The organism is Patescibacteria group bacterium (genome assembly GCA_041665345.1).
GTDB lineage: Bacteria > Patescibacteriota > Patescibacteriia > PEXW01 > PEXW01 > JBAYJA01.
The window spans coordinates 1-57,671 of the sequence record JBAYJA010000003.1 but is presented as its reverse complement, the minus strand read 5'-3'; the positions used below and the strand labels follow the sequence as shown (position 1 = coordinate 57,671).

Genomic DNA, 57,671 nt, shown 5'->3' with positions numbered 1-57,671 from the left:
TCCGGGCTTTGAGGAGCGTATAGTATTCTGGGCACACTCCGTCTTTTTCGGTTTCGTACTGACACGCTGGGAGCGGGCAATGGTACATCACGTTCGTTGTGGGTTGGATAATAGTTTTGCGTTGACGACGTCTTCGTAGATAACGTACCTCCTGCACCGTCAAAAGTACCCCAGCAACTACCCCGACAACGATGCTGCTCCAGAGCAAAATATCAGCCGGCTTGGGTGTGATGATAAACACCATGGCGCCTGTAAGAAACCCAAGCATAGTAATATTCGTCAGCGCCACGATGAGTATGAGCACGTACCAAAGTATGCGAAAAAAATGAGCTTTCATAATTCCCTTTCCTGTGTGTTTCTGCACGTACCCTAATCTCTGCAGCGATTTTCGTCAACAAGAAAAACCCCACGAGGAGCGTGGGGTAATTGTCTACAGGGGAGACCGGTGCCGGTCTTCGATAGCATCGTAAGTAACGAGCCGACCATAGTCCTTAGAGCAGACTTTATCCTTCGGGAGGGTCTTTTCGGTATAGATCGCCTCACAGGAAGTACAACGGTAACGCAGAACCATAGCATCTTCACTTTCGTCTTGTAGTACCGACTTCCAACGTTGCATGCACTTCGTGAATATATCAGGCCGTGCCGCAAGCGACCCAATGAGTATGCCAAGGAGGAAAATGATTCCAAAGGTATTGGATAGGCTTAGTACAAACCTGGAAGCCACAAACCAAAAGATGAAGATCGTGCCCAGAACGACGCTAACCCAGAATCGAATGGGGTGCCTGGCACAAGCGGAAAGTATTTTCTTCAAGCTGGCTCCTTTCTATCAGTGAGCAATGTCTTGTTTTTCTAACCCTATCGCGCACACCTGGAGTAGTCAACAACCCTTGAAAAACCCGCGTATCCAGCGTAGGCTTGGCTTTCCTGGTACAATACCTACATATGGCCAACGAAGCGTACAATCCGCTGGGCGTGGAAGAGCTTATCTACAAGCGCTGGGAAGCGTCTGGGTATTTCAATCCCGACAATTTGCTTGGGAAGCGTACCAAATCTTTTTCCATTGCCATGCCGCCGTCCAATGTGACTGGTGAATTGCACCTGGGACATGCTGAGGGCTTCACCATCCAAGACGCCCTGACGCGCTTCCACCGCATGCTCGGCGAACGCGCACTCTGGTTGCCAGGCACCGACCACGCCGGCATTTCCACGCAGATTATGGTGGAACGCCTGCTGCAGAAAGAGGGCATCAGCCGGCACGAAATTGGTCGGGAAAAATTCCTGAAGCACGTGTGGCGGTGGAAGCAGAAGTACGGCACGCGCATAACGGACCAAACCCGGAAGATTGGCGCGTCGTGCGACTGGTCCCGCGAGCACTTCACCATGGATCCGGCGCTCACCCAGGCCGTACAAAAAGCGTTCATCCAACTCTTCAACGAGAAGCTTATCTACCGCGGTGAGCGGCTCATCAACTGGTGTAGCCGGTGCCAAACCGCGCTCTCGGATTTGGAAGTGAAGCACGTGCAGGAAGCAGGACACCTCTACTACATCACCTACGGTCCCTTCACCGTAGCCACCACCCGGCCGGAGACCAAAGTGGGAGATACCGCCTTGGCCGTGAACCCCAGCGACAAGCGCTACAAAAAATATATTGGCAAGCACGTGACGTTCACCACGGAGTCAGGTGACAAAACCTTGCCGGTCATTGGCGACAAGCTTGTTGACCCAAAATTTGGCACGGGCGTGGTGAAAGTCACCCCAGCGCACGACCCCGCAGACTGGGAAATGGGGGAGCGGCACAAGCTGCCCATTGTCCAGGTGATTGGCGAGGATAACCGCATGACCACCCACGCGGGACACTATGCGCTGCTGCTCATTTCCGAAGCGCGAGACCGGATTGTGGCTGACCTGCAGGCCAAAGGCTTGCTGCAGAAAGTGGAGCCATACACTTCCAATGTGCCGCACTGCGACCGGTGCGGTTCGGTGGTCCAACCTTTGGTGTCCAAGCAGTGGTTTTTGAAAATGCAATCTCTGGCCAAGCCCGCCATTGCCGCGGTGCGCAACGGAAAAATTACCATTCTCCCCAAGCGTTTTGAAAAAGTGTACTTCCACTGGATGACCAACATCCGGGACTGGTGCATTTCCCGCCAGCTATGGTGGGGCCACCAAATTCCCGTCTGGTACTGCCGAACCGAACAAGGGCAACCCAACACCTGTCCGCCCATTGCCGCCACGACCATGCCAGAACACTGCCCCAAGTGCAAAGGCATGCACTTCGTGCAAGACCAAGACACCTTGGACACCTGGTTCTCCTCGGGCTTGTGGACGTTCTCTACCCTGGGCTGGCCGACGAAGACTCCTGACCTGAAGCACTTCCACCCCACGTCGGTGATGGAAACCAGCTGGGACATTCTCTTCTTCTGGGTCGCACGCATGATCATGCTCTCCCTGAAGTTCACCAAGCAAATCCCATTCAAAACCGTGTACCTCCACGGCTTGGTGCTGGATAAGGACGGCAAAAAAATGTCCAAGTCCAAAGGCACGGGCATTGACCCCTTGCTCATGGGCGAGAAGTACGGTACAGATGCCGTCCGCTTGGCACTGACTCTGGGCACCACGGCTGGCCAAGACTTCCGCCTGTCCGAAGAGAAAATTGCCGGCTACCGGAACTTCATCAACAAGCTCTGGAACATTGGGAACTTTGTTCAGCGCCAAGAGGCGGCAAAGCTCGACACCCCCAAAACGCTGTCATTAGCAGACAAGTGGATAACCCAACGGCTGAACGCTTTGGTAGCCAACGTGACCAAAGACTTCCACGCCTTCCGCTTTTCCGAAGCCGGCCAAGCCCTGTACGACTTTGCCTGGCATGACCTGGCTGACTGGTACGTGGAAATCCAAAAGGTCCAGCCCAACACTGCGGTGCTCGTACACACTTTTGAGACGCTACTCACCCTTCTGCACCCGCTCACGCCTTTCATTACGGAAGCGCTGTGGGAACGCCGGCATGGAAAAGCTGACAAAGATTTACTCATGATCCAACCTTGGCCCAAGGCCAAAGCGAGTTCTGCTGCCGCGGCAAAGCAGTTTGAAACAATCCGAACTCTGGTCACGGAAATCCGGAATGTCCGCGCCAATCACAAAATCGCGCCGGCAACAACGCTCCCGTTGCAATTGGCTGGCGAAAGCCTGGCGGTGGTTCGTCAGGCGCAAGCAATTATTGAACGTCTGACACGGACGCAGGTCAACGTGGTGAAAAAGCTCAGCCAGAAAGCCCATGGCCATACTGGGGGATTGAGCTTCTGGTTGGAACTCCCGCAAGCAACCAAAGCATCGGTAGACAAAGAGGTTGCTCAGCTCCAGCAGTACATTTCGGCTTTGGAAAAGAAGCTAAGCAACGCCGCGTTCACCGCCCACGCTCCAGCTGCGGTTGTCGCAGGGGAGAAGCAGAAGCTGGCCGCGGCAAAGGAAAAATTGCAGCATATCCAGGGCGCATAATATCATTACCCTTGACAGAAGGAGGATTACCTGCTATTCTTCCGCAGCTTAGGTTTTCTTCCAAGGAGGTTCATTGCACTTTATTCTTTGTTCTTACCGAGCCCTTCGAAGTCTTTTCTACAGACCCCGGGCGCGGAAAATACTCCACGGATACACAAGGGATCTTGGAGAAAGAACTTTCTACCCCGCTACCCTTGAAGAATTGCACCTTTTGCTTCAAGCAGGAGGAAAAGCGGAGTATCTCAACCAAGATGAGGGTGATACCAGTTGGTCACACTGTGTGACCTATAAAGGACGTAGCTTCCTACATTCAACTGCCACCCCCATTCATTTTCATAAATAGCCAACACATGCGCGTTGGCTATTTTTTCACACAAATCTAGCTGAGACTTTACTCTTCTGGTTCAGATTTTTGCAGCTCTTCTAAATCATTCATCCGCAAACCATTATTCGTTACCTGTGCTGCAAAATCTGCGATACGTTTCGCTTCATGCTCGGGGAGCTTACTTCGAATACTCCCGAGAGTCATAATTGCTATTTGATTGTGCAGCATACGTCTTTCTGATTCTAATTTTGTGTAATGCTGAAGTGCTTCTTTTTGCACATTCGGACTAGGGGTTACTCTTCCAGAATCCGTCGTTTCAAGGCAAATCTTCACATACTGCTGGCAAATATTCAGCAACCGCTCTTCAACCGGTGAGCCGGGAGGCGGCGCCATGCCGGAAAAATTGTATTGAGCCCAGTATTTTTGAACTGGGGTTTGCTCCAGCTCTTGAGGGTGACCTCTTTCAGGACTTCTTCGCATAGAATTTTCTTATTCAGTAACTTTGAATACTTCATCCACCGTGGTTATGCCTTCCACGGCTTTCAGCAGCCCATCCTGCACCATGGTGACCATGCCGTGCTTTCGGCCAATTTCCCGCATTTCATATTCAGATACTTGGCTGGCCAGAATGACCTTTTCCACGTCTGCATTCATGGTGATGATTTCGTAAATCCCAATCTGCCCCTTGTACCCAATACCGTGGCATGTCTCACACCCCACAGCTTGGAAGAAATGGAGATTTTCCAAATCCACCTTCTCCCCACTGGCGGGCGGAATGGTTTGGAGCAGCTCTTTCACCCGTTGCAAGGTCTCAGCGTCCAAGGTCATTTCCTTTCGGCAGGTTTGGCACAGCCGGCGAACCAAACGCTGCGCCATGACCGCATTGAGTGCTGGGGCGAGTAAAAATGGCTTGACCCCCAAGGCCAGCAGGCGGGGGATTGCCCCGGCCGCATCGTTGGTGTGCAAGGTGCTGAGCACCAAGTGACCAGTGAGCGCCGCATTCACCGCAATGTCCGCAGTTTCGCCGTCCCGGATTTCACCCACCATGACCACGTCTGGGTCTTGGCGGAGAATGGACTTCAAGCCTTTCGCAAAGGTATACCCCTGCTCTTCATCCACCTGGCTCTGGTTAATCCCAGCCAAGTGATATTCAATTGGGTTCTCCATGGTAATGATGTTGCTCTCCGGCGTGTTGAGCAACGTGAGGAACGCGTACAGCGCCGTGGTTTTCCCAGACCCGGTGGGACCGGTGGTGAGGAGCATCCCGGTTGGCCGCTGAATTTGCTTTTCCACAATCTTCAGGGTGTTTTCCCGCATACCCAGGTCAGCCAACTTCAACCCCACGGACGAAGAGCGCAGTAAGCGCATCACGACGCTTTCGCCATACGCGGTTGGGAGGGTGGAAACACGCACGTCAATCGTCTCCTTCTCCAGGGCAATGGTAAAGCGACCGTCTTGGGGTTTGACCGTAATGTTGAGCTTCAGGTGACTGAGGAGTTTGATGCGGGAAATGACTTTCTTCCAGTCTGCAACGGGCAGGTGCGCAATGTCGTGCAGCACGCCGTCAATGCGATAACGAATTTTCACATCCTTCTCCTCCGCTTCAATGTGAATATCTGACGCGCGGCTAATAATTGCCCCGGCAATGAGCAGGGTAATGACCTGCGTCAGATTCACCTGTTTCAGCTTTGCGTCCACGTCCTGAATGGTGGTCAGCTCTTTTTCAAAAGTTGCAATATCTTGCGCGCTCACCTGTACGCCACTCACAAACTGCCGAATTTTTGGCACCGCCGCGTACAGCTGAATCGCCATGTCAAAACTGTGCTGCGAGATGACGTAGGGAATCACATTGGAGTGACGCTCACTCTGCAAGGCTTCCAACAACGCCAGCACGTGCTCGTTCATGGGGTCCACACAGCCAACCCGAATTTCGCCCCGCTGGGCAAAGAAAATAATCACCCGTAAATCTCGGGCAACGGTTTCGGGAATCAGAATGAGCACCTCTGGGCCAATGGGAAAACCCTTGAGGTTAATGTACCCCAAGCCCAGGCTCTGCGCGCTTTTGGCTGCCAGCTGCTCTTTCTCCTTCAGTTGAATTTCCGTCAGCTTGTCACGGAATTTCTCCTGCGCTTCTTCGGATGCAACCTGAATGTGCCCATGGTCTTCGTCCATGAGCCTAGTATAGCAGGGCGCATGAGAGATCGGCTACTACTTCGCCCAACACCTACACGTGGGTAAAAATATACCTCCGATCAAAAAATGACCGAAGGTATGAGGACTACTTGCGGACGACGACGCGGCACCGCTGAAGCCAAGGATCGTCAGGCCAGCGCCTAGACAACTGCACGCCATCCTCGTCAGCACGGACGAAGGCCCGACCCAAGAGGCCGTGAAGCTTCACCGCAGGACCAACAAGGGCGATACGGGGGTTCTTCGCCAACTGTTCGGGCGTATAGCGCCGACGGATGTACGTCTCCGCCTCGGCTCTAGAGGGCAGACGGCACTTCAATTTGGCCACCTTCGCCAATACCTCGTGGTCTGTGAACTTATGATCGAACCTAAGTTCACGGAAAACAACTGACTTCTTGCCGATTTGGGTCTCGTGATAGTCCTTGATAGTCACATCGCCAACGTAGGCGTAGCGACTTTCATTAATCTTCTTCCATTGAGGGTCGTCGTAGTCGACCTCCTCAATGGTGGATGTGGTCACGGGATTTTTCATGGTGTTATCTCCTTTAGGTTTTGCGATAACATTGCTAAGCATCCAGTATGGATGCGTCAATGCATCAGGTTTGTGAATGTACAACTAACAAAGTAGCGTATCATTACATTAGGATTTTGTTAATACGTACGGCCTACGATCCAAAAAACTTTCTCGTAAAATCAACAGCTCCGCATAAAGCCCACATTGTGAAAACCTATGTTCTACTATCAAATCAACAATTCTCAGAGTTAGCTGGCGCTCACTTTTGGCAACGACTCCAGAGCCAGCATCAGCTTCGTCTCGGCATCGGCAATGGTGCCGTCCACATGCCAGGACACCACATGCCCCATGGACGTGGGCTGCTGCTGGGCAAAGAGTTTGCCCGCATGAATAGTCCGGTGGGTTTGCACCAGCACGGTGACGCCACCGGCCGGGTCTTCGTACACCACGGCCATAATGCTCGCATCAGGGGTATTCACCATCAGCTCATCCAAAATGCCGGGGAGAGAGTCGGGATTGGCGCCTGCGCGTTCAAAGTCCGCGCGGTTCAGCACGGCCCACACCAGCCGGCCATCGTCGGACACGCGGAGACGGGCCAAGGCGCGGCCCCAGAGTTTCATGACGGCCAGCGACTTGGTCTGGAACAGGTTGCGAATAATTTCATCCCGCCGCGCGCCCACGGCCATCAGCGCAGATGCGACGGTCAACGCCTTGGGCGTAACCGTGGCAGTTTGGAAGCTCTTGGTCTTGGCAATGATACCAGCGAGCAGTGCGGTTGCCACATCCTCGGTAATCAGGCGCTCGTCCAGAGTTTTCAAAATGTCATACATCATTTCGCACACGGAGGTCGCCACCAGGTCCACCAGGTTCACCTGACCAAAGTGCTGATTGGCTGGGCTGTGGTCAATGTTGATGACCGGCGTGGCGTAGAAGAAGTCTGCGTTCTCTTCAAACAGCCGGCCCAGATCATCGTAGTCTTGGCAGTCCAGAGTAATGACGCAATCGTAGCTGGGTGGCATGGGCGCCAGCTGCACATCCTTTGATTCATACGCGCCGTGCTTGGGAGTCAAAAAAATGTTGAGCTTATCACCCACCACGTCGTAGCTCAATTCTGCCACCGGCGCCTTGGCAGTATCCACCGTAATCACAAACTTCCGCAGGCTATTCAGCTCTGAGGAAATGTCTCCGGTCTTGGGCAGAAAGGCGTGGGTGGCCGGGAGGGTGATATCCGTAGCCACAACCCGAACCTGCTTCCCTTGCTTGCTCAGGGCAGCGTGGAGCGCCACACCGGCTGCTACCGCATCGGTAGAAAGCACGCGCGGCAAGCACACCAGCACGCGCTGGGCTTTTTTCACAAGGTCTATGGTTTGCTGCAAGGGGGTGGATTCCATAAATGCACCTGGCGTAGCCAAGTCTTTGAAAGTACAAGATCCCAGCCAATGCGTCAAGGGCTGAGGTCTGGGGGGCTGGTTGGACGTTCATTGACTTCCCCTGTATCCAGGTTTAAGCTGGGGTGAATCAAAACGGAAAAACATCACACACGGAGGAAACAATGTTCATAAAACAACGAACAGTGAGCTACAAGATTACCGTCCTACTTACGCTCGTCCTGACCTGGGTGGTTGGCTACCAAACCACGTCTGCAGAAACCTATGGCACAATCACCGGAAAGGTCGTTCGCAAAGACAGGGGTGCAGCACCTCTTGCCCAGGTCACTGTCCGAGTAGACAGCACGGCGCTGGAAACCCAGACCGACTCCACTGGCTGGTACGTCCTTGACCACGTTCCACCAGGAATGCACAAGCTCACTGCGAAACTGGATGGCTTCATGCCAACCATTGTCCATACTTTCGAAGTCACGGCAAAGGTAATTCGGGTAGACATTGCCCTGGAAGATCCGTTGTCCAGACCACAAAGCTGGAATGACAGCACTGCAATTTTTGGGGTTATTGGTGGTCGTATCTTGTACTACCAAAGAAATCGGGCTATTGCATTTGCTATTGCAGAAATTGACGGCACCCCTATGGGCGCCCAGGCCAATGCCGACGGCGTGTACCAAATCCGTCGAGTGCCGCCCGGAATATACTCCCTACGAGGGAGTTTGACGGGATACTGCTCAGCGCACGCTACCAACGTCATTGTGCAGGCCGGGACTACCACTCAAGTTGAGTTCTTACTGGAGGACTCGGTTATGGAAACTGGGGTTACGGCAAACTCCGACAACCGAGCGCCGCTGCGCATTAGCGAGTAAACCGCACTTTGAAACCCCGCCTAGCACAAGCGGGGTTTTTATTATTATTGACGAATCTCCGCCTTGGGATTATGCTAGTCTGCATTAAAAGAAAAACTATTCTGTTGAACCGGAGGAATACATGTTCATTCAAAACCGAGTAACAAATGTTACGACTTCCGCGCTTGTTGCGTTCGCGCTGACTTGGGTATCTGGCTACCAACCTGCGGTCGCCGACACATTTGGCAAAATTAAGGGCAGGCTAATTAACAAAAGTACGAATGGGTCTGTGGCCTTTCCGCTCATGTGTATTGATGGAATGCAAATAAGTTGCCAGGCTAATTGCAGAGGTGAGTATGAATTTCCCAGCGTTGAGCCGGGGACGTACTCAATCACAGCACAATTGCAGGGCTGGCGAACAGCGCATATTCCAAACGTCGTTGTGTCACCCTATAACACCACTTACGTTGAAATTCGGCTTGAGGAAATTGTGGACGGAATGGTGGCGCACCTCCGTCCTCGCCTCATTGCAATGATTTTTGAGGAATTTTGGCCACTAGCAGTTCCTACTACGGAAAATGCTGGCGGAATCCAGGGCCGCTGTAGCAATGCTTGGGGTAGAGACAAAATCGAAGGTCTCACCGTGCAAATTGACGGCCAGGCATGTAGCGCAGTAACCGATTCGAGCGGCTGGTACGCTCTGGAAAACATACCGCCTGGAATCTACACAATTTACGCGTCTATGCCTGGGCTGCCCGGACTGCTGGTAAAAGGCGTGGAAGTTCGGGCGCAAAGAATGACCGTTGTGCAGTTCTCAACCGAGCGTTACCAAGAGGGCAGTGACGGTCCGTGCGACTAATACTAAAAAATGTAACTTTATTACCAACCCCGCCTAGCACAAGCGGGGTTTTCTTATTTGACGAATCTGTGTCTTGGGCTTAAGCTAGTCTGCATTGAAAGAAGCAGAAAATCTGTGCAAAGAGGAGGAACACATGCACATTAAAAAGCGAATAACGGACTTTCGGACTATCGTTTTCATTGCGTTCACGCTAACCTGGGCGACGAGTTTCCAGTTCGTATCTGCCGGCAGTATAGGCAGTAAAGTATCAGATGGGACGATCATCGCTGGCATTTCTCCGGAAACTGGCAAGCTGTTCTACGTACTCCCAGTTGATCTCCCTTCTACCATGGAATGGGAAGCAGCAATGTCCTACGCTACTCACTTCAACGGGTTAGATCATCTTGATGGATCCTTCCGCATCCCAGACGAAGTGCCTAGTGTAACTGTAGAATTCCGTCTTCCCACAAGATCCGAACTCAGAGTGATGTATGAAAACCGTGCCATTATTGGCGGTTTTAGTGATGCGGGAGAGTATGAACCCACCGGTCGGTACTGGTCATCGACACAGGACAACAATGACCCGACCTTTGCCTGGGCACATGTTTTTGATACCGAGGGGATTAATGAATGGGCATACAAAAGTGGTCATGGCCAGGCAGCGGTGCGCCTCATCCATGATTAAGAAGTATTTATTCGTCTAAAAACTGTTAAAACAGGAGGAAGACATGTTCATGCAAAAACGAATTGCAAACTTTGGAACGGAAATAATTATTGCGTTCGTACTAACCTGGATAATTGGCTATCAACCAGCTACCGCTACTGCCTTTGGCTCAATCACCGGCAAAGTCTACAACAAGCATGGTGGAGGTGGTGTACCCTACGCTATTGTGCAGATTGACAGAACGACACTGGGTTGCCAAGCAGATATCAATGGTACGTTTGAAATGCTCAATGTGCCGCCGGGGAGATACTCACTAACCGCACAACTGGCCGGTTGGTGCACGAAAAAAGTTCCGTACGTTATTGTAAAGCCTGATTCCACGACGCATGTCAAAATCCAGATGAATGAAGCAACAACCGATGGTGAAATACATTTCGGTTTTCGTCGAACCGCAGACATTGTAGGGTTTTGGCCTTTAGAAGGTACTGATTCAGATTCTGGAAGCTTTGGCAGTATCGAGGGTCTTTGCCAGGGTGCATTTGGGCGAGAACCACTCATTGGTCTCGTGATCCAAATCAACGACCAAGAATTCCGCGCGGAATCTGATTCCCTTGGCGGTTATATTCTGGCCAATATCCCTGCTGGGATCTACACGTTAACCGTGTATGAAAACGAAACGCAGTGGATTACAGTAAAGAATGTAAGGGTCCGAACTCAAAAAAAGACTATTGTTGATTTCTCACTTGAGTATGAGGAATACTCCGACGACCCGTGCAAATAGCACGTGTGCAACTCTCTCAACAACCCCGTCCTTCACCAGGCGGGGTTTTAATTTGACATGCTCTTTCTTGGGTGGTAACGTACCTGAAAATTAAAACCTTAAAAACTTGGAGGAGACGTGGAAAACATAAAAATTTCTACGAGAGCAAGGCTAGCTTGCGTGCTCGGAATCACTTCATGGGTGCTCCTTGGTGGAGCGACATTTCTTAGGTGGTACCCTGCTTGGAATTTCAATACGAATTTTACCTTTCTCATGTACGGCCTATTCCTGATACTGATTGCCGGAACCGCATTCACTGTGTACTTTGAAACGTGCTCTCGATTGAAAAGAGTGGTGGAGATTACCTGCTACGTGAATGCGGCGTTCTTGGTACTTTTTACACTTCTCCCTCTACTAGTCGTCATCCCGGCAGAAACTGGCGAACTACTTATTGAGAAAGACGGGAAAACGACGATTGTGAAGAGCACCTCTATCCTTTGGGTGCCAAGTTACACAGGAATATATTACGAACCGCATATCACCAGGGTAGAAGATGGTGATATTACCGTAACGTTCTCGCCAAAGCCAGGTGCCGCTCTACGCCTGCGCGAAACGTACCGTTCCTCAGAAGAATACTATACCGCATGCGAGCTTTCAACATTAAAACGCCTGCGCGATGCAAGGCTGCTGACGACGGATAGCTCAAGTGCGGCCTGTGTTTTCTGCGCCTTTGCAAATCTGTCTTGGAACACGAACGAAGAGCTTGTCCGAAACTCAGATATTGTAGTCACTTTCAAAACAACGCTCAAATAAGTACTACCCCGCCCTTCACCAGGCGGGGTTTTCTATATACCAATCATCACATTGACAACCCCTCATTACTGCGATAAGGTTGCCTGAAAAGAAATCGCCATCTAACAACCAAAAAATAGGAGTCTATATGGAAGGAACGCATCTTGCACGTTCTGCCAGAATTGCCTCGGTGATTACCTTGGTGCTGTGGCTAATGGCATTCTGTGGTGTGATGGGGAGCTGGTACCCAGAGTGGAATTGGCGAGCGCAAGTGTTCAGCACTCTAGCGGTCTTGCCTTCTATCATTTTCGCCATGTTCACACTTCTCCCGCTTCGAAGCGGCATGGGGAAAACGAGAAAAATCTTCAGCATCGCATGCTTTGTGAATATACCGTTGACGGTTTGCGTGCTCATACTTCCGCTTTTCATGGTGCTCCCACTGCACAAAGACAACCTACTGCTTCTGCAAAACGGTACGGCGCATGTGGTCCACGATGTTGAATTTCTATGGACACCCAGCACTGAAGGTACGCACTACACGGCAAAAACCGCCGCAGCCGAGGAGGTGCAGATCTTCGCAACCTTTACCCCGGAACCGGAAATGTTGCTGCTTGTGCACGAACTGTACGGGACTCCAGAAAACTACTACGCAGCTTGCCGAAATGAATTCTCTCGACGACTTCGGCTAGCGAAAACCAGCGCAAGTGATTCAACGGCACGCGAGTGCGTACAGTGCGCTTTCGTGAATACGTCTTGGAATACAGATGATACTGCGGTGAAGTACTCACATATCCAAGTTGCGTTTGAAAAGCAACGACGATTCTAATGCTCATGCCCCATCCAGATCTGGATGGGGCTCTTTTTTTACCCACCGGGGTGCTACAATCGACGTGCCACTATGTCTACCCACGTCATCCACAATCTTGCCGACCTCCGAACACTCGCTGCTCAGGTGCTGGCAAAAAAACCACGGGTCATCGCGCTCACTGGACCATTAGGTGCTGGTAAAACCACCCTAACCCAGGCAATGGGGAAACGCTTGAAGGTGGCTGGCGCCATGACGTCACCCACGTACACCCTGCAGCACATCCACCCCTGCCAGCACCCGGACTACGACACGGTGGTGCATATTGATGCGTACAGGATTGCCGGGCCACACGAACTACCGGCGTTAGACCTTGCGCACTGGTGCAGCCGACCCAAGACCTTGGTGATTGTGGAGTGGGCAGAGAAACTGAAAACTGACCTGGGCCCATACGTTCCAGTGTGGGTAGAACTATCCCTCCACGGCGACCAACGCCGTGCAACAATCCGCTAACTATCCCGCAGTGCTGCCAGTGTCCCTGCCGCGTCTGGAACGGACGTGGCATTTTCTGCAACCGCGGGTTGGCTACCAGTGAGGTCATCTACTGTCATCTGCTGACTGGTAACGCTCAGCACTTGAGTTACGGCAACCAGCAAGGTTCGGCCAAAAGGCATGCTGGCTTTCACTTCGTACTGCAGAATGCTGTGCCCTTCGGGATCAAAAATGAAACCAGACACTTTCCCCAAGTGCTGGCCACTCTTGGTGACCACGGGTAGGTGCTTCAGTTGATCCCAGGCCATGCGCATAGGTTTTCGCTTACTGCTTTGGCAGCACCTCAGGCTGGGCAGGGGAGAGCGGGGTGTGCTTCCACTTGAAGTAGTAGTACTGCTGGGCAACTTGGAAGAAAGTTGAGGCTAACCAGTACAGTGCCAGCCCGGCTGGGAATTGGTAGCCAAAGATAAAGGTCATGACCGGCAGGAGGTACATCATGTTCCGGTTGACCAGCGCAGCCGTGTCCTCATCCTTCGCGCCTGGCACCTTGGGTGGACGCTTGGCTTGCATCATCCAGCTCTGCCAGAACTGCGCGCCTGCGGCGAGCGCAGCTAGAATAATGTTGTGCTTGGCAGTCAGGTTCACAAAATTCAGGAACATGATATCAATGTGTAACCCCTCAAAAAAACCACGGAGCGCGGGGTAGAGGTGGCTTAGCTGATCCGCTGAAAAAATGCCGGTGGCAGGATCCACCATGATCCCAGAGAAGAACACCCGGTAGAGCGCAATGAGGATGGGGAGTTGGATGAGAAGTGGCAAGCACGAGGAAAAAGGATTCACCTTGTGCTGCTTGTAGAAACCCATGAGCTGCCGTGAAAGCTCCTCTTTGTTGTCCTTATACTTTGCTTGCAGCTCCTTCATCTTCGGCTGAATTTCCTGCATTTTCTGCTGGCTTCGAATGGCGGACAGCGAGGGGATGAAAAGGATGAGTTTAATGAGAATGGTCAGGAGAATAATCGCCACACCTAAGTCGCCCACGTAACGGTAGAGGAACATCAAACCATTGAAGAGTGGGTTGTACAGAATGTGGACGAAGATTTCCATAGGAGCAAATTACGAGTGAAGGGGGTGATGGTGAGGCGTGGGAGTTGCGTCAGGGCAAGGATCGTAGCCGCCGGTATGGAAGGGCGTGCACCGGCTCAGTCGCTTCAAGGTTAGCCAGCTCCCATGGAAAACGCCAAATCGTTCAATTGCGGTGATGGCGTACATGGAGCAGGTTGGCTCGTACCGGCAGGCGCGGGTCAGGCGCCGGTAGCGCAACCAGCTATGGTCGGGCGAGAGGACGCGCTGGTACACGCGGATGGCGCCGATGAGGCTGCGACGCACGAGGTGAGAGACGTGGAGCATGGGTTGGCCAAAGGGCGGTGAGTTCGGTGCGAAAAGTGGCGGAGGTGGCAGTCGCGGACGCGGGGAGTGCACGAACCAGCACATCAATTGCCTCTGGTGTGCGGGGGAGGAACGTTGGGAGCAGCGCTTGGAGGCGGCGGCGCACTTGGTTACGGACAACCGCACGTTTATGGACGGATTTTGCCACCACGACAGTTGCTCGACTGACGACGTGCGCGCTTGGGGTAACCACTAGCTGCACCAACCGGCCTTGCTTCCGTGGGCCGGTGCGCAGAACCCGCAGAATGTCCCGTTCACGATGGAGACGGCGCGGGCGGGGGAGCATGAGCGTTTACACCGCAATCCGAGCCCGACCCTTCCGGCGGCGGCGGCGGAGGACGGTTTTCCCGGTTGCTGAGCGCTGACGCTTAAGAAAGCCATGCACGCGGGCGCGGCGGCGCTTCTTGGGTTGGTACGTTCGCTTGGGCATACAAAACCTATCAAAAGTAAGGAGTACGAGCAGTGTACCAACCCTTTCGTTCCCAGTCAAAGGCCTAAACAGGGGAGGAAAAGTTATCCATAGGCAATCCACAGGTTATTCCCCAGGCATGCACTTTCTGGGGGTTTTTCCACAGGCAGTTTTATGGTATTATCAAAAAACCGCTAATATTAGCCAAAAAATTAATGGCTGAGCTATCTAATGAACAACTGTGGCAAGCAACTTTAGGCGAACTAGAGCTGCATTTAAGTAAGGCAAATTTCACCACCTGGTTCCGCAATACCTTCATTAGCGCGTACGAACAAGGTAAAGTCCTGGTTGCCGTCCCCACCGCCTTTGCCAAAGAGTGGCTGGAGAAGAAGTACCACACGCATATCCTCCAGGCCCTCCAGCATTTGACCCAAAACGCTATCACGGAAGTGACCTACCGGGTAGAAAGCATGAAAGCCGCGCCCGCCGACGCGCTTTCCCCGTCAATTGACAGTGCAACCCCACCGGCAGGCGACATGCCAGCAAAAGTTTCCCAAAAAACCGGCCTGAACCCCAAATACACCTTCACCAGCTTCATCGTGGGAAAAGGAAACGAACTTGCCCAGGCAGCAGCCATGACCTGTGCAGAAAAACCGGGTGAAGTGTACAACCCCCTCTTCGTCTACGGCGGGGCAGGTTTAGGGAAAACCCACCTCATGCACGCCATTGGCAACGACGCCCTGAAGCGCAACCCCAAAGCAAAAGTGCTGTACGTCAGCAGTGAGCAATTCACGAATGACTTCATCCAAGCCATCTTCAAAGGCACCATGGTGCAATTCCGCGAGCACTGGCGCTCCGCTGACCTCCTGCTGGTTGACGATGTCCAATTCTTCACCGCGAAAGAGGGAACGCAGGAAGAATTCTTCCACACCTTCAACGCACTCCACCAACAGAACAAGCAAATCATCCTCTCCTCTGACCGGCCACCCAAAGCCATCGCCGCTTTGGAGTCTCGGCTGCTGTCCAGATTTGAGTGGGGAATGATCGCTGATGTCCAAGAGCCCGACCTTGAAACCCGCATTGCCATTCTCCGGTCAAAGTGTTCGGACCGAAAATTCCCACTGAGTGATGAAATCCTCAACTACATTGGCACTGTAATACAAAACAATGTTCGGGAACTAGAAGGCGCGTTGAACCGCATTATTGCTATCCAGCGCTTGCGGAATGACCCACCAACCCTCACGAGTATTAAAGAAGTGCTGTCCTCGGTGGCACAGGCGGCTGAGGTGAAGCGCCAGCACGCGGTAACACCCAAGCAGCTCATTGGCGCGGTTTGCCAGTACTACGATATTAAAGTCTCTGATTTGCTGAGCCAAAGCCGGCGCCAGGAGCTTGTGCGGCCACGCCAACTCGTCATGTTCCTCATGCGGGAAGAAATTCACGCGTCTTTCCCAACGATTGGTGAGGAACTTGGTGGCCGAGACCATACCACTGCCATGCACGCCGTTGATAAAGTCTCCAAGCAAATTAAGGAGGACCAAAAAATGCAGCAGGATGTAAAACTCATTCGCCAGCGATTGTATAACACGTGAAGTTCTTGTGGATGACGTGTGCATGAAAAAAGAAAAATGTGGATGAAAATTCTTTCCCCAATTCGTCCGCACACACTACCCACAAGTCACACACCAAACCTAAAAGTTTTCTCGCGATACATACACAACCCAGGTAACACATTTTCCTCTTTCAAAAAGCTATCCACTTTTCCCCAACCTCTACTCTCTTCTTCTCTTTCTCTCTATATATGAAATTTACTTGCACCCAGGAGAACTTAACCACAGCCCTCAATGCAGTGAGCCACATTACTGGGAAGACAACTACTCTTCCAATCCTAAAAAATCTTCTCATCACCGCTGAAGCGGATGGTATTACCCTCAGTACCACAAATTTAGAAATTGGCATGACCACCCACGTCCGTGGAAAAGTGGAAGTACCAGGGAGTTTTACCGTGCAAGCGCGTTTACTCCATGAGTACCTTAGTCTCCTTGGGTCAGGGAATGTTACCTGCGCCTTACAAGAAGCCGATCTCCATATTTCCAGCAGCGCTTCCAAAACTGTACTCAAAGGATTACCTGCCGAAGATTTTCCAGTCATTCCAAAGGTGCAGGGTGGGGTATCCATCGTCCTTCCGGCAAAAGTGTGTAAAACCGCTTTAAATCAAGTCGTTTTTGCGGTCGCGGCAGATGATGCTCGTCCAGAGTTGAATGGGGTATTCATGCGCTTGCAGGGCCAAGTACTCACCCTGGCGGCAACAGATAGCTTCCGCCTGGCAGAGGTCACCATCCCGCTTCCCACCAGCAAAGAAGAGCAGAGTGTGATTCTCCCCAGCCGCACCATGCAAGAGCTAAACCGCATCCTCCCGGAAACTGATGATGTGGTGATTCGTCTGAGTGAAAGCCAGGTGAGTTTCGTGGTTGGTGATACGGAGCTGGTGTCGCGGCTCATTGAGGGACAGTTCCCAGACTACACCCAAATTATTCCTGAGAGTTTCACCACCAGCTGCACGGTTGAAACCTCCGCTTTTGCAAAAGTGGTACGCCAAGTGAGCCTCTTCTGCAAAGCAGGGATTAACGATGTGACGCTCACGTACGATACCGACGGCAAGCAACTACACCTGAATGCTGCCAATGCGCAGGTGGGTACCAGTGAAACCGATCTTGATGTACAGGTGCAAGGCAAAGGCGGGAGCATCGTCTTTAACTGGCGGTACCTTTTGGATGGAGTGAATGCTTTGCAGACCGAAGAGTGCCTTCTGGAATTGAACGATGAAAAAGGTCCTGGTCTCATTTTGCCAAAGCAAACAGGGAAGGGTCAGGCAACGTACCGATACCTCCTCATGCCCATTCGGCAGTAAGTACAAGACAAAGAAAAAACGACCAGCAAGTGGTCGTTTTTCTATATCACTGGGGTGATGGCACCTGGAAAACATGTTCCCAAGAACAACCTCTTGAACCCTTAGGCGAAGATCGAATCTTTCAGCGTAAGAAAATAGGGAAAAAGTTTTTACTTTTTAGCAACTCATGTAGATAGGACATTCACGGGGATCGTGCAGCCTCCACCCCCGTGGGCTTGACAAACCCATCCATAAATGATAGGTTTGTTTGTCACGTCTGCACTTTAATAAGTATAGAAATCAAGTAAAGAAACTGGCACTCCGTTTAAGAACAGCCTTCTGTAAAAACCTACGTTGTTAGGTTGCGAGAAGACTGTTCTTAAAATCTGGCAAAATATTCCACCTGGTCTACAAGCGACTGGTCTGGATGATGTGTACCAATACTTTATATTAGGAGGAAAACGCCATGGAAAATTCCATGACCACACCCACCATTGAGGTAGTTGACTACGACGAACCTCAATGGAAAGAGATTGATGAAAGTCGCTACGCCCACGTCGGTGATTTGACTATCAAGGATTTCCCGGAAATCCAGACTGGCAAGAAGCAGGTACCTTTCCGCGAGCTGGAGTTCGACCATGGTCCGATAGACGACGAGGTTCTCACAAAGGCTACCGAGATGAAGTGCCGCCAGCCCTCCAGAGCCGAAGTGGAGACCTATATCCGCAAGTGGTATACGTCCGAACAGTTGGCAAAGAACCCCCGTGTCGGTCTTATCGGTCCTGTTGTGAGGCGTTTCGGCAACCCGTCTCGGGTCTATGTTTATGCTAACGAGGACGGCGTGAAGTTGCGCTGTTCCTCGGCTGACGTTCCTTGGGCTCAGCGGTGTTGCTTCGTAGTCGTCTGCAACGAATAGTCTTAGTATCTTCTATGCATTGGTCTTTTCCCCCGTATCAACAGAAGTTGGTACGGGGTGATTTAATTTACAAACACTCGCTTACATTCCTCAAGCAATAGTTTGTACCAGTTTCCGACACATCTTTGTCTTCCCCATTCACTCAAGCTGACTCAATGACACTTTTCAGCACATCAGGCATCTCAAGTGCATCCAACTCCAAGTGATGATTCCAGTAAAAGGCTCGAAGATCGTGTGCTTGAGTTAGGGCAAAAGGTAATTGAAGGTAATACTGCTCGTGCCAGTATTTTCAACGTTGTCAGTGACGATTGCGGCCAACGTGTGGAAGCCACTCTCAAAACCCGTAAGATCCAAACTCGCGGCGAAGTCTGGCCCAACTGCAACTTCACCCAAGACTTTCCCGTCAACTGTGTACGTGACTTTTGTGGCCGGCCGAGGTCCACCCGTACTGACGCTCACCGGCAGGGGTGATGTGGTAACGGTTTGATTGAGCGTGGGGGTGTTGATGGTAACCGTGGGTGCGGCGCCGGGGTCACGCAGGCTGCAATCACCCAGCCCAGGTGCCGTTGCGACGTACCCTTTGGTCTTCGCCCAGCGCTGCACGGGCTCTTCCCAGCGGGTGAACTGCGGATCAGCCGCAGCATTCGTTGGCACAGCACCTTGCGGGTCGCTCTTCTGCACGTAGTAGAGAATTTCGTGCACCTCTTTCACTGTGGTTGTGGTTTGAAAATCCGCGGGGTAGGTAGTGAGGCAAGCATCTGGAATCCGGAGGCCCGTAACGCGGTCAATGGCAATTGGCACATCCGCGGTGAGTTTCCCTTGGAGCACGGGTTTGGTGGCTTTATTCTCAGGCGGTTTGGGGTAGCCTTCTGCCTTCGTGCCCTTCAGCGCTGCTCGTAAAAAGGCATTCCACGCCGGCGCCGCCACAAAAGACCCATCTGCACCCTTGGCCATTTTCGAATTGTCATTATTCCCCACCCACACCCCAGCCACCAGGGACGGTGTACCACCCATGGTCCAGCCATCACGCCAATCGTTCGTGGTGCCAGTCTTCGCAAACACCGTACGGTCTGGCAGAATCAACTGCGAGCGTGAGCCGAAGATGAAGCTACGTGCCTCATTGTCCGTGAGGACGCTGAGGAGTTTGGCAACCACATCTTTGTCCACTGCTTCCGTGGGCCGGTCTTTGAATTGCTCCAGGACTTTTCCGTTCTTATCCTCCACCTTCAAAATAGTTGCAATGGGTCGGTGCGTACCGTTCGCAGCAAAGGTGGCAAACGCATTCGTGTGCTCAATGAGCTTCACGCCACCGGCGCCCAGTGCGAGCGCCAGACCGTAGCGGTCGGGGTCGGTGAGAGTGGTGTACCCCAGCTTCCGCGCCAGGGTGAGCGTGTCAGGAATCCCAGCCAGGTACAGGGTTTTCACCGCGGGAATGTTCAGGGAGCCGGCCAACGCCTTGCGCATGGTCACCGGGCCGCGTTCCCCGCCGTCGTAGTTATTGGGGACGTAGGCCGGGTTGCCACCAAAGTTGGTTTTCAGGTCGAAGAGCAGCGTATCTGGGCCGTAGCCTTTTAAGAATGCGCTGGTGTAGATAATGGGTTTGAAGGAAGAGCCTGGGTTGCGTTCACGGGTTGCCACATTCACATTCCCGTCATTCTTCGTGTCAAAGTAGTCGCGGGAGCCAACCAAGCTCTTCACCTGGCCGGTTTTCGGGTCAATTGCCACAAGCGCGGCGTTATTTGCGCCATATCGCTTCACGTTCTTGTTCCCAATATCCGTAATGGCTTTTTCTGCTGCCTGCTGCATTTTCCAATCCAGGGTTGTTGTCACCCGTAAGCCGCCGCGCTCCAGCAGGTTTTCACCGTACCGGTCAGCCAGTTCCTCCTTCACCATCAGCACAAAGTGCGGAGCCAGAATTTGTTCAGACTTGGGTTGAATCGCTTTCTTCATATCCACCTTAAGCGCGGTGTCCAACTCTTCCTGGGTGATGTACCCCTGGTCTTTCATTTGCTGCAAGGCGTACTGCTGCCGGCCAATGAGATCCTCAATGTGATTGCCGTAGGGCGAGAGGTAGGTTGGTCTTTGGGGGATAGCGGCCAGCAGCGCACCCTCAGCAATAGAGAGCTTCTGCACGGGTTTGCGGAAGAAGGTTTGGCTGGCTGCTTCAATGCCGTAGACCGTGCTGCCGTACGGAATTTCGTTGAAGTACAGTTGCAGAATTTCGTCTTTGCTAAATTTCCGCTCCAGTTCGTACGCCAGAATAATCTCCTTGAGCTTGCGGGAGATTTTCCGTTCCGAGGTGAGCACCGCATTCTTGATGAACTGCTGGGTGATGGTTGACCCACCCGTAGCGTGGCCACGGAACGTGTCCAAAATGACCCCGCGGATAAGCCCACGGATGCTCACACCCCCGTGGGTGTAGAATTCTTTGTCCTCCAAGGCAATGGTCGCTTGGCGTACGTGCTCGGGGATGTCTTGTAGCTTAACCAGTGAACGTTTTTGATCACCGTGCACGTCGTAGAGCAACGTGGAGCCATCCCGGGCATAGATTTTCGTGCTGATGGCCACCGCGCGGTCTTTGATGCGGTTTGGGTCTGGCAGCTCACGGCTGAACCAGGCAAACGCCGCAACCACCACAATGACACCGCACAGGAAACCCACGCCAACCACAATGCCCGCAACTTTCAGGATGCGGCGGCGATTCCAGCGACGTTTTGGTTTCCCGTCGGGCGATCGGTTTTCGGATTGATGTTGTGGCCGGTACACCCGGCGAAGCTGGGGGAGGGGCATGGTTGGGCGTCGGTTTAACGTTTCGGCAAGAACTTACTCTACAAGATTTTTCTGCGAATGTCTAGAGCTGGGCTACGCGGTTTTCTTCCGCAGGAGTTTGTAGTATTCGCGGAATATCCGGCGGGCGCCCAAGGCCGACCAGAGCTGCACTTTGCTCATGTGCTCGCCCACAGCCTGCTGGTCAGTGAAGAAGTGTGGGGTGCCATGGTTATCGTAGTGGAGTTCGGGTACGGCATCCAGGGTTTGGAAGACGTGGAGCATGCTCTGGCAAATCGTCAACGCCGTTCGCCGGAGCAATGTGAGACTGGCGGGCTTCCACCCGAGCTTCTTCCCCAGCTGGAGGTGCCGGGTGAGCCCCATCACGGTAAATGCGGTTTGCTTCGTCCACACCACCAGGCCGTGGTACTCCTGTGAGGTGTAGCCCATACCGTTATTTGCCGCAACGAGTGTGGGGCCAGATGGGGTAGAGAAGTACGTGGGATCTGCTAAGCGTTTTGCAAAGCTCACCAAGTCTATTTCTGCGCCCTCGCCCAAGGCGTACCGCGTGCACTCGTCCAGGTGGTTCACCTTCAGCTGGCTAAAGTGAATTTTTTGCCGAGCTGTGGTGCGGTTGGCCGAAAAACCGTAGACCGCCAGGGCGAAGGCTGAAAGTTTATCTGGATTGGTGAATGCAAATGCCTGGTGCTTCCCGCTCCAGCGCTTCACCAGCTGGTCCAGTTTGGGAACCCGAAGCCCAAGTTTCTGCTGCAGCAGCTGAATTTCCTTTAGGGCAAGGGGGTAGAGCGTTGCGTTTACGTCAAACGGTGCAATGTGGGGGTGCACTTTTTTGAAGGCCCAGGTGCTGTCTCGCCAGTTGCCCACCAGGTAGTACGGCTCATCTTTGATTGCCTTTGCCCCCGGTCGTTTTTTGAACGCTACGAAGTGCTTCGCTTGTGCGCGGCTAATGACGTACCCGGCCATCCGCCGCAGCTTCTTCACCGCCTCTTTCCGTGTCCAGAAGTAGGGCGAGGCGTATCGTAGTGCCAAGAGCGTCAATGGTTCAATGTCAATCATTTTCCGGTCAAACAAATCCCGGCCTGCAAGTTCGTGGCGGTAGCGGTACTCACCCACCACGTCTTCGTGCCAGGCGCGTCCGCGGCTATCCACATTCGCCAAGCAGCGCACAATCATTTCGTCCACCACCGCAGCCGGAATGTCACCAGCACCCAGCAGGACGCTCTCCATCCAGTCGCGCGGGAAGACCGTCCCAAATCGGTCGCCCGAGGTTTTGCCCCAGGTGATCAGGTGGTCAGCTTCAATTTTTGAGCGTTGCCAAAATCGTTTGATGTTTTTTGCGTCCTTCCCAAAGACGGACCACTCCAGCGCTTCCGTTGGGAGGACGCTGCAGGTCGTTGTCTTGGTGGCAATGTCATTGGTTTCCGCCGTGATGGTGAACGGCAGTTCCCGCGCCTTGGTGGTGAGCTGAAACCCACCAAACGGTCGTTGGATTTGCTTCACTGACACGCCCTTAGGAAACGTGAAGGTGGTGCCGTACCAGTGCTCGCCATAGGAGCGGCGGAAGACCAAAGCCTTCCCTTCCGCGCCTACACTCTTATGAATCCACATGGGCACGCTCTGGCTGGTTTCCCGGCGCCGGAGTTCCAGGAAAGTGATTAGCTCGCCGGTTTTGGGGTCAACGACCAGTCCGCGCATGGTGCGCATGTCGCCCATCACTGGATAGTAGAGATTGATCGTCGATTTCTGGAAATGACCTTTGATGATGCACGTGCCCTGGGGTGTGGCTTCCACCGAATCAATGCGCAGGCGGTGGCGGGGAATATCAATGAACCCACAGTAGACGTGGTTGTTGGGACCCAGAATGCGGAACTGGTCCAGCAAGTCAAAATCCACGTAGTATCCGCCTTCGATCCAGAGGTTTGGGTCTAACTGGGGCATGGGGGTAGTATAGCAAGGACGCCAAAGGCTATAAGCCGTAAAGCTGTAGGCAAATACCCACTAAATTTTGTAGCCCTGATTGAGTAGGATGCTTTTTGGCTAACATTTGCTTTTCTGGTAACGATTCAATGGTATACATCTGCCCTTGTTGGTGGGCGGCTCCAATTTAGCAAGTATGAACTTAGTGTAAACTATCAGTAGGTAGTATCATGATGTACTCAATAAGTAAATTTTATGAAAACCTGGAAGGAAGTTTTGACGGATGTATACACCCGTGTTCCGCAGAATCGATTTGTACAATATTTTGTCCTCTCTACGCTCATTGTTTTCGGTGCTCACCAAGTGTTTTTTTCTTTTGCTCCGTTCATCTGGCAGTTCCATGATCTCTCCCAGGTAGCGGATGTCACGCTCTGGATGAAACTCTGGACTCGCTCGACGCAGCATGATGGCTATGAGCCATTCGTCCTTTACGCCCTTGTATGGTTGATTGTTTTCTTGTGTGGCGTCCTGTACACGCGTTTTTTCAGTGGGCTGGGTTGGCAGCGCCGCCCATGGTCTGCATGGCTACTTCTTTGTGCTGCATTCGTTGCACTTTTTCGAATCAATCCACTCGTGCCAAACGTCAATGTCGATTTTCGATACTCGTGGCAGCTGCTCTTCCACCTAAGCCTTGTGGCTGGAGCTGCTGCTGCCGCTTGGCGATATGCTAGCGCGCGTTGGTTTTTCTGGTTGGTTGTGCTTGCGAGTGCGCCACTCTTTTTTGTTGCCACCGCCCCAATTTCATTTTACGATTACGCCTATTTTTTTCATCCAGCCTTGAAGATTTTGCACAGCATTCCTTGGTCACAAATTTACTTTCAGTACGATATTCTCTCGTCATTCCTTCCTGCAATTTGGCTACAATTCCACTGGGATATCAATGCCTTTGCTTGGGTAGTGCAGGCCTCCTACTTTTTCTTTGCAGTTGGCCTGCTCATCTTTGGGAAAAAAGTATTCCGAGAAAAGAGTTTAGCCTATGGATTCTTTTTTTCTTACATTATTATTCGCGTGTACGCTTCAATGGTTGATCCAGTGCAGTGGCTACAGACAACCCCCTTGCGCTTGGACTTGTGGTTTGTACTGTTGATCATTTTGTACTTTAAGGGCCTACGTCATTGGCTTTTTGGCCTCACCGTAGTCGTCCTGGTATTTCTCCACAGACATTTTGGCCTCATTTATGCCATTTCATTTTTTGAGCTGGCTTTCATTCTCTTTGCACTTCAGGTCGTTGATCAGGGGATCATTCGATCGCCCAAAAAAATACTTTTTGCAGCACGTACATTTATCCGTTCAATCTGGGTTAACGTAACCATTATTGGAATGGGAACCGCTATAAGCTTCTTTGCTCTCCGGGTTCCGAAAGATGGGCCTGAAACAAATTTTTCACGCTATGGGATTGGTTTTATGCCAATTTCACGCCAGTCATTCTATTGGTTCGTCATCATTTGCCTCAGCCTTGCCTGGATCTTCCTGCTCAAATATCGTCACCGCTTCAGTTCACGTGCGTATACCCTAGGTGTTTTTCTCCTTGTGTTCTCCATTGGTAACTCAATGTACTTCTTTGGTCGGAGTCACGAAAATAGCATCATTAGCATTTCGACCATTTTTCTTTTTGGGCTCTTCTATTTCATAGATTTGATGTACCAGCTGAAAGCAGGGCGGGCGGGTCACTCATTCCGAAAGTTTGCGCTCGCCGGTCTGGCTACTATCGTTTGCCTGTTCTTTGTTTCTTACTCAAACAGGGTGGTGAGTACTCTTGGCATGCAAGTACAGCGTCTTCGCACTGGGCAAATACATCAGCCAAGTAGTTTTGCTGACCCAAAGACGTACGCTGACACCCTCCAAACGATTCAAGCGGTAACGCAAATGAGTACCAAGGTGTACTTTGCCGTCCCCGACATTGATTTTTACCTGTACTACTTTGGCGGGTACACACCCGTTGGCTATCGTCAGCCATTTGAGACGTGGCTTTTCCAATCACAAACCGCAGCATTTCTCAATGACCTTTTGACCCAAGGGTACTACGTGATTTTCCGTGATGATGCCCCGCCAACTCCCGATATCAAGTACAAAAACGTACACACGTTTGGTGAGTATCGTATCGTCTGGAACAGCTAGCGGATTCCTTTCCGGAAAAACTTCGCCGCGTCCTCAGGGGCCACGCCGTTGATGACCAGACGGGAGCCGACTTCTACCCCGCCCCAGGTTTGCTCGCGCGGGGCGATGCGCAGGTAGAAGTGTTCGTCCTGGTCAGTAAGGGTCTGGTGGAGGTAGTAGTTGTACGACGCGCGGATGAGGTTGAGCTTCTTGAGGATCGATTGGAGTGCAGCGGCAAACGCCCGACGCTCCACCAAGCTCAGGCGAGTACAGTTATCCAGGTGCCGGTTGGGGAAGAGCCAGACTTCGTACGGGTAGGCTGAGGCGTAGGGCGCGAACGCCGTAACGTACTTGTTGCTGAGAATGCGGCGGGGACCCTTCTTCTCATCAGCCAGAAGCTTGCAGTAGTAGCAGTGGCCGTGCTCCAGCTTGTATTGCCGAACGTTCTGGAGTTTGAGCACAATGTGCGGCGGCACAAAGCCCGTGGCAAACACCTGCGAGTGGGCGTGCACCAAGCTGGCGCCGGATTTGCCTCCGTGATTTTTGAAAATGAGAATGTACTCAATGTTGGGAATCCGGGCAATTGCTTTTGTTCGTAGCTGGTAGAAACTCAGTAAGTGATCAAGCTGCGTCACGCTCAGCTCGCCCAAGTCCGCGTCATGATCCGGGGTGTCAATGATGACTTCCTGGTAGCCGTAGGCTTTGGGAGTCTTCAAACTCACGGCTGGGTAGTCATTGGCAATGGCGCGAATCAGATTTTTTCCCCGGCCAAGGTGCGCTGTGGGGTGTTTCCCCTTAATGCTTTCTGGGCAAAATGGGCACTGCTGCGGCCGAACCGTTCGGACGTAGGGGTCTGGAATATCGTGCGGACGGATGTTCCGCTTTGGCGCAATGACCACTGCCCGATCGTGGATGGGGTCAAGCCGAAGTTCAGGTGAGCGGACAGGCATAGTTGCAAAGGGGTGAGGGTTTGGTTGTGGCAGCGAGTATCGTTGAAAGGTATGGTTGGATGGCTACTTTGGAAGGGAACTTTGAACTGAGAACAATGAACTTGGAACCAGAGGGGAGGTTCACTCCTGCTTTTTCCCATTCTGGTTCTCTGTTCTCGGTTCCGAGTTCCTTGTTCTACTTACCGGCGGCTAGACGTGTAAGTAAAGCAGCATAGTCATCCACCATGCGGTCAAGGCTGAAACGTTTTTCCATGTCTTTGCGGCAGACCGCTCGGTCAATTGCGTCGATGTGCCGGACTGCTTGCGCCATGGCTGCAGTATTTTTGACAATGAAACCAGTTTTCCCATCCTTGAGAATTTCTGGGACCGAGCCACGCTTGAATGCCACCACGGGTGTGCCCACGGCCAATGATTCAATGAGCACCAAGCCAAAGGGTTCATCCCACGAAATGGGGAAGAGTGTGGCCAGGGCATTGCCCAAGAAGGCGCCTTTCTCTCGGTGGGTAATTTCACCAATGTACCGGATGCGGCTGTTGAGGTAGGGCTTCACTTGTTGGGCAAAGTACACGGGGTCGCCAATGGGGCCGGCAATGCGTAAAGGTAGGTTGAGCCGATGCGCCACGGTAATAGCCTCATGTACGCCTTTGTAGTTGCGGATGCGACCCAGGAAGGCCAGGTACGTGCCGGGCTTGGGGTGGAAGGGGAGTTTGTGTAGATCCACGCCGTGCTGAATGGTCTGAATGAAACGTGCGCCAGGCGCCAAGTTGCGCTGCGCTTTGGAAATGGCAATGTAGCTCTGCGTCTTGCTGTAGGTTCGCATGACCGCTTGGTCCGTGAAAGTTGGCGGACTGTGCAGGAGCGCAGTGGATGGAAAAGGGGCGAACGGGGAGAAGTGCGCGCTCATCATGGGCACGTGGGAGAGCAGGACGTTGGCGCCCCAGCGCGTGGCATCTCGGTAGGCATTGCTGGTTTGGATGAGCTCGTAGGCCTTGTGGTTTTCCATGCCAATCTTGGGCTCACGGATGGAGGCGCGGGGGGTGGCGGCAACCAAGCGCGCTTTGGTTTTGGTATCACCGGCAGCGTAGAGCGTCACCGGAAAGCCACGTTTCACAAGCCCTTCGGTAATTTGGGAGACAATAAGCTCAGCCGCGGCCGTACGCTGCGGCGGAATGGGGAAGAGGTTGGAGGCGAGGATAGCTATCTTTGGTTTCTTCATTTTTTCAGGAGTTTGGCATAGGCCGCGAGGTACCCATCTACCATTGTATCAAGGGAGAAGCCTTTTTCCACTCGTGCCCGGCAGGCCGCACGATCAATGGTCTGCAGCTTGGCAATTGCCTTAGCTGCCCCGGCAACGGAGGCAACAATGAACCCCGTTTTCCCATCCACCACAATTTCTGGCACGGCGCCCCGGCGGGTGGCAATCACTGGTGTGCCGCAGGCCATGGCTTCGGTCATGAACAAGCCAAAAGGTTCTTCCCACTGGATGAGCGCCAGCAAACCCAAGGCATTACGGAGGAGATCCACCTTTTTTGCATGGTTTACTTCACCAAGGAAGATCACCCGCTTCCCATCAATGAACGGTCGGACTTTCTTCATGAAGTACGCTTCATCCACGGTGTCCACTTTTGCGGCCATGACCAAAGGTAAGCCCGCTTTCTTTGCCGCCTGCATTGCTTCTACTGGGCCCTTCTCTGGGCTCATCCGACCCAGGAATGCTAGGTACTTTTTGGGGCGGTCGTTGTAGCGGAATTTGGCAACGTCAATGCCATTGTACACGGTGCGAATGAAGTTCAGTTTGGGGAGCGGTTCACGCTGGTTGTTAGAAATGGAGACCAGGGGAATTTCTGGGTAGGCTTGGTGCACAATTTTCGCTTCACTCGTGTTCAAACGGCCATGCAGCGTGAGCACGCACGGCGTTTGTACCAGCCGGGTGTAAGGGAAGCTACTCGATCCCACGTGCATGTGGATGATGTCAAAATCGTTGGCGTGCTCAAAGACATGGCCGTACTGCAGCATTTGCCAAAAGGCTGGTACGCTGTAGCCCCGAATACGGCTGCGGTTGGTCGCGCGCGGGTCAGGGTGGTAGGCGGGAACCAGCTTTGCAGGCGTGTCGGAATCGGACCGCGCGAAGAGTGTCACGCTGTGTCCGCGCTTGACCAAGCCTTGCACCAAATTTGCAATGACCAATTCGGTACCGCCGTACTTGCGGGGTGGAACGCGTTCAGCCAGGGGAGCAACTTGGGCAATGCGGAGTCTGCGAGATTTGTTCATGCATTTTTCATAAGCGAGGAAAAGCCATGCAGCCCGGCGCGGAATGTGCGAACGTAGTAGCGTAAGAGTTTACGGACAATCACTTTATTCTTGGTGTGGTGCAGCTCCGAGAGGATGCGGTGGTGGAGGAGAATATCCCGGAGGCAGAAAAGTAGTACCTCAATGGCGAAGAGCGCGCTAAAGGCAGCGTGGTCTGGCTGCAGGTCAGCAACTTTTTTTACCAGCCGGTTCCGCCAGGGTGCGCGGCTGAATTCTTTGACCCAGAGTTCCGCCACGTCGTACGCCGGGGAGGCAATTTGAATATGCTCCCAGTCTAGTACCGCAAAGCGTCCCTGATCCACGAGGAGGTTATTTGTACTTAAGTCGCCGTGGCTAATGCCTAATTGGTGCCGGGTATGCCGTTCGAGCTGGTGGAACGCCACAATGCGTGCAGCAACTTCAAGCTCAGCATCACTGAGGTACGTCCGAAGTGTCTGGCCGTTTTTCCCCCGAGCGTAGGTTCGAAAGCGGGCAGTAAAGTCACTGGCGCGGTGTGCTTGGAGGTGGAGGAGCCGGCGTGTAGCCAGAGGAATGGGCAGCTGGCCGTAGTGTGCCAGCATGTGGCTGAGGTTGGCGATGAGCTTTGGTGGAACGTGGTTCCGATGTTTGCGGAGGTACGCCGTGAAGAGCTCGCCGGGTATGTAGTGGTAGAGAATCCAGGGGTGTGCTCCGGTTCGATTTCCTTCCACCCAGCGAGGAAATTGGTTCAGCCGCGCTTTGGCCGTGAAGTGGTAGAAAGCAATTTCGTGCTGGAAGTCGTGCCGCGTGGTTGGCACGCGCATGAGGTACACCTTGAAGGTGTAGGCCCGGCCCTTTGCATCCACGCAGCGCGTACGAAAAAACCGTCGCTGGTGGTTGAGCATTTCTTTCACATCGGCATCTGGGGTTAACCCGCGTTTCTGCAGGAGGCCGCGAACGTGCTTCAGGAGGGCGGTCCGAGTCATATGTGGATTTACCGCCACTGCCGGATGAGCTTTTGGTACACCGCCAGGTACCCAGCGACCATTGCTTCCACGGAAAAGTACTGCTCCGCTCGTTTTCGGCAGGCCGCGGGTCTAATTGTTCCCAGCTTGCTCACCATGCGCGCCGCTTCGTCATTGGAGTGCACCAGGAAGCCAGTCTGCTTGTGGGCAATCACCTCAGGCGCGGCTCCCCGTGCCATGGCAATGACCGGCGTGCCGCAGGCATTAGCCTCTGCCATGAAGAGGCCAAAGGGCTCTTCCCACTGGATGAGCGCCAGCAAGCCTGCAGCGCGGGACAGGAGTTTGGATTTTCCAACGTGATCCACTTCACCCAAGAATTTGATTTGCTTGCCGTCAATGAGCGGTTTCACCTTCTCGGTGAAGAACTTCACATCCACCGCATCCACTTTCGCGGCCATTATCAAACGACGTTTAGTTTTCCTTGCCACCTGGATGGCCTGCACCGGACCTTTCTCTGGGCTCATGCGGCCCAAAAACGCCAGGTAGTCATCCTTCTTCTCCAGGTAGGCAAACTTTTCCACATGAATACCGTTGTACACGGTGGCCGCGTAGTTGAGCTTCAGGGGTTTGCGCTGGTTGTTGGATATGGAAACGAACGGGGTGTGGCTGTAGGGCTTGTACACCATTTGCTGGTAGCCAATGTCCAAGGGTCCGTGGAGCGTGGTGACCACAGGGTGGGGGATCATGCCGGTGAAGGGCAGCACGCGCCAGCCAATGTGGTTGTGGACAATGTCGAATTTTCCAGCCGCCACCGCGGTGAGCACCTTGCCCACGCCCATGTACTTCAAAGATTCTCGTTGCTTCACGTCGGTGCCAGTCATGGCGCGAAGTGAGCCGGGAAAAATCTTCACCAACTTGGCCTTGGTCTTGGAACCGCCCACGGAGAAGAGGGTGACGTCATGTCCTTGTTTCACCAACCCATCGCAGAGGTTTGCTGCGACGAGCTCTGTGCCGCCGTACTTGGTGGGAGGGACAGTTTCTTCAAACGGAACCAGCTGCGCAATCCGGAGCTTCTTCATACGGGCAAAGGTAAGTGGTAGAGTACTGGTAGTATACCTTACTTACACCATATCGTGATGTCATTTGAAGGTAGAGAGCAGTACAACCCAGATGCAGAACTCGAGCAGGCTTTGGCGGTTTACCGAGATTCACCGTATCTAGCAATGAAAGCCAAGCAAGCTGAACGGGGTGAGGGCTTTACTGTTGGGTTTACGGACATTGATAACACCTTCCACCGCAAAGACCGGCAGCAGGAATCGGAAGTGCTTTTTGCGAAGGCGGAGGAGCTGGAGTATCCACTGGTTGCCGTGACCGGGAATGACCTAGCTGGTATTCAGAAGCGGCAGGCAGCTGGGGAGTTGCCAAAATTCCCAGTGCTCATTGGTTCTGTGGGAACGGAAATCCACGTCCTGCAGCCCGACGGTACGTACCGAAGAGATGAAGCGTATCGGAAGATGCTGCTGGAAGAAAAGCACTTCAACCGGCCAGAAATTGCCGCTGCCGCCAGTGCCTTTCTCGTCAGTCAACCTGCCCAAGCTGCTGAGGTCGTATACCAGAAACCCGAGGCAGAAAGGCGGTACCTCGCTAACCCGGAGCCCGAAGCGGTGAACCAGGCGGTGCAGGAATTCAAGCTCAGCTTTTACTTTTTCGCTGACGCACCGGCAGGAGTGGAGGGAGTGATGCAAGAGGCGGCCACAGCCTTTCCCGGTCAGGAGCTGGTGGCCTGCGAGGAAATTGGCTACAACCGTGAGCACGAGGGTGAACCACGAAAAAAGTACTGCCTGGACGTTCTGCCCATAACCAAAGCCGGAGCCGTTGACTACGTAGCGAAGCTTACGAATGTGGAAAAAGGTTTGGTGGCGGGTGACAGCGGGAATGACACCGACATGCTCATGCGGTCAGGGAAGTTGCAAGCTGTGGTGGTTGGTGGCGCAAAGTCAGAACTTGTTTCCGCGGTTGATGCGTCAGCCCCGGAAAAACCTGGGAAGAGTAGCTTCCGTAGGGTCATGGGAGAAGATGGAGCCCTGAAAGCAATCTACGTTGAAAAAGGTGATCGGCTTGGTCCTGAGAGTATTAGCTACGCTGCGGAAGTGCTGCAGCGGGCGGAGCGAATACAAAAAATCCGAACCGATCGTACGGAGACCTAGCGCCGGTAAAGTTATTTTTTCTCCACCATTCGTTCGTACACTTCGGCCACGCCTTTGGCAATCAAGCGCCAGCTACAGGTGATTGCGACCGACCGCCGCTTTCCAAATAGCTTGAAGGAGCTCGAAAGAATACTCTGGTCGGTTGGTATAGGGGAAAGAACTGTGCACCCGATAGCTTGGGACGTAGGACTGCTCTACCGTTTCCACGCTAATACGCTGCCCACATTCCTTGGCAACCTGCTGGATTCTCTCTAGGTAGTTACGAATTGGCTCATTCTCAGAAACAATGTGGAAGCAAGACTGTGAAGGTGGGGGAGAATGTAGCACATGTGCGTATCCAGCAACAACGTGTGACAACGCGGCGAGGGGGCGAAACGCACTCCCATCCCCAAACATGCGCACCACCCCCTCTTTTTTTGCTTGCTGAACGCAAAATTGCATCAATGTGTCCCATCGCATGCACGGCGATAGGCCATAGATTGTTGGATGGCGAATAATTGTGCAGGGTACCTTTTCTTGTGATAGGAGTAGATTTTCCGCAATTCGCTTTGTATCGCCGTACACTGTTGCAGGACGAGGCACATCGTTTTCAAAAAATTCATTCCCCGTTTTCTGGACACCATCATCAAACACTGAAGCAGTAGAGACATAGACGAATCTATCAATGCCTGTACCCGCCGCTGCATGCATGAGCGCACGAACCGAGTCTACGTTTCTATACGCTGCCTCCTGCGGATTCCGAGCACAGGCCGCATCTCCAGATACGCCGTAGAAGTCAAGGATATGCGTAAATACCCCGGGTTCAATTCTGGCAGACCATGGGTCGGCAACCACGTGGGTTTCCAGAGGGTAGAGTGGGCTAGGGGAGTGGGGTGAAAAAACACTCACTCGAATACGTTGGCTAGCCAAATGTGCGCGCAAAGCACTCCCAACGTATCCTGTCCCCCCAAACATGGCGATATGCATCTGCCTCACTTCCTTTTTTGGTATACCGCTAGTAGAGAAACCCCCCAGGGTATTGGAAATCGCAAAAAGAATCTTTCGGCGGCAAGGACACTGTGAAGTACAGCATTGAATAGGGTGGGTGGGGTTGCAAGTTCCCACGCCGCCCCCTCTTTTGGGGTCCTTTCCGGTATCAACTTTTGGCACAGGCGAATGACTGCAATCACTGGAAAAAAAATGAAGTTGTAGTATCGCACGATCTTCGAAAGCCAGAGATTCTTTGGAAAGCACGCAGTAAGCTGCTTTTTGGTGTACCGTCGCCAATGTTGGTTTCGAGTGTCGTGTGAGCTCCACAAAAAAGAAAAAGCGGCCGTTGAAAGTACCGCAAATCCCTCGGGTGTGAGTACCCGGTGGAGCTCTTTGACGAATGCGGAATCGTCTTGCATGTGCTCGATAATGTCAATTGCCACGACACAGTCAAAGGAGTTGTCTGCAAATGGGAGCTTGGATGCATCGGCACAAATTACGGATGTGTATCCTTGGGTTTTTGCGTACGCCACGGCCGTGGGGCTATTATCAATCCCAACGACGTTTCCATAGCCAGCGAGGAGTGGTAGGTTGCCCCCTGTTCCGCACCCTACGTCTAAGATTTGTAATTCTTTTTTTTGCAGTAATTTCTTGAAGACCGCGGAAAAAATTTCCCGCCGACCCACAAACCACCAATGAGTCATCTCATTTTGCGCAAAAGTGTGGTACAGCTGCGACTCCATGCTTAGCGGTTCGTGCGTTCGGCTAAGTCAGCCGCAAGTTGCGGCATACGTGCTCGAAAGCGAAAGAGTTCCCTCACCATCAGCATACTGTCTCGAAAGAGTTTCACCGTAGATTTTTTTGCAGTGTCACGGTAGAACAAAATGGGCCTTTCCTCAATACGTAAACCAGCCAGGTGTGCAATGACCATAATCTCCGTGTCCCAAAACCAATGCTGATTTTTTGTGTACGCTAGGAGTGGTAAAATTGCTTCCCGACGAAATGTTTTATACCCAGATTGCCTGTCCTTGTACGCTACGCGTAAAAATAGTTGCACAAGTTGGCGATAGAGGTAGCTTGTCCCAGCGCGAAGGAATGTTGAAAATGAAAATGGGTATATGCGCATGCCGGTAATCCCATCAACTTTATGTGCGAGTAAATCCGGAATGAAATCCAACAGGTACATTGGCGAAGCTTCGCAGTCGACGTCAATAAAGCCAACGATCGTTCCCCGTGATTCACGAAAACCCCGCATTACCGTACCACCCCGGCCAAGATTTTTTTCATTTTGCAGGAAATGCCAATTTGGTAGATGGTCACAAAACTGTTTTGCGCTGCGAGCTGTGTCGTCTTTACTAGCATCATCAATAACGATAACTTCGAAGGAAAATGACCCTTTCCCAGATAAAATTGTGTGGATAGAAGTTAAATTTTTTTGCAGAATACTCCCCTCGTTATAGAGCGGAAGAGTAAGGGAAAAATTAATCGTTGAAGGAGTTGGATGGTCATCCATGGTTTCCAGTTTACACTATAAGTCCCATTTTAGGCTACAAAAAATCGCAGTAGAGTCGATTCGTATAGTTGAAACTCTTACTTCACCAGCCGTTCGTACACCTCGGCGACGCCCTTCGCAATCAGCCGCCAGCTAAAGGTGGTCTTTGCAAGTTCCCGGCCTCCTCGCACCAGTTTCTCTGCCAGCTCGCGCTTGGTCAGGACGTCGGCTAAGCGATGGGCGATGGCACCCGGGTTGCGAACGGGGACTAAAATCCCGCTCTTCATATTCCGAACCGTGTACGGCAGGCCACCGGTATCAGAGGCGATCACCGGCACTTTGCAGGCCATGGCTTCCAACGGCACCATGCCAAAAGGCTCGTAGTAGGAGGGGATGACGCAGACGTTTGCCGCTGAGTAGTAGAAGTGGAGTTTTTCTTGCTGCACGGCGCCGGTAAATACGGTGCGATCACGTATCCCATACTCTCGGCACACATCTTTCAGTCGTTTGATTTCCTCCCGGACTTCGGGCTCTGCCCGGCGGCCCAGGTTGCCGCCGACAATGTACAGCCAGGTTTTTCCTCGCAGCTCTGGGTGGTGCTTGAAGAGTTTAGCGACGCCAATGGCCAGGGTGCCAATGCCCTTGCGCCACTCAATGCGACCAGTGTAGAGAATAAGGTTGTCGCCGTTTGGCGCATTAATTTTTTTTCGTGCCTCATTTCGGTCAATGGGTCGGAAGCGTTGCAAATCCACGCCACAAGGGACAACGCGAATGTTCTCAGATTTTGCAGCATAGTGCTTCTCCAGGTACTCACGTTCGTACGGGCTAGTGCTCAGAATGCACTCAGCTTTTTCCGTAATTTCTTTTTCAATGGCAATACGCTTCTTCATTTCCGTGGTATCCAGGCTCTGCTCCCGAAATCCTTTCAGCGCGTTGTAGCGCATGATGCCCAAGCTGTGGAAGGTGTGGACCTGTGGGACTTTGAGTATGTACTTCAGCTGCATGGTTACCCAGCCCGCCTCCCAGTAGTGTGAGTGCAGCAGGTCGTACCGCACACCCTCACGTTTCTGCCAGGCCAGGAAGTTGCTAATGAATTCAGGCAGCAGTGGCCCCAGTTTATTCTTGGGGATGAACTGCCGGTGGCCAGCGACGAGGCGGATGAATTGCACGTGCTTGGAAACCCGGACGCGTTCCTTTTTGGAGCGAGAGTTGAGCCGGGAAAAGACATCCACATAGTAACCGCGTTTGCCAAGTGCCTTAGCAAGGTGCTGGACGTAGACATTTTGACCGCCGGCTTCTGCGGATCCAAGGCTTTCGAGTGGATCGCAGTGCACGTTGATGAGGGCGATGCGTTTCATGTGGAAGTTGCGGCGGTGATGGCAATGGCCAAGGCATCCGCGATATCGTCAGGCTTGGGAATGGAAGGGAGATGAAGGAGTGTAGCGACCATGCGCTGGACCTGGGCTTTGTCCGCGCGGCCGTAGCTGGAGAGCGTCTGCTTCACGGCTTGCGGCGTACACTCGTGCACGGGAATCTTGGCTTGCGCCAGCGTGAGCAGGATCACCCCGCGCGCCTCACTCACCTGCATGGCGGTTGTGGTGTTCTGCGAGAAGAAGAGGCGTTCAACCCCACCGACTTGCGGTTTGTAGGAATGGATCAGCTCAGTTAATTTGCTGTAGATGAGCTGCAAGCGCTTGGCAAAAGGGGTGCCCGCTGGGGTTTCAATCACCCCGTAGTCAATAGCCGTTAGTTTGTTGGCAGTTTGCTGGATGACGCCCCAGCCCACGCGCCCAAACCCCGGGTCAATGCCAAGGATAACGCGCCCACCTTCGCTCTTCGAGCTACGATGGGGGCTACGCACCGTTCGTCCAGACGTTGGTGACATCAGCGTGGTCTTCAAGAATGCCGGTGAGCGTGTGCAGCTTCTCCGCGTCCGCCGGAGAAAGAGGGAGGGGAGTTTTGGGCACGAATTCAATGTCCGCAGATGCCACAGGGGTGGTCCCAAGCGCGACTTTCACTTTTTCCAATGCCTCGGGTTGCGTCAGCAAAGTGATTCCTTCTGGATCATCTTTCACATCTTCGGCGCCTTCTTCAATCATCTGCAGTGCAAAGGTGTCGTGATCCTTGGGTAGGTGTTCTGCGGCAATACGAAGCACCCCCCGTCGGTCAAATTGCCACCGTACACTATTCTCATTCCCCATGGTACCGCCGTGCTTGCTAAATAAGGTTTTTACCTCATGCACAGTGCGGTTGCGGTTATCGGTCACCGCTTCCACGATGATGGCGGTGCCACCAGGTCCAAAACCTTCGTAGGTTACCTCTTCCAACTGCTGACCCTCGGCCGTACCACTACCCTTGGCAATGGCTCGCTCAATGTTGTCTTTGGGCATGCTGGCCTCGCGTGCTTTTTCCACAGCCAGCCGAAGACGGAAGTTCATAGCCGGGTCAGCTCCGCCCAGCCGGGCAGCCACCACAATTGCTTTGCCAAGTTTGGTAAAGACTGAGCTGCGCTTGGCATCCGCAACACCCTTTTGCCGTTTAATAGTAGACCACTTGGAATGTCCAGACATACAACAGAAAAAATCCCCCTGGAAGTATGATGACTATACTAAAAAAATATGTGAAGGTCAAGTGAAAAAGTGCGTCCTGCGTTCAATCCGCGAACTTACTTTGTTGCAATCCAGGTGTTGAAAACTTTTTCTGTTTCAAGCTGCTGCTGTTCAATCTTGGAAAAACCAGCCGTCGTTAATGCCTTTTCCATTTCTGGAAAGGTAAGGTCATACGAAATGTTCGGTGTGCCAGTTTCGGTACCATCCTGTTTGCGGCGAATCATGGACGCACGGCGAATGTGCTGCTCCGAAAAGCGTTGGGTCCAGAAAATGAGGTCTTCTGGGGTCGCGTTACCAATTTGCAAGCGCGCAACGGTTTCTTTATGCGAGATTTCGGTATCTTTGAATTTATCGATGTACATCTGCCCACCGGGTTTGAGCAAATCGTAGAAGTTTTTTGCTGTGTTGGTGTAGGCTTCCAGTGCAGCCTGCGGGGTTATCGGCGCTTCAGCATTCCAACCCCCCGGCGCGTATATGAATGAATTACCTCTGCATAGTAAGAAGTCGTAGGCTTCTTTTGGGTACTGTTTGAGCAAATCCGCCCATAGCACTTGGGCGCAGCGTTCGGGCAACCCCGCCTCTTCCGCACGTTTGTTGAAGAGTTCCACCTCATCCGTAAAGCCATCAGCGGAGTCTATGTTCCACCCTCGTTGCAGCAAACCAAGTGCGGGGAAGCCACTCCCAGCAGCAACATCAATAATTTTGGATTCTTTGGTTATTCCTTGTCGCTCCCAAAGTGCCTCAATTTCATCGTAATGCTTTGGCGCATTATAGAGCAGCTCATTCACGCACAGCTCCCACAGCTCCGCAAACGTGGGCTCGTGATCTAGGCGGAATGTCTTGTATTCGGTTTTTTCCTTATCCGCGTCCTGATTTGGCGCGTGATTTTTTTCAGACATCATGGTTGGGTCTATTTCTGGGCTAGCCAGACGACGAAGTGTTTTTCTTGTGCGAGCTTGAGTTGTTGGACGTTCTTGAACCCAGCTTTCTGTAGCAACATTTCCATTTCTTCTACGCTCAAGTCATAGGCCATGTTTGGTAATCCAGTCTCTTTGCCTTGGGTGTCGCGCAAGAGCATTTGCGCAAAGCGAATGTGATCTTCTGGTTTGCGTTCGACGTAGAAGACTACGTCTTTTTGCTGCGCAGGCTCCTGAATGTACAGCCGAGCAACAACTTTTTTATCTGGGATTTCTGCATCACGGAATTTATCTACGTAGAGGTAGCCACCTGGCTTGAGAAGGCTGTAGTAGACGCGTAACGTCTCTAAATATTTCGCCAAAGATTTTTCTCGGTCCACGGTGATTCGCTCATGCCAGCCGCCTGCCGCGTAGATGAAGGTGTTCCCACGGTTGAAGAGCATATCCATGGAATTTGCCTCGAAGTGTTTTGGCAAATCAAGCCACGTGCTCACTGTGGGCTGGTGGTTGATACCAAGCTCTTTCAGGGTTGCGCGGAATGGTGCCATCATGGTTTCACTCTTGTCTGCGGTATGCAGATTGTAACCTTGCCGCAACAGCTCAGTGGCAAAGAAGCCTGGACCCACACAGGTATCCAGCAGTGCGGATTTCTTGGTGAGGCCCAGCTTCGCAAAAAGCGCGGTCATTTCAGTTACATAGGCAGGAGCATTGTAGATGAGCTTGTACTCAGCCAAGCGCCAGAGATCTGGAAATGCGGGCTCATGCTCAATATCAAGTACCTCAAGATTGTCTTTGTCTGAGACATACTTGAGTTCTGCGCCCATAGCTAAGCTGCGCTCAGCATTTGGGCCTAGGGGCAAGTTGAAGAATTTAAATGATCCTTTACTCTGCTCCTGGAGGAAAAGCTTGGTGTAGAGTTCCGCGGATCGCGTCACAGCGTTGTCGCACATCGCGGGCGTGATTGCAAAAAGAATCTTGTGATTTGCTGTCACCTTTGGTTTCAGTACGCGCTGTGATACATAGGGGAATGTAATCAGTTCTGGTTTACCAAAGAGTTCGGCAATAAATTGACACAATTCAACAATGCAAAACTTCCCACCAGTTTTTGATTGAAATGTATTAAACGTGCAGGAAGCAATTTCCTGATTATCGAGGAGTTTAATTGATAAGTCGATATTCTCCTCTGCCTTTTTTGTGTAGGCAATGATGCCATCAAAGAAATTTTTATTACCATCAACAAATTTTTTGAAGTTGGCTCGGAGTAAGGTTTCTTGAAATACGAATTTGTCACCATTCTTGAGAATATCTCGCTTATGCAATCCGTGCTCTTTGAGAATTTCACTATAGCGATTTGGTAAATGACCGTCTTCTTGAAAAGTATCTAGTAACTCAGTTCGGTATTGCTCAGCGGTTTTCTTTGTTGTGTTGGCTTCAGAGTTACGAAGTTCATTCATTCCCGTTGTGTCATTGGCAATAATTGCCAGTTTTGCTTGGTATCCGTGCGCTTTCAAATCCGCAACCGTCCGACAAGCCAAGCGCCACGTGAAAAGCGGAAAGCTCGTCATGCCAAACTCATCCATGAGGCCGTGCAGGCGCTCGGGTACCATGGTTGCAATGCTGGGCCAGAAGCGGTTTTCCTGCATGTCTGGTATGCCCAAGAAGTGGCCACCCATGACAATAATTTCCGTATCCTGTGGGCCGTAGAGGGATTGCTGCAGCTTTTCGGCCAGGGCAGCATAGGAATTCACCACATGGGTGCTGCGGTAGTAGAGCTTGTTGCGCAGGGGCTCCAGGTTGGGGTTGGTAATGCGCCCTTGTTTCTTATCGAAGAAGAATCGCATTTCGTTGAGCACGTGGTCAATGTCTTCTTCGGTGTTGTACACGCCCAGACTAATGCGCAGGGTTTCTTGGCCCAGCTTTTCCGCTAGCGGGAAGGCACAATGTGCGCCGTAGCGAATGCAGATCTTTTGGCGACCAAGGTGTTCGCCGAGTTCTTTGGTGTTCGTGTCTTGCAAACCAAAAGAGAGGACGCCAATTTTTTGTTGGAGGTCGGTGGGACCAAAGACCTGCACCCCAGGAATTGTCGCCAACCCATCCAGCAAACGTTTTAGCAGCCCGCGTTCGTGTGCCTGAATATCTGGGAAGCCAATAGAACGAATGAAGTTGACGGCGCGAGAAAGGCCGAGAATGTTGGACAGGTTTGGCGTGCCACCTTCCAACGTGATGAGCGACGGGAAGTAGTCAGGGGAGATGATATCACCAGTTTTATCAAAGGTGATGGCCACATTCTGCACGGTGCCGCCACCCATACGTGTCGGAGTGAGCAGGTGGTGGATTTTTCGGGCAATGTACAATCCACCTACGCCATCTGGCCCGTACATTTTGTGGCCCGAGAACGCGTAGAAGTCCGCCTGCATTGCCTGGACGTCTACTGGGATGTGCGCCACGGCTTGCGCGCCATCCACAATGAAGAAGATTTTCTTGTCGTGGTTTTTAACGAGTTTGCCAATAGCTACCACGTCGTTGATGTTCCCGAGGACATTGGAGCAGTGTCCCACGGCCACGATACGGGTTTTGGGCGTAAGCGCTTTCTGCACATCGTTTGGATTGACCACGCCGTCTTTGATGCCTACGATGCGGATTTTCGCCCCACGCTTTACCAGCTTGGTGTAGGGCAGCATGTTGGAGTGATGTTCAGACACGGCGATGACAATTTCGTCACCAGGCTTTACATGGTCGGCAATACCATCCACCGCAAGGTTGATACTGTCCGTAGTGTTATTTGTGAAGATGAGTTCCTCTGCCGTGGCGCCAATGAAGCCGGCAATATTCTCCCGGGCGGCTTGCAACGCCTGTTCATTTTTTTCCGCTACGGCGTGCGCACTACGATTCGGGTTGCCTTTGTACTGCAAAGACTGCTCCACCACACGCGTCACCGCATCCGGTACTTGGGTTGTGGCGGCGCTGTCCAGGTAGGTGAAGTTGTTCTGACGAAAAAAGTGAAATTTTGACTTGATTTCCATAGATGCAAGCGTGCTTTAGCTAATGAATGACGGCTTTATTTTAACGTAGTTGTCCGTTTTACACCATTATGTGAAGGGGATAGTTACGTCCCGTCACTGAGGCGGGATCCCGCCCTCTTCTACCTAACTCCTCCTCATTGTCATTCTGAGTCTAACGAAGAATCTCCGAAGTTTATCCATAGTCTGGGGATCCTTCATCTGATTCAGGATGACAGAAAAAGGCCTTCGCGACTTTACAGCTTCTCCGCCACGCGCTAGGGTACGGATATGCCAGTCTCTTTCACTCGACTGCTGCAGCAGTACGATCCCCAGGATGTCCATGGGTCAGTACTGCGTTTTGGCGCACAAGCAAGGCAGGCGTGGATAGAAGTACGTCGCTTGAAAATCTCCTCATTGAAGGGAAAAGTTGATGCGATTGTGGTTGCCGCCATGGGTGGCAGCGCTTTGGGCGCGCACATGCTGCAGACAGCTTGCGCTGAGTATTTGCGCGTGCCAATTGTGATTGTGAATGATTACCATTTGCCTGCTTGGGTAGGGAAGCGGACGTTGGTTGTCCTCTCCAGCTACTCTGGTACGACGGAAGAAACCCTGGCCGCACTGAAGGTCGCCCAGCAGCGAGGTGCGAAGATCCTAATTCAAGCCACGGGCGGGGCGTTGGGACGCGCGGCAAAGCGTGGGAATATCCCAGCGTACATCTTTACCCCCAGAGAAAACCCGTCTGATCAACCCAGGCTTGGCTTAGGGTATGGGATATTTGGTTTGCTGGGTCTGCTTTCCAAATCCGGGCTCATCACTTTGCCTTTACCCGTAGTTGAACAAGCCATTCGTGACCTTGAACGGTATGCAAAGCAGCTTGATTTGCGGAAGCTAGGCAATCCTGTGGCTACCTTAACCGCCACGTTGCTCAACCGGCAAATCTTTGTGATAGGTGCAGAGCACACTCTTGGTTCGGCGCATGTCCTGGCGAATCAACTGAATGAAACCGCTAAAGCTCTGGCTACCTACTTTGCCATTCCGGAATTGAATCACCACCTCATGGAAGGCCTGGCCAATCCCAAGGTGAATACCCGGAAAACGACGTTTCTCTTCCTCACTTCAGGGCTGTACCATCCTCGCATTCAGAAGCGTTTCCGGTTGACGAGCGAGGTTGTGCTGAAAAACGCTGCGAAAGTTGCCAGCTTCCGAGTGCCGGGGCAGACACGGTTTTCGCAAGCAGTTGCGGCAGTGGCATTTGGTGGAGCGTTGACCTTGGCCTTGGGCTTGCGCAATCATATTAACCCTGCCACAATTAACTGGGTGCATTACTTTAAGAAAAAGCTCGGGTAATTATATTTTCGAAATACAGATCTTGCATACCTCCCCACATCCATGCTTGGTGGGGAGGTTTCTTATACGGTTACGAATTACGAAAAGATGCTACGAATATACGAATTACGAATGGAGAGGGGATTGAGAAGAAGGAAGTAGAATATGTTTTTGTTTTTTCCAGACTTTTATTCTGCGTGATTTTGTTTTCTCGGTAAGGGTGACCTCCCCCTACCTAAGGTGCTGTGCTCGCTCGCACCCGCCGCAGACGGCTCCTTCGAAAGGAGGGGAGGAGTATTGTATTTCACTCGTACCTCTACCCATCCTAAACCGCCACCCTCTAACCATACTCGCTGCCACACCCAAACCCTCCACCCCTCCAATACGGTATACTTCCTACATGACTATTCACTGGCGGAGCCACACGACGCTCCTCATGCTCCTAGGTACGTTTGTGGTGAGCTTCGTTGCTTTTTTCCTGATGCAACGGAGCGCGGTCTTTGCCGATCCTGACTCCTTCTACCATGCGCGGATCGCGGTGCTGACCAGCCAGCAGGGTGCGGTGCGAGAATTGCCCTGGTTGCCCTTCACCACGCTGGGCGAGCACTACATTGACCAGCACTGGTTGTATCATGTTGCGCTGGTTCCCTTTGTGCGGCTCATGGATCCACTGGCTGGTATCAAACTGGCGACCGTAGTTTTTGCATCGCTCTTACTGACAGTTGCGGTGTGGTTTGTTCGCAGTTTTGGGGTACGCCACGCCTGGATTTGGGCAGCAGTGCTATTGGCCGCAACGCCGTTCACCTTTCGGATGAGTTTGGCCAAAGCGCCCAGCTTGTCTCTGGCCACACTCCTCATTGGTCTGTGGTGCATCTTCCGGGGGAAGCGGTGGCTGACATTTTTTCTGGCGTGGTTCTTCGTCTTGCTCTACGGCGGTTTTCTGGTGCTCATTGCGGCAGCCGGGCTGTCATTGCTTGCGTACGCAGTCGTTGACCTGGTACGGCATTGGGCACGGGAAGCAGCGGAAGCGGGGAGGAAACCCTGGTGGACCTGGCAGGGATTTCTGCACTACCGACCGCTGCAGGTCTTTGGCTGCGTTTTGGCTGGCGCCGGGGTGGGCATGGTGGCAAACCCTTTTTTCCCAAACACTTTTCATTTTCTGTGGGAGCAGGTTATCCAAATTGGCGTGGTGAACTACCGAAATGTCATTGGCGTGGGCGGGGAGTGGTATCCGTACGGCTTCACCGAGTTCATTGGGAATAATGTGGTGGTCATCATTCCGTTCCTACTGGCGCTGGTGCTGGCCATTGTGCACCTGCGACGAACGACGGCCAAAGGGTGGACCCTGGTGCTCCTCGCACTGCTCTTCAGCGTTGTCACCTTAAAGTCTAGGCGGTACGTGGAGTATGCCGTGCCGTTCATTGCTTTGGCTGCAGCAGTGACGCTGGGTGATGTGCTGAAAACCAGCGATTGGCGACACATCTGGGAGAGCGTGTGGCAGCAGTGGCAGCGTCGAAAAATTGTGGTGGGGCTACTCGCGCTGTACATTGTGGTCAGCGTGCCATACGTGGTTGCGCGGGATCAGCGCACCAATGTGCAGAACCTTTCTTCGGGAGTAAATGCTACTCACTTTCAAGCCTCGGCCACCTGGATGGCAGAGCATTCCAAACCTGGCGACGTGGTCTTCCACAGTGACTGGGATGATTTTCCCGTGCTGTTCTACTACAACACGGTAAACGCGTACATCGCCGGTCTGGATCCAACCTTCCTCTACCGCCAAGATGTCACCCGCTACTGGGCCTGGGCGCAGACCACCCTGGGCCAGAAAAAGGACAACCTGGCTGAAGCCTTTGACCTCTTTAATACGAAGTGGATTTTTGTGGAAAAAGATCATCGGGAGATGTACGAGAATGTTCGCGTGACGCCGGGTGTGGAACTGGCGTACGAAGATGCTGAGGTGTGGATTTACTCTTGGCAGAATCCAGAGTAAGGTACGGATATGCCATACCAACCACCCATCAATCGGCCGGAGGATGATTTCCGCGGGAAGTACGAATCTAAGAACCCAATCATGCGGCACTTCCTCCGCGGGTTTTTCAAAACTTTGCAGGGACTATTACCAAACGATCTAAAGAGTGTGTTGGAGGTCGGCTGCGGTGAAGGCTTTTCCACCGAGCACATTCGGCATTTCTTGCCTGACGTTGACTTGCAAGCATCGGACATCACCCCAGAATTGGTGACAGCAACCCAAGCGCGGGTACCCAGCGCAACCTGCAGCGTGGAATCCATTTTTGCTCTCAACCGGCCTGACGCCTCAGTGGATTTGGTTTTTGCGCTGGAAGTACTGGAGCACCTGGAGCAGCCAGAAAAAGCCTTGGCTGAACTCGCTAGAGTCACCAAGAAGTGGGCGATCATCAGCGTACCCCATGAGCCGCTGTGGCGAGTGATGAACATGGCACGGGGAACGTACCTCAAAGGGTGGGGGAACACCCCCGGGCACATCAACCACTGGACCCCGTGGGGTTTCCGACGATTCGTTGGGCAATCATTCGTTGTTCGCCGGGGCAAGCAGCCCATCCCGTGGACCATGTTGCTGCTGGAGAAGCGGTAGGCTTCGTAGCACACATTGCATTGTATGGAACGCCTTTTTCCCCCGTTTGCAAAAAGGGAGCGGCAGTTTTTATGGGCGCTGAGCCTGGTAGCAATCCTCTGTGCCGGGATTCCATTGCTCGTAGGTGTGCTCCGGTTACCACCGGAGAAAGTGTTCATTGGTTTTGGTGAAACCGCACGCAATGACAATGGTATTTACCTCTCGTACATTGAGCAGGCGCGAACCAGCGGCCACGTCTTTTTTGCAAACGTTTTTGCGGCAGAGCCGCATACGCAGAGCTTCTTCCAGCCTTTGTGGGCGGTCATTGGGCTTCTTTCATGGGTATTCCACCTTGCCCCAGCGCTTGTCTTTCACATCGTACGACTGGCATCCATCCCACTGTTGGTACTCGCCATTTACCGATTTACGGGTTTGCTTCTACCAACCGTCCGGGGTCGGATAGTAGCAACGACGCTCGGCGTTTTTGGCTCAGGAGTAGGCCTCTATTTTTTGCCATTTGTACAGCAACTCCCAACAATTTTTTCACCAGGTGCCAATCTTATGCCGGCGGATATTACTATGCCGCAGTTTACTGTCTTTCAGTCCATCGCCCATTCACCACTTTTCATTCTCACGTTAGCTCTACTCGTTTTTTTAGTAACGCTCGCAATGCGCGACGAAGAATCGCCTGGCCAAGTCCCCCGGTCAGTTTTCTTTGCCGGTACGTTGCTGCTTGCGTTACTCCATCCATACGATGCCGTCATTCTCATTGCCTGCGTGTGTGGTGTTAGCCTGCTTCGGTTCTTCCGTGAACCGGTGTATCGAACATCCGGCTGGAAGCAGAGCATCGTTCGGCTGGAGATGCTCTGTTTAGCAGCTACGGCAGCGTTAGCTTACTTTGTGAGCGCCCTGCTTCTTGACCACAGTATTCTGGGTTGGGCGCAGCAAAATGTAACCCCAAGTCCATCACTCCTTGTGGTGTGCATAAGCTATGGCGTGTACATTCCGCTATGGCTCTGGCAAGGGTGGAAGCATCGGGACATTTTTCAAAAAGCCAAAGCCATTTTTTTGCTTTGGCCGGCCATTGCACTGGTCCTCAGCTACTCACCCACGCAAGTACAAAGTCGTTTTCTCAATGGTCTGAGCATCGTGCTGGCTGTCGTCGTAGGGCTTGCGGTGGAGCCAGTGTGGCAATGGGCACAGCGGCAGCGCGTGCCATTGGCGTTGTGGCTTACCACTGGCGGCATGGTGTTTGCAGGGGTGCTGTGTCCTTCAACCTGGTTTACTGTTGTGGAGCCGCTCGTGGGTGGTTCGGTGCCAGGGACACTACGGGAGGTATACCAGTTTGACCGAGCAACACTTGATGCTATGCACTGGCTTCGCCAGCAAGCACCCGGCCTGACCCTCAGCGCAGACACCACAAGCTTTGTCCTGTCGAGCCAAACCTTGCGATCCACGTATATTTCGGATGGAAGTCAAACGCCGAATCACGCTGAGAAGTTCCAAGCACTACGTGTAGCTTTTCCAGGATCCCGAAGCGCGAATACGGCCAAAGCTTTTTTTCAGGAAAACCACATTCGGTACCTCTTTTGGACTGAACAGGAGAAGCAATTTTTTGCAGCATTTTCCCCGCAAGACTACCCATGGTTGCACCTCATTTTTCAAAATCAAACAACTGAAATTTATGCCCTGTAAAGGCGTGATCGCTCCTTTGGGCGCTACATTCTTTGCGTGGTATCATTGTCGTAGCTGCATAATCATACGATGATGTATTTGCTACATTTTTTTGCACCTGCATATTTGTAATCGCCATGGTGACGCAAAAGAAGGGATCGCTGTTTCCATACACGCCCACTGGGCTTGCTCTTGCCGTCGCCTTGCATGCTGGCATTGCCCTTACTGCTGAACAGACGGGTATCTGGTATGGTTTTTCAGTGAATCTTCAGGAGGGACTGCATGCTTTTTTTCTCCTTCTACTCGTCGGCGCATACCTTTTGGCAGTGTACAGGATGCAGCACGGGTATACGCCATCCATACAGCAGGTTATTCTCGTCCTCGCACTCTCCGTTGCTCCGTACTTCCTTAATTTTCTTACCAAATCAAGTGATGTCTACAACTACATGGCGTATGCTGAAATTAGTCAGCATGCCAGCCCGTACCTCCAAGGCCCAGCAAGTTTAGGCCCCGGGAATCCAATTTGGCACGGTGTATGGGATCAATGGCGCCCATACCCTTCGCCATATGGCCCACTTTGGATGGGCATTGTTGTGCTCATTGGAAAACTGCACGCTGGACTAGTAACGCAGTTCTTCATTTTCAAATTTCTGGGCGTTGCAATGTTTGCAAGTGTCGCAGCCTTGTTAGGACGATGGCGACCTCGGACGCTTGCACTCCTAGTCATCCTTAATCCCATTTTGATCATTGAGCTCATTGGCGATGCGCATAATGACGGCCTGTTCGTCGTGCTTATCCTCTTAGCGCTCATACCATTTGGGAACTCTGCTTTTTCCGGACTTAGTTTTGGTTTAAGCATTGCCACGAAGCACATCTCCGTTGTGCTAAGTCCACTCTTTCTTGCAGTGTACGCGCGTGAAAAGAAATTTCGTGAGCTGCTCTTTGCAAGCGGGTCTGCCCTCGTGGCATTGGTTTTGATGTATGCGCTCCTATGGGTTGGACCAAGGATGTTTGAAGGTCTCCTGGTTATGGGGCGACAATTTTATGTCAATCCGATTTTTTTCCCACAAAAACTATTTTTGGGTATTATTCGCACTGTGCAGCCTGATATGCCGTTGCATGCAGCGCTGCAGCTCGCTGTCGTCATTGGGACGAGCATTGCGATTGTGTGCATTGGCTGGCTCACGTGGTTGGTGTGGAAGGGGCGGCTAGAGTTACCCGTAGCCGCATTCTACGTTTTCTGCGCCGTTATCTGCTTTGCTTTGCAGTGGGTACAGCCTTGGTATCTCACGTGGCCGCTTGTGCTCACCCCGTTCATGAAGACGAAACATGCATACCGAGCAGTATTCGCTCTGACTGTTGGCTGGTTCATTATGATTTATACAGTGTACTAAGCCCATGCACCCTATTCTCCCCTCGATTCCAAAAGCTGAGCGTCCATTTGCTTTTTGGATAGCAACGGCTGCAATTATCCTAGGCGTCTTGCCGCTTGTGCTCGGTGCTCTTTGGCTACGGAAGGGAGATGTCTTCATGGGTTTCAGCACTTTGGCTCCCTCGGACACGAACGTCTACTTTTCCATGATGGAGCAGGCGCGAACCACGGGGCATGTGTTCTTTACGAACGTTTTTACACCTGAGGCGCAAAGGTATGCTTTTTTCCAACCACTTTGGGCAATTTTGGGTTTCCTGGCAGGTGTTTTTCACCTACCCAATGCAATACTTTTTCACCTCGTGAAAATTTTTCTAGCGGGTATTTTTCTATGGATTGCGTATAAAGCCTTACTCTTGTTCATTGAGAAATCCCTGCAACGTCGGATTGCTTTTGTTGCTTTAGCTTTTGGTATGGGGCTGGGTGGGTACGTTTCTCCCTTTTTGCACCTCACGAGTTTGCAAGAATTGCTCACAAAGAATCCTGTGGATATGTGGGTTTCGGAAGCCTTTACTTTTACCACGCTCCTGCACTCACCCCTGTTCATCATATCTCAAATACTGCTCTTACTCACTTTCCTCTTCGCCGTGCGGGATGAGCAAAGTCCAGGCACGGTGCCACACTTCATTTTTGCTGGCCTCACGGCACTCCTGGGAATTCTCCACCCGTATGACTTACCAGTCATTTTTTGCGTCTTGATTATTTTGCCGTTTGTTCGCATTCTCTATGATCGAGCATTTTCCATTGCCAAAGCCAAACGTTCCATTGTCCGTTTGGCAATCATGGGGCTTGTTACCGCAGGGATTGGCGCGTACTTCATTGCCGTTTACCAGATAGAGCCAGCTTTAGGTGGTTGGGCAAAGCAAAATATCACCACTTCGCCACCCATTTGGAACTACTGCATTGGCTATGGCTTCCTCCTGGTTTTTGCGGTTTGGGGTTGGCTACGGGTTGTTCGGTTACCCCGCTCTTTGCCCATGCTCTTTCTGCTCGCCTGGGCACCCATGCACGCGTTCCTCCTCTACGTGCCTGTGCAAATCCAGCGCCGGTTTACCAATGGTCTCCATATCGTTTTTGCAATTTTGGCAAGTTTCGCGCTCGTTTTTCTATGGGAGCAAATTATTGCGCGCACACAGAACAGTCCACTGAAAATTGTGTGGCGTTCGGGTACAGTATGGCTTGCCATTCTCTTGCTGTGCTACTCGCCGCTTTACCTCATGGCGCGGGATATAAGTCGTTCGTATGTATACACACCCGGGGAATGGTCGCTCTACATGCAACCAAAAACCACCCTGGAAACCATGGATTGGCTGAAGACGCAGCCGCCTGGCATTACCCTTTCCGTATCAACGACGTCGTACATTCTCAGTGGACGAACTCTGCTGCCCACATACTTTGCGCATGGGCACCAAACACTTGGGTATTTTGAAAAGCAGAAGGGTGTGTATGAAACTTTTACAACCCCAGAAGGAAATCCTGAGGCATTTCTTCGGCAAGAAGGAATTCGATACTTTTTCTGGACCGAATTAGAAAAAGAACAGTTTGAACCATTTAGCCCAGAGGGTAAGTCCTACCTCAAATTGATCCACGATACGCCGAGCGCGAAGGTGTACGAAGTGCTGCCCCCGGCTTAACGTTCTACCTCCACCGTTACTGGCAAACCAATCTGCTGGGTATCTTTGTCGAGTTTGACTTCAGCTGCACGCCAACCATTGAGAGCCAGGTGGCCGCTGGGGATGATCGCCCGCAGTTCGCCAGAGGCGGCTTCATCTGGGACCACGAGTGTGAAGTTGGTGGTTATTTCGTCAGTATTTTTCCAGGCAGAAGTTGGGTACAATCCGTACCCGAGCGGCAGGTAGCGGGTTTCCAGCAGCTGGTGAGAAGCATTGAACCAGCGAAGTTCAAGTTGGAGATTTGCTAGTGAGGGGTTTCCAACTTGGGCGATGATGGGTAGGGTTGTTTTGCCATCCGCGATTTGGATTGCAGGCGCGGGCGTTTGGATGAGGAATTCCACCCCGCTGAGTGGCTCGCGTGTGCGTTGCGTTACCACCTGTGGGAAGAGGTCAGTTCCCTGGGTGGTAAACGTCAGCAGCGTGTCATCAATGCTGGTGAGCCGGAGCTGGTGTGCGGCAAGCAGGTCGGTAAAGCGTTTGACGCCAGTCAGGTAGTCAGTGGCACGGGAAGGTTTTTTTGCAAACTGGACTTGGTAGGTGACAAAGTCTTCAGCATCCAGCACAGCCAGGTCAAGTTTGCTGGGTAGGGGATAGTCTTGATCACTGTACTGCCGTTTGCCCAGGAAAGCGTAGTGGCTGGCGTAGATATTCGCCCTTGCGCTGAACAGCGGCAGCGTGCCATAGCCAGCCAGGACGCTCGCGGATGGGGCAGTTGCATTGCGCAAACTTTGCATTGCCGCGCCTTTGGCCTGCTGCGCCGGGGTGATAGCTCGCCAGGCTTGGATTGCCCCAATGGTTGGGCCGAAGGTTAGTAGACCGTACACCGAAACGACGCCGAGCGTTATCCAACTGAGTGGACGCAGGTGTTCACCCAGGGTATGTGCCCAGCTTGGAGGGCGGGAGGTGAAGGAGTGCCACCCAAGTACCGCACTGCAGAACAGCATAGGTAAGAAGAACACGGCGTAGTGGGTTTGGAGAATCAGGTCTCCTCCCTGCAACCCAGCCAAACCAAGGGCGAAGAACGGTACGAGCAGCGTCACTGCCCAGCGCCAGGCGAGCAGAGGCAGGCCAACCATTCCTATGAGGAGCGCAATGAGCACTAGGACATTGCCAAGGTTGAACACTAACAGAATATTACGAAGTGACCCACCAGCGCTGCTCTCGCCCGAAAGCAGGCTCAGGAATTTGTACCCTTCACCGTTGATTGCCCCGGCGAGTAGTGAGGTACCAAAGAACCAAAGGACCGCAACGATTCCTGGCCACAGCCACCAGCGGAGTGAGCGACGCTCCAGCAGACCCAGCACGGCAAAGCTAGCCACAAAAATGCTGGCATCTTCCCGCGCAAGGAGGACGACGATTAACCATAGCCAAAAAGTATTGTAGGTTTTTTTCTGGTAGGCAATTGCTGCGAGAAAGACGAACGGTAATGCAAAGAGCAATGCGTGGAACTCGAAAACAAGCGCGTTGAGCGTGAAGGGGTTGAGAAGGAAAATGCTTGCCCAAACCAAGCTACTCTTGGTAGCTAATCCCACACGCAAGCAGAAGGTGTAGAGCGCAAATGCTGCACCCACGACTGCCAATCCTTGCAGCGCAACGAGTGTCAGAGGCCAGGGGAACAGCCGGAAGGGGAGAGCAGCAAGTACGAACAAAAATTCAACATGGTCACCCAGGTAGAGGTGGGGGTGGATGGTAAAACCAAAAATATGTCCATGTCCAGATAGCCATGCCACCTGGGTGTAAATACCAAGATCCAGTGCATTCGTTACGCCAGCGTGGAGTTTTGCGTTTGCTAACAGGAGCGTCCAGCAAAGCACAGCAAGTCCAATAAGACCAAGGAAGGAGAGAGCGATACGGGTGCGCATATGCGGGTAGTATACCGTATTGGAGAGGTAGAAGGTTTGGGTGTGGCAGCGAGTATAGTAGGAAGGTATGGGTAGAGGGTATGGCTGACTAATAAAACACTTCCCCACCCCCACCCATGAACTCCACTCGCCGCTACACCAAAACCCTATTTTTTCCTTTATCCCAAAACCGTCCCACGGGTGTGGAACGGCTGGTTTGTTTGTTCACGAATGTTGATTACTAGGCGGTAACGTTGACCGTGCTCTTCACGACGAAGTTCACGATTGCCCAGGAGATCAGGATGACTACCAAGCCAACGATGGCTGAGGAGATAATCCGTTTTGCAGAAGACACTTTGTCTTCGTTGCCACCGGCCGTGAGCCAGATGAAGCCGCCGTAGAGAATCATGATGACGGCGATGAGCCCGAGGAGGCCCAAGACAAAGGTAATAATGTTCAGGACAGTCTGCTTCAAATCAGCGGAACCGAGGGTCAGCGTGCCACCGACGTTTTCAATCGTTATAGCTGAAGCAGCGAAGGGAAGGGCGAGGACGCCGACGGAGATGGCGCCTGCCAAAAGTTTGCGGTTGAGTTTCATTTTACTTGCACCCCCTTTCGATTAATACAGGTACTTGAATGTTCCTTTGGTCAGCACATTGACGAGAGCAGCGCTACTATACCACTTTACAAGCTCTTTCGTCCAGGAATTTAGCTTGCCACCTCGTTCAAAGTTTGGAAAATATACTGGAGGATAGTCCAGCTGAGCAGAATGACCGCAATGCCAACTGCAGCCCAGATGATGGTTCCTTTCGCTTTCTTAATTTGGTCTGCGCTCCCCGCGGACGTGAGCATGAGGAAACCACCGTAGAGGATCATAATGAGCGCGACCACACCCAAAAGGCCCAAGGAGTAGCGGAGCACGCGAACCACGAACTCCTTGGCGTCATCCACGCCTAAGGGATTGGTCAATTCTGCCGCGCGTGTGGTGAGGGGCAGGGCGAAGGCGATGAGACTGAGTTTAAGAGATTGTAGGATGCGCATACGCTGAAGGTAGTTAAAAAAATTACAAGCAGGAGACGGAGTAATTATCCGGATCTTCTAATCGGTTGGTTGGCGGAACCACCTTGTTTACCCCTTGTAAATTCAGCCACGCAGCCATGGTGTTGTTGTCAAAAATACTGGTGATATTTTCTCCATTTGGACTTGGGAAGCAACGCTTGCTGGAAAGCTTTGTTTGGTAGTCGCGCACCGTTTGGCTTTTGCAACCATAGGTTGGAGAAACATTCGGTTGACACGCGGGCGCATCATTTTCCACCTTGAACCATGGTTGGTTCTTAATGATATGCGCAACGCCGTCTTTGCGATTTTCTTCCGTGTCCGGGAGAATAGCGACGAGCGCCAAGTTCACAATGATCCAACTACTCAGGGCAATCAGGAGACCAAGTATGGTATTTTTTAGCACTGTTTTCCCTGTGCGTACTCGCTCTTCACTGCCAGCGGCAAAGAGCAACGTCCCACCGCCCACGAACATGAAGACCAGTGCCAGAACCGAGATGATGTACAAGCCCCAGGAGTAGAGGTTGATGAACACTTGTAAGAAGTCTGTGAGTTGGCAGTCACGACTCAGCGAGTAGCCAGTAACCGTTACGGTCGTTAAGGGGAATGCGTCCGTGCCGTACAGCGACGAATCGATGATTGTTCCAGGGGGGATCGTTTCCTTATTTCCATTGGTGCCTGATACGGTGTACTGGGTTTGGTCACACCCAGGAATAATTGGGGGGAGGTTGGCCGCATTGCTTGTAGCCGGAAAGACAAGCAGTGCGCTCAGTGCAATTGTAAGAGTGAGAAGAAAACGTTTCATCGGCCAGGTATACGCAGCGAGATTTGGAAGAGTGCTTGGGCGCGTTCAATTGCTTGGGCAATTGGTTCCTTCTGATCGCCAATAGTGTCAATGAGCGTGTTCAGCGCCTCGCGGCCCTTGGTTGCATTGACACCCGTGTACCACGGCTTTGCAGTTGCAGCTTGGCGCGCGAAGACCTGGGCAATGGAGAGATTCTCCTCTTCTGTGCCTCGTGCAGTCTGCACTAAAGTTCGGGCAGCCGGAGTGTCCGTATCGGTGATGATTTTTGCTTGCGTTGGGTCAGCGATCGTGCGGAGGAAGTCCCAGGCCACATTTGGGTCTTTGGCAGCGCGGGCAACTGTTTCCAGCCAGTAGTTGGCCACGTACGTGGTGCCGTTGGCAGCAGCTTGGGGGAAGGGAGCCACGCGGATATCCGTGCCGGTGGTTTGGTTTACCACTTTTTGGTAGTCTTCACGCGTGCCAAAGGCCACGGCGGCTTTGCCCTGTGCCAGAGCCTCAAGTGATTCAGGGAAAGTGGCGTTCCAGCTGTAATTTCGTTTGGTGGGCATACCGAAGCTTGCTGCCAAGGTGAGGACGGCTTGTGCATTGGTACCGCTGCCAAAGGCCACTTGCGTGCCCGTTGCATCAGTCAGTGGCACATTGTACTGCTGGAGCAGCCCAGCGACGATTTCCGGGTTCCGAAGCACGTTCGTCCCCCGACCCATGGCCGCACCGGAACGAGTGAGATTGCCGCTCGCATCTTCCAGGGTGAGCTTGGGTACCACCTTCTCCGCAAAGTCTACCCACGTTCTGGGCGGGGTGAGGATGCCCGCATCATCAAGCATCTTCTGGTTGTAGAACATAGCCACGCTGTCGAAGTTCAGCGGGTAGCCAACAATTTGCCCGTTCTTCGCCATATCTTCCACGGCTCCAGCAACGAAGGTGCTCTTCAATGACTCTAACGTTGGCAGAGGTTTGGTTTGCTTGCACACGCTCAACTCCTCTTTAATGCCCCAGACTTTTTTCACCGTGTACGTGTAGCTGGTGGTGGTGGCAGGCATGGGAGTCACCAAACCTGATGCGGTGAAGTACCGTAGTTGCTCATTCTTCACGCTGTAGATGTCCGGACCGGTTCCGCGTGCCCAGGCCTCAATGAGTTGCTGGTCACTGTCCGTCTCGCTCAATTTGCGGTAGGTAATGGTAACGTAGGGCCGGCGGCTGGTGTATGCGTTAATGAACGCTTGAGCTTGATCCTCACCCAGGTGTCCCCACCAGGAAAGCTCCACTCGCTTCACCGGTGACGAAGAGCAATCTACTGCCCCGGTTCGTGAGCGTTGAAAGATTTGGTAGCCAATAATGAGCACGATGACAAGGCCTAGGAGACCGCCAAGCAATACCATGCGTTTTTTGAAATCATCCATACTTATTTTTGCACGCGCAGGCGAAGGTAGGTCATGAGTTTGTCCTTTAAATCCGGGCGTTCCAGGGCAAATTCAATATTCGCACGAAGGTAGTCAAACTTATTTCCCGTGTCGTAATAGTTGCCACCCACAATTTCTTTGGCGTAGACATCGTCAACTGCCATAAGCGCATTAATAGCGTCAACGAGCCACAGCTCGCCACCCTTACCAGGCTGCAAGGCGCCCAGGTGGGTGAAGATCTCGGGTGTGAGAATGTATGCCCCATGCGCGGCTAAGTTCGATGGTGCTTCTTCGGGTTTTGGCTTTTCGACAATCTGCTTTATCCGAAAAACCGCATCTTCTACTGGTTCAACATCTGCAATGCCGTACTTCGACACATCCGCAGGTTCGGGAATGCGGACGGCACTTATGACGGACTTGCCATACTTCTCGTAGACGTCCACCATTTGCTTCAGGCGTGGGGGATTGGCATGAATAAATTCATCGCCCCACAGCACCGCAAACGGTTCACCCCGCACCAGGTGTTTTGCCGTTAGTACTGGAGAGGCGTTGCCGTAGGCGCCACGCTGGCGAATGTAAATGAAGTTGGCCATGCGGGAAATGCGCCGGAGCTCTTCTGCTTGTTCGCTTTTCCCCGCTTCTTCCAACTTCTTTTCAATTTCGTAGGGATAGTCAAAATGGTCTTCCAACGAACGTTTGTTTGAGCTGGTAACAATAATGACGTCTTCAATGCCAGAGGCGACCGCTTCCTCCACGACGTACTGGATGATGGGTTTATCAACAATAGGCAGCATTTCCTTGGGCATGGCTTTGGTTGCCGGCAAAAAACGCGTGCCAAGGCCAGCCGCGGGGATAATTGCTTTGCGAATCTTCTGCATAGGAACGTGTGGTGAACGTGAAGAAAAACCCTCCATGCACGGAGATATTATACTAACTTTTGGGTTTTTTGGCGAATGTAATGACTAGGATTACGAATTACGAATTGGGGAGGGTGGGATCCAAGTTTCCTTTTCTGTCATCCTGAGGAGTCTGCGACGAAGGATCCTGCTGCTGGTTTCATACGAAAAGCAAGATCCTTCGTATGACTCAGGATGACAAGAAAAAGACCTCTATAGCTTTACTGTTTTATGGCTTTACGCCTTACCTTACAGTTCAATAACCGTCTTAATCCGCTTTTCGCTGTACGTTGCTGCATCAGCAAATGCCTGTGGTGCGTCCGCGAGTGCGTAGCGATGGGTGATCAGTGAAGCAACATCCACTTTTCCTCGCTCCACCAGCTTAATGGCGGTTGGAAACGCAAAAGCGCAGGTCCACGAACCACTCACGGTAAGCTCCTTCTTCACAATTTGCATTACATCCAGCGCCGCAGTCCCCTCGTACACCCCAAGCAGGAACACTTTCCCAGCCTTGCGCGTGACGTCCAGGGCGAGCTGCATGGCTGCGGCATTACCCACTGCTTCAAAACTCAGCTCAAACCCATGGTGTGTAATCGCTTCCACAGCTCGGGTAACATCATCCACCTTTGGATTAATTGCATGGTCAATCCACCCCTGCTTCTGCGCAAACTGCAATCGGTGATCCAGCGTGTCAAAACCAATGACGCGCGCACCCGCAGCCTGCAGGACTTGATCCAGGAATAAACCAATGGGTCCCTGGCCAATAACTCCAACGCGTTTCTCCAGCAAGAAGCCCGCCTCCCGTGCGGCGTACACGGCAATGGAGAGGGGTTCAATGAGCGCGGCATCGGCAAAATTTAGCGAATCGGCAATGGGGTAGACCAGTGGGGCTGGGAGCACCAGGTATTCCGCCAGTGCGCCTGGCCGAGTTAAGCCAATGACGGTGCTGCGCTTGCAGAGCGTGGGTCTACCAGTGCGGCAGTACAGGCAGTCTCCGCAGGTAATGACATGCTCTCCCACAGCGCGCTGGCCCACGTGGTGGGTGGCGACATTCTTTCCCACCCGCACAATCTCACCGCTGAACTCATGACCAATGACCGTGCCGGGTTTCACAGCCGTGCCACCATTGTAGATGTGGAGGTCGGTACCGCAAATGCCCACTGCCCGGACTTTGAGCAGCACGTCATCCGGTCCCACCTCTGGCGTGGGCAGGTGCCGCAGTGTCATTTTGTGTTTTCCCTCGTAGACAATTGCTTGCATGGTGCTTTGGAGTATACCTGGAAAGCAATATTTTGTCATAAAAAAAGCCCACTCTCTGGTGAAAGCGGGCTGCTGATTTTCCCACGACTTATTCGAAGTCCGAGGAAATTGTTTCGTCCACCGGCTCGATCGTCAGCGATGACTCACCAACCCGTTGCAAGCCAATCATGCGGCGGGTGAGGAAGTTTTGTGATGTGATCCACTTCTGGGATAGATCCAGCACTTCCTGCGTTTCCACCTCAGCAATCCAATCGATTTCCACTTGGTCGTAGTGTTGGTCATCGACGGTCAGGTCATCCATGGTGAGAGTGAATTTTACTCTCATGTATATTCTCCCTTTCAAACGCGACATCAATCTCTTCGCAGAAGAAAATGTCGGGAAATAGTTTTTCAATGTGCGGACAGAGAATGTCCGAGTGTACTTTTTGCATCGCGATCAATGCGATGTCTGATATCTCTTCCGTCCAATGGAGGGTGATCTCCGCGTAGTACGTTGCCCAAGCTTCCTTGCCATTCCGACTCACAAAGACTTGAGGCTGATTGGCAATGCCCAGGACGTACACACCTCGGAGAGTGATAGTGCATTGTATGCGCATTATCCCTCCTGGTTTGTGGGTTTTTCGAACTGCTGAGTGTAGCACAAATACCCCTTTTGTCAAGGGGTTGCGTCTATTCTAGCAGCCTTGTTCTACTTCGATGGCATGAATTCCAGGGCAAG

At 52.4% G+C, this 57,671-nt stretch carries 53 protein-coding genes (1 of these 53 running past the window's edge); 19 read left to right on the top strand and 34 right to left on the bottom strand.

Annotated features, from left to right (window positions below; all coding sequences use genetic code 11):
• A protein-coding gene (locus tag WCV85_05035) for a hypothetical protein (protein ID MFA6474219.1) crosses the window boundary here: on the bottom strand, positions 1-337 show its 5' portion. 26 nt of this gene lie to the left of the window's left edge; 337 of the gene's 363 nt are visible here — the first part of the coding sequence; the start codon lies at positions 335-337; its stop codon lies beyond the left edge, outside the window.
• 605 nt (positions 338-942) lie between these two features.
• Between WCV85_05035 and WCV85_05030 the strand changes: the two genes are divergently transcribed.
• A complete protein-coding gene (locus tag WCV85_05030; protein ID MFA6474218.1) occupies positions 943-3,492 on the top strand; it encodes a valine--tRNA ligase in 2,550 nt (849 codons plus the stop codon).
• Between the two features lie 391 nt (positions 3,493-3,883).
• Here WCV85_05030 and WCV85_05025 read toward each other — a convergent pair whose 3' ends face one another.
• The 4 genes from WCV85_05025 to WCV85_05010 all read right to left on the bottom strand — a co-directional run bounded on the left by WCV85_05025 (position 3,884) and on the right by WCV85_05010 (position 7,912).
• Positions 3,884-4,210 (bottom strand): hypothetical protein, encoded by a 327-nt coding sequence (locus tag WCV85_05025; GenBank protein MFA6474217.1) that lies wholly within the window; start codon positions 4,208-4,210, stop codon positions 3,884-3,886.
• A 96-nt stretch (positions 4,211-4,306) separates the two neighbouring features.
• Positions 4,307-5,989: a GspE/PulE family protein gene (locus WCV85_05020; protein MFA6474216.1), complete on the bottom strand. Its 1,683-nt coding sequence runs from the start codon at positions 5,987-5,989 to the stop codon at positions 4,307-4,309.
• Positions 5,990-6,095: 106 nt separating this feature from the next.
• Positions 6,096-6,539: a hypothetical protein gene (locus tag WCV85_05015; protein MFA6474215.1), complete on the bottom strand. Its 444-nt coding sequence runs from the start codon at positions 6,537-6,539 to the stop codon at positions 6,096-6,098.
• 230 nt (positions 6,540-6,769) lie between these two features.
• On the bottom strand, positions 6,770-7,912 hold the full coding sequence (locus WCV85_05010; GenBank protein ID MFA6474214.1) for a DHH family phosphoesterase: 1,143 nt from the start codon (positions 7,910-7,912) through the stop codon (positions 6,770-6,772).
• Positions 7,913-8,073: 161 nt separating this feature from the next.
• Here WCV85_05010 and WCV85_05005 point away from each other — a divergent pair, with 161 nt between their 5' ends.
• From WCV85_05005 to tsaE, 7 genes are all read left to right on the top strand, one after another.
• On the top strand, positions 8,074-8,772 hold the full coding sequence (locus WCV85_05005) for a carboxypeptidase-like regulatory domain-containing protein (GenBank protein ID MFA6474213.1): 699 nt from the start codon (positions 8,074-8,076) through the stop codon (positions 8,770-8,772).
• A gap of 121 nt (positions 8,773-8,893) precedes the next feature.
• The gene (locus tag WCV85_05000; protein ID MFA6474212.1) at positions 8,894-9,610 is read left to right on the top strand and encodes a carboxypeptidase-like regulatory domain-containing protein; all 717 of its coding nucleotides are present in this window, start codon (positions 8,894-8,896) and stop codon (positions 9,608-9,610) included.
• A gap of 133 nt (positions 9,611-9,743) precedes the next feature.
• Positions 9,744-10,274: a hypothetical protein gene (locus WCV85_04995; GenBank protein MFA6474211.1), complete on the top strand. Its 531-nt coding sequence runs from the start codon at positions 9,744-9,746 to the stop codon at positions 10,272-10,274.
• A 49-nt stretch (positions 10,275-10,323) separates the two neighbouring features.
• Positions 10,324-11,034, top strand: coding sequence for a carboxypeptidase regulatory-like domain-containing protein (locus WCV85_04990; protein MFA6474210.1), 711 nt, complete (start codon positions 10,324-10,326; stop codon positions 11,032-11,034).
• Between the two features lie 252 nt (positions 11,035-11,286).
• A complete protein-coding gene (locus tag WCV85_04985) occupies positions 11,287-11,826 on the top strand; it encodes a hypothetical protein (GenBank protein MFA6474209.1) in 540 nt (179 codons plus the stop codon).
• A 127-nt stretch (positions 11,827-11,953) separates the two neighbouring features.
• On the top strand, positions 11,954-12,631 hold the full coding sequence (locus tag WCV85_04980) for a hypothetical protein (protein ID MFA6474208.1): 678 nt from the start codon (positions 11,954-11,956) through the stop codon (positions 12,629-12,631).
• Positions 12,632-12,703: 72 nt separating this feature from the next.
• Positions 12,704-13,123, top strand: a complete 420-nt coding sequence (gene tsaE, locus WCV85_04975) for a tRNA (adenosine(37)-N6)-threonylcarbamoyltransferase complex ATPase subunit type 1 TsaE (GenBank protein MFA6474207.1) — start codon at positions 12,704-12,706, stop codon at positions 13,121-13,123.
• On the opposite strand, the gene WCV85_04970 is transcribed toward tsaE, so the two are convergent.
• The 5 genes from WCV85_04970 to rpmH are packed head-to-tail and all read right to left on the bottom strand — an operon-like array spanning position 13,120 to position 14,978.
• Positions 13,120-13,416, bottom strand: coding sequence for a PRC-barrel domain-containing protein (locus WCV85_04970; GenBank protein ID MFA6474206.1), 297 nt, complete (start codon positions 13,414-13,416; stop codon positions 13,120-13,122). The genes tsaE and WCV85_04970 overlap by 4 nt on opposite strands.
• A gap of 10 nt (positions 13,417-13,426) precedes the next feature.
• Positions 13,427-14,206, bottom strand: a complete 780-nt coding sequence (locus tag WCV85_04965; protein ID MFA6474205.1) for a YidC/Oxa1 family membrane protein insertase — start codon at positions 14,204-14,206, stop codon at positions 13,427-13,429.
• Between the two features lie 9 nt (positions 14,207-14,215).
• Positions 14,216-14,509, bottom strand: a complete 294-nt coding sequence (gene yidD / locus WCV85_04960) for a membrane protein insertion efficiency factor YidD (protein MFA6474204.1) — start codon at positions 14,507-14,509, stop codon at positions 14,216-14,218.
• Positions 14,427-14,834, bottom strand: a complete 408-nt coding sequence (gene rnpA, locus WCV85_04955) for a ribonuclease P protein component (GenBank protein MFA6474203.1) — start codon at positions 14,832-14,834, stop codon at positions 14,427-14,429. The genes yidD and rnpA overlap by 83 nt, the downstream gene beginning before the upstream one ends.
• A 6-nt stretch (positions 14,835-14,840) precedes the next feature.
• Positions 14,841-14,978 (bottom strand): 50S ribosomal protein L34, encoded by a 138-nt coding sequence (gene rpmH / locus WCV85_04950; protein ID MFA6474202.1) that lies wholly within the window; start codon positions 14,976-14,978, stop codon positions 14,841-14,843.
• A gap of 194 nt (positions 14,979-15,172) precedes the next feature.
• Here rpmH and dnaA point away from each other — a divergent pair, with 194 nt between their 5' ends.
• The 3 genes from dnaA (at position 15,173) to WCV85_04935 (ending at position 18,763) form a co-directional block, all read left to right on the top strand.
• Positions 15,173-16,549, top strand: a complete 1,377-nt coding sequence (gene dnaA / locus WCV85_04945; protein ID MFA6474201.1) for a chromosomal replication initiator protein DnaA — start codon at positions 15,173-15,175, stop codon at positions 16,547-16,549.
• A 209-nt stretch (positions 16,550-16,758) separates the two neighbouring features.
• On the top strand, positions 16,759-17,868 hold the full coding sequence (gene dnaN / locus WCV85_04940) for a DNA polymerase III subunit beta (protein MFA6474200.1): 1,110 nt from the start codon (positions 16,759-16,761) through the stop codon (positions 17,866-17,868).
• A gap of 445 nt (positions 17,869-18,313) precedes the next feature.
• Positions 18,314-18,763, top strand: a complete 450-nt coding sequence (locus tag WCV85_04935; protein MFA6474199.1) for a hypothetical protein — start codon at positions 18,314-18,316, stop codon at positions 18,761-18,763.
• 243 nt (positions 18,764-19,006) lie between these two features.
• Here WCV85_04935 and WCV85_04930 read toward each other — a convergent pair whose 3' ends face one another.
• On the bottom strand, positions 19,007-21,553 hold the full coding sequence (locus WCV85_04930; GenBank protein ID MFA6474198.1) for a transglycosylase domain-containing protein: 2,547 nt from the start codon (positions 21,551-21,553) through the stop codon (positions 19,007-19,009).
• A 72-nt stretch (positions 21,554-21,625) separates the two neighbouring features.
• Complete coding sequence (locus WCV85_04925; protein MFA6474197.1) at positions 21,626-23,488, bottom strand: hypothetical protein; 1,863 nt, start codon at positions 23,486-23,488, stop codon at positions 21,626-21,628.
• 234 nt (positions 23,489-23,722) lie between these two features.
• Between WCV85_04925 and WCV85_04920 the strand changes: the two genes are divergently transcribed.
• Positions 23,723-25,645 (top strand): hypothetical protein, encoded by a 1,923-nt coding sequence (locus WCV85_04920; protein MFA6474196.1) that lies wholly within the window; start codon positions 23,723-23,725, stop codon positions 25,643-25,645.
• Here the strand turns inward: WCV85_04920 and WCV85_04915 are convergent.
• The 5 genes from WCV85_04915 to WCV85_04895 form a co-directional block, all read right to left on the bottom strand.
• The gene (locus WCV85_04915; protein ID MFA6474195.1) at positions 25,642-26,574 is read right to left on the bottom strand and encodes a DUF4931 domain-containing protein; all 933 of its coding nucleotides are present in this window, start codon (positions 26,572-26,574) and stop codon (positions 25,642-25,644) included. The genes WCV85_04920 and WCV85_04915 overlap by 4 nt on opposite strands.
• 175 nt (positions 26,575-26,749) lie before the next feature.
• A complete protein-coding gene (locus WCV85_04910; protein ID MFA6474194.1) occupies positions 26,750-27,790 on the bottom strand; it encodes a glycosyltransferase family 4 protein in 1,041 nt (346 codons plus the stop codon).
• Positions 27,787-28,845 (bottom strand): glycosyltransferase family 4 protein, encoded by a 1,059-nt coding sequence (locus WCV85_04905; GenBank protein ID MFA6474193.1) that lies wholly within the window; start codon positions 28,843-28,845, stop codon positions 27,787-27,789. Before WCV85_04905 ends, WCV85_04910 begins: the two co-directional genes overlap by 4 nt.
• Complete coding sequence (locus WCV85_04900; protein MFA6474192.1) at positions 28,842-29,828, bottom strand: aminoglycoside phosphotransferase family protein; 987 nt, start codon at positions 29,826-29,828, stop codon at positions 28,842-28,844. Before WCV85_04900 ends, WCV85_04905 begins: the two co-directional genes overlap by 4 nt.
• Before the next feature lie 8 nt (positions 29,829-29,836).
• Positions 29,837-30,886, bottom strand: a complete 1,050-nt coding sequence (locus WCV85_04895; GenBank protein MFA6474191.1) for a glycosyltransferase family 4 protein — start codon at positions 30,884-30,886, stop codon at positions 29,837-29,839.
• 57 nt (positions 30,887-30,943) lie between these two features.
• Between WCV85_04895 and WCV85_04890 the strand changes: the two genes are divergently transcribed.
• Complete coding sequence (locus WCV85_04890) at positions 30,944-32,014, top strand: HAD family hydrolase (GenBank protein MFA6474190.1); 1,071 nt, start codon at positions 30,944-30,946, stop codon at positions 32,012-32,014.
• Between the two features lie 72 nt (positions 32,015-32,086).
• Here WCV85_04890 and WCV85_04885 read toward each other — a convergent pair whose 3' ends face one another.
• From WCV85_04885 to WCV85_04850, 8 genes are all read right to left on the bottom strand, one after another.
• Complete coding sequence (locus WCV85_04885) at positions 32,087-32,980, bottom strand: SDR family oxidoreductase (GenBank protein MFA6474189.1); 894 nt, start codon at positions 32,978-32,980, stop codon at positions 32,087-32,089.
• 5 nt (positions 32,981-32,985) lie between these two features.
• Positions 32,986-33,687, bottom strand: coding sequence for a class I SAM-dependent methyltransferase (locus WCV85_04880; GenBank protein MFA6474188.1), 702 nt, complete (start codon positions 33,685-33,687; stop codon positions 32,986-32,988).
• A gap of 41 nt (positions 33,688-33,728) precedes the next feature.
• Positions 33,729-34,496 carry a glycosyltransferase gene (locus WCV85_04875; protein ID MFA6474187.1) on the bottom strand — a complete coding sequence of 256 codons (768 nt, stop codon included), beginning with the start codon at positions 34,494-34,496 and terminating at the stop codon, positions 33,729-33,731.
• Between the two features lie 77 nt (positions 34,497-34,573).
• A complete protein-coding gene (locus WCV85_04870) occupies positions 34,574-35,833 on the bottom strand; it encodes a glycosyltransferase (GenBank protein MFA6474186.1) in 1,260 nt (419 codons plus the stop codon).
• On the bottom strand, positions 35,830-36,336 hold the full coding sequence (gene ruvC / locus WCV85_04865; protein ID MFA6474185.1) for a crossover junction endodeoxyribonuclease RuvC: 507 nt from the start codon (positions 36,334-36,336) through the stop codon (positions 35,830-35,832). Before ruvC ends, WCV85_04870 begins: the two co-directional genes overlap by 4 nt.
• Positions 36,329-37,045 (bottom strand): YebC/PmpR family DNA-binding transcriptional regulator, encoded by a 717-nt coding sequence (locus tag WCV85_04860; protein ID MFA6474184.1) that lies wholly within the window; start codon positions 37,043-37,045, stop codon positions 36,329-36,331. The genes ruvC and WCV85_04860 overlap by 8 nt, the downstream gene beginning before the upstream one ends.
• Positions 37,046-37,140: 95 nt before the next feature.
• Entirely contained in the window at positions 37,141-37,983 is an 843-nt protein-coding gene (locus tag WCV85_04855; protein ID MFA6474183.1) for a class I SAM-dependent methyltransferase, read from the bottom strand.
• Between the two features lie 11 nt (positions 37,984-37,994).
• Positions 37,995-41,024, bottom strand: a complete 3,030-nt coding sequence (locus WCV85_04850; protein MFA6474182.1) for an aminotransferase class V-fold PLP-dependent enzyme — start codon at positions 41,022-41,024, stop codon at positions 37,995-37,997.
• A gap of 267 nt (positions 41,025-41,291) precedes the next feature.
• Here WCV85_04850 and WCV85_04845 point away from each other — a divergent pair, with 267 nt between their 5' ends.
• The 6 genes from WCV85_04845 (at position 41,292) to WCV85_04820 (ending at position 49,656) form a co-directional block, all read left to right on the top strand.
• Complete coding sequence (locus WCV85_04845; protein MFA6474181.1) at positions 41,292-42,350, top strand: SIS domain-containing protein; 1,059 nt, start codon at positions 41,292-41,294, stop codon at positions 42,348-42,350.
• A 379-nt stretch (positions 42,351-42,729) separates the two neighbouring features.
• On the top strand, positions 42,730-44,319 hold the full coding sequence (locus WCV85_04840; GenBank protein MFA6474180.1) for a hypothetical protein: 1,590 nt from the start codon (positions 42,730-42,732) through the stop codon (positions 44,317-44,319).
• Positions 44,320-44,328: 9 nt separating this feature from the next.
• A complete protein-coding gene (locus WCV85_04835; protein ID MFA6474179.1) occupies positions 44,329-44,940 on the top strand; it encodes a class I SAM-dependent methyltransferase in 612 nt (203 codons plus the stop codon).
• 24 nt (positions 44,941-44,964) lie between these two features.
• A complete protein-coding gene (locus WCV85_04830) occupies positions 44,965-46,614 on the top strand; it encodes a hypothetical protein (protein MFA6474178.1) in 1,650 nt (549 codons plus the stop codon).
• A gap of 116 nt (positions 46,615-46,730) precedes the next feature.
• On the top strand, positions 46,731-47,987 hold the full coding sequence (mptB, locus tag WCV85_04825) for a polyprenol phosphomannose-dependent alpha 1,6 mannosyltransferase MptB (protein ID MFA6474177.1): 1,257 nt from the start codon (positions 46,731-46,733) through the stop codon (positions 47,985-47,987).
• A 4-nt stretch (positions 47,988-47,991) separates the two neighbouring features.
• Positions 47,992-49,656, top strand: a complete 1,665-nt coding sequence (locus WCV85_04820) for a hypothetical protein (GenBank protein ID MFA6474176.1) — start codon at positions 47,992-47,994, stop codon at positions 49,654-49,656.
• On the opposite strand, the gene WCV85_04815 is transcribed toward WCV85_04820, so the two are convergent.
• From WCV85_04815 to WCV85_04775, 9 genes are all read right to left on the bottom strand, one after another.
• Positions 49,653-51,557 (bottom strand): DUF2079 domain-containing protein, encoded by a 1,905-nt coding sequence (locus WCV85_04815; protein ID MFA6474175.1) that lies wholly within the window; start codon positions 51,555-51,557, stop codon positions 49,653-49,655. The two genes, WCV85_04820 and WCV85_04815, sit on opposite strands and share 4 nt — an antisense overlap.
• 220 nt (positions 51,558-51,777) lie before the next feature.
• Positions 51,778-52,134 carry a hypothetical protein gene (locus tag WCV85_04810; protein MFA6474174.1) on the bottom strand — a complete coding sequence of 119 codons (357 nt, stop codon included), beginning with the start codon at positions 52,132-52,134 and terminating at the stop codon, positions 51,778-51,780.
• Between the two features lie 110 nt (positions 52,135-52,244).
• Positions 52,245-52,577 (bottom strand): pilin, encoded by a 333-nt coding sequence (locus WCV85_04805; GenBank protein MFA6474173.1) that lies wholly within the window; start codon positions 52,575-52,577, stop codon positions 52,245-52,247.
• Positions 52,578-52,599: 22 nt separating this feature from the next.
• Positions 52,600-53,397, bottom strand: coding sequence for a pilin (locus WCV85_04800; GenBank protein ID MFA6474172.1), 798 nt, complete (start codon positions 53,395-53,397; stop codon positions 52,600-52,602).
• On the bottom strand, positions 53,394-54,797 hold the full coding sequence (locus tag WCV85_04795; GenBank protein MFA6474171.1) for a hypothetical protein: 1,404 nt from the start codon (positions 54,795-54,797) through the stop codon (positions 53,394-53,396). Before WCV85_04795 ends, WCV85_04800 begins: the two co-directional genes overlap by 4 nt.
• Positions 54,798-54,799: 2 nt before the next feature.
• A complete protein-coding gene (gene galU / locus WCV85_04790; GenBank protein MFA6474170.1) occupies positions 54,800-55,675 on the bottom strand; it encodes a UTP--glucose-1-phosphate uridylyltransferase GalU in 876 nt (291 codons plus the stop codon).
• A gap of 267 nt (positions 55,676-55,942) precedes the next feature.
• Entirely contained in the window at positions 55,943-56,953 is a 1,011-nt protein-coding gene (locus WCV85_04785; protein MFA6474169.1) for an alcohol dehydrogenase catalytic domain-containing protein, read from the bottom strand.
• Between the two features lie 88 nt (positions 56,954-57,041).
• On the bottom strand, positions 57,042-57,278 hold the full coding sequence (locus WCV85_04780) for a hypothetical protein (GenBank protein MFA6474168.1): 237 nt from the start codon (positions 57,276-57,278) through the stop codon (positions 57,042-57,044).
• Positions 57,247-57,549 (bottom strand): hypothetical protein, encoded by a 303-nt coding sequence (locus WCV85_04775; GenBank protein ID MFA6474167.1) that lies wholly within the window; start codon positions 57,547-57,549, stop codon positions 57,247-57,249. Before WCV85_04775 ends, WCV85_04780 begins: the two co-directional genes overlap by 32 nt.
• Positions 57,550-57,671 lie beyond the last annotated feature (122 nt).

Bases quoted from the DNA above. Each gene is read 5' to 3' on its own strand.
- WCV85_04850 (MFA6474182.1), bottom strand. From the start codon at position 41,024: ATGGAAATCAAGTCAAAATTTCACTTTTTTCGTCAGAACAACTTCACC.
- WCV85_04885 (MFA6474189.1), bottom strand. From the start codon at position 32,980: ATGCATATCGCCATGTTTGGGGGGACAGGATACGTTGGGAGTGCTTTG.
- WCV85_04855 (MFA6474183.1), bottom strand. From the start codon at position 37,983: ATGTCTGAAAAAAATCACGCGCCAAATCAGGACGCGGATAAGGAAAAA.
- WCV85_05025 (MFA6474217.1), bottom strand. From the start codon at position 4,210: ATGGCGCCGCCTCCCGGCTCACCGGTTGAAGAGCGGTTGCTGAATATT.
- mptB (MFA6474177.1), top strand. From the start codon at position 46,731: ATGGTGACGCAAAAGAAGGGATCGCTGTTTCCATACACGCCCACTGGG.
- WCV85_04835 (MFA6474179.1), top strand. From the start codon at position 44,329: ATGCCATACCAACCACCCATCAATCGGCCGGAGGATGATTTCCGCGGG.
- tsaE (MFA6474207.1), top strand. From the start codon at position 12,704: ATGTCTACCCACGTCATCCACAATCTTGCCGACCTCCGAACACTCGCT.
- WCV85_05015 (MFA6474215.1), bottom strand. From the start codon at position 6,539: ATGAAAAATCCCGTGACCACATCCACCATTGAGGAGGTCGACTACGAC.
- WCV85_04935 (MFA6474199.1), top strand. From the start codon at position 18,314: ATGGAAAATTCCATGACCACACCCACCATTGAGGTAGTTGACTACGAC.
- dnaA (MFA6474201.1), top strand. From the start codon at position 15,173: ATGGCTGAGCTATCTAATGAACAACTGTGGCAAGCAACTTTAGGCGAA.
- WCV85_04775 (MFA6474167.1), bottom strand. From the start codon at position 57,549: ATGCGCATACAATGCACTATCACTCTCCGAGGTGTGTACGTCCTGGGC.
- WCV85_04840 (MFA6474180.1), top strand. From the start codon at position 42,730: ATGACTATTCACTGGCGGAGCCACACGACGCTCCTCATGCTCCTAGGT.
- yidD (MFA6474204.1), bottom strand. From the start codon at position 14,509: ATGCTCCACGTCTCTCACCTCGTGCGTCGCAGCCTCATCGGCGCCATC.
- WCV85_04970 (MFA6474206.1), bottom strand. From the start codon at position 13,416: ATGCGCATGGCCTGGGATCAACTGAAGCACCTACCCGTGGTCACCAAG.
- WCV85_04910 (MFA6474194.1), bottom strand. From the start codon at position 27,790: ATGAAGAAACCAAAGATAGCTATCCTCGCCTCCAACCTCTTCCCCATT.
- WCV85_05010 (MFA6474214.1), bottom strand. From the start codon at position 7,912: ATGGAATCCACCCCCTTGCAGCAAACCATAGACCTTGTGAAAAAAGCC.
- WCV85_05005 (MFA6474213.1), top strand. From the start codon at position 8,074: ATGTTCATAAAACAACGAACAGTGAGCTACAAGATTACCGTCCTACTT.
- dnaN (MFA6474200.1), top strand. From the start codon at position 16,759: ATGAAATTTACTTGCACCCAGGAGAACTTAACCACAGCCCTCAATGCA.
- WCV85_04890 (MFA6474190.1), top strand. From the start codon at position 30,944: ATGTCATTTGAAGGTAGAGAGCAGTACAACCCAGATGCAGAACTCGAG.
- WCV85_04815 (MFA6474175.1), bottom strand. From the start codon at position 51,557: ATGCGCACCCGTATCGCTCTCTCCTTCCTTGGTCTTATTGGACTTGCT.
- WCV85_04880 (MFA6474188.1), bottom strand. From the start codon at position 33,687: ATGACTCATTGGTGGTTTGTGGGTCGGCGGGAAATTTTTTCCGCGGTC.
- WCV85_04805 (MFA6474173.1), bottom strand. From the start codon at position 52,577: ATGCGCATCCTACAATCTCTTAAACTCAGTCTCATCGCCTTCGCCCTG.
- WCV85_04905 (MFA6474193.1), bottom strand. From the start codon at position 28,845: ATGAACAAATCTCGCAGACTCCGCATTGCCCAAGTTGCTCCCCTGGCT.
- rnpA (MFA6474203.1), bottom strand. From the start codon at position 14,834: ATGCTCCCCCGCCCGCGCCGTCTCCATCGTGAACGGGACATTCTGCGG.
- WCV85_04980 (MFA6474208.1), top strand. From the start codon at position 11,954: ATGGAAGGAACGCATCTTGCACGTTCTGCCAGAATTGCCTCGGTGATT.
- WCV85_04860 (MFA6474184.1), bottom strand. From the start codon at position 37,045: ATGTCTGGACATTCCAAGTGGTCTACTATTAAACGGCAAAAGGGTGTT.
- WCV85_04990 (MFA6474210.1), top strand. From the start codon at position 10,324: ATGCAAAAACGAATTGCAAACTTTGGAACGGAAATAATTATTGCGTTC.
- WCV85_04785 (MFA6474169.1), bottom strand. From the start codon at position 56,953: ATGCAAGCAATTGTCTACGAGGGAAAACACAAAATGACACTGCGGCAC.
- WCV85_04920 (MFA6474196.1), top strand. From the start codon at position 23,723: ATGAAAACCTGGAAGGAAGTTTTGACGGATGTATACACCCGTGTTCCG.
- WCV85_04915 (MFA6474195.1), bottom strand. From the start codon at position 26,574: ATGCCTGTCCGCTCACCTGAACTTCGGCTTGACCCCATCCACGATCGG.
- WCV85_05000 (MFA6474212.1), top strand. From the start codon at position 8,894: ATGTTCATTCAAAACCGAGTAACAAATGTTACGACTTCCGCGCTTGTT.
- WCV85_04925 (MFA6474197.1), bottom strand. From the start codon at position 23,488: ATGCCCCAGTTAGACCCAAACCTCTGGATCGAAGGCGGATACTACGTG.
- WCV85_04995 (MFA6474211.1), top strand. From the start codon at position 9,744: ATGCACATTAAAAAGCGAATAACGGACTTTCGGACTATCGTTTTCATT.
- WCV85_04830 (MFA6474178.1), top strand. From the start codon at position 44,965: ATGGAACGCCTTTTTCCCCCGTTTGCAAAAAGGGAGCGGCAGTTTTTA.
- rpmH (MFA6474202.1), bottom strand. From the start codon at position 14,978: ATGCCCAAGCGAACGTACCAACCCAAGAAGCGCCGCCGCGCCCGCGTG.
- WCV85_04845 (MFA6474181.1), top strand. From the start codon at position 41,292: ATGCCAGTCTCTTTCACTCGACTGCTGCAGCAGTACGATCCCCAGGAT.
- WCV85_04870 (MFA6474186.1), bottom strand. From the start codon at position 35,833: ATGAAACGCATCGCCCTCATCAACGTGCACTGCGATCCACTCGAAAGC.
- WCV85_04985 (MFA6474209.1), top strand. From the start codon at position 11,287: ATGTACGGCCTATTCCTGATACTGATTGCCGGAACCGCATTCACTGTG.
- WCV85_04900 (MFA6474192.1), bottom strand. From the start codon at position 29,828: ATGACTCGGACCGCCCTCCTGAAGCACGTTCGCGGCCTCCTGCAGAAA.
- galU (MFA6474170.1), bottom strand. From the start codon at position 55,675: ATGCAGAAGATTCGCAAAGCAATTATCCCCGCGGCTGGCCTTGGCACG.
- WCV85_04965 (MFA6474205.1), bottom strand. From the start codon at position 14,206: ATGGAAATCTTCGTCCACATTCTGTACAACCCACTCTTCAATGGTTTG.
- WCV85_04780 (MFA6474168.1), bottom strand. From the start codon at position 57,278: ATGAGAGTAAAATTCACTCTCACCATGGATGACCTGACCGTCGATGAC.
- WCV85_04810 (MFA6474174.1), bottom strand. From the start codon at position 52,134: ATGAAACTCAACCGCAAACTTTTGGCAGGCGCCATCTCCGTCGGCGTC.
- WCV85_04930 (MFA6474198.1), bottom strand. From the start codon at position 21,553: ATGCCCCTCCCCCAGCTTCGCCGGGTGTACCGGCCACAACATCAATCC.
- WCV85_04820 (MFA6474176.1), top strand. From the start codon at position 47,992: ATGCACCCTATTCTCCCCTCGATTCCAAAAGCTGAGCGTCCATTTGCT.
- WCV85_04800 (MFA6474172.1), bottom strand. From the start codon at position 53,397: ATGAAACGTTTTCTTCTCACTCTTACAATTGCACTGAGCGCACTGCTT.
- WCV85_04895 (MFA6474191.1), bottom strand. From the start codon at position 30,886: ATGAAGAAGCTCCGGATTGCGCAGCTGGTTCCGTTTGAAGAAACTGTC.
- WCV85_04875 (MFA6474187.1), bottom strand. From the start codon at position 34,496: ATGGATGACCATCCAACTCCTTCAACGATTAATTTTTCCCTTACTCTT.
- WCV85_05030 (MFA6474218.1), top strand. From the start codon at position 943: ATGGCCAACGAAGCGTACAATCCGCTGGGCGTGGAAGAGCTTATCTAC.
- WCV85_05020 (MFA6474216.1), bottom strand. From the start codon at position 5,989: ATGGACGAAGACCATGGGCACATTCAGGTTGCATCCGAAGAAGCGCAG.
- WCV85_04795 (MFA6474171.1), bottom strand. From the start codon at position 54,797: ATGGATGATTTCAAAAAACGCATGGTATTGCTTGGCGGTCTCCTAGGC.